General features: G+C 71.8%; 53 protein-coding genes and 1 pseudogene. 18 read left to right on the top strand and 36 right to left on the bottom strand.

The window, feature by feature from the left end; translation table 11 throughout:
- Positions 1-226 precede the first annotated feature (226 nt).
- Positions 227-907, top strand: coding sequence for an SDR family oxidoreductase (locus tag BLA60_RS40475; RefSeq protein ID WP_075138403.1), 681 nt, complete (start codon positions 227-229; stop codon positions 905-907).
- 172 nt (positions 908-1,079) lie between these two features.
- Here BLA60_RS40475 and BLA60_RS40470 read toward each other — a convergent pair whose 3' ends face one another.
- The 11 genes from BLA60_RS40470 to BLA60_RS40420 form a co-directional block, all read right to left on the bottom strand.
- Entirely contained in the window at positions 1,080-2,393 is a 1,314-nt protein-coding gene (locus tag BLA60_RS40470) for an amidohydrolase family protein (RefSeq protein WP_075138409.1), read from the bottom strand.
- Between the two features lie 20 nt (positions 2,394-2,413).
- A complete protein-coding gene (locus BLA60_RS40465; protein ID WP_075138402.1) occupies positions 2,414-3,442 on the bottom strand; it encodes a nitric oxide synthase oxygenase in 1,029 nt (342 codons plus the stop codon).
- Between the two features lie 40 nt (positions 3,443-3,482).
- The gene (locus BLA60_RS40460) at positions 3,483-5,006 is read right to left on the bottom strand and encodes a PH domain-containing protein (protein ID WP_075138401.1); all 1,524 of its coding nucleotides are present in this window, start codon (positions 5,004-5,006) and stop codon (positions 3,483-3,485) included.
- Positions 5,003-5,500 (bottom strand): PH domain-containing protein, encoded by a 498-nt coding sequence (locus BLA60_RS40455; protein ID WP_075138400.1) that lies wholly within the window; start codon positions 5,498-5,500, stop codon positions 5,003-5,005. Before BLA60_RS40455 ends, BLA60_RS40460 begins: the two co-directional genes overlap by 4 nt.
- A complete protein-coding gene (locus tag BLA60_RS40450) occupies positions 5,488-6,096 on the bottom strand; it encodes a TetR/AcrR family transcriptional regulator (protein ID WP_075138399.1) in 609 nt (202 codons plus the stop codon). The genes BLA60_RS40455 and BLA60_RS40450 overlap by 13 nt, the downstream gene beginning before the upstream one ends.
- Before the next feature lie 48 nt (positions 6,097-6,144).
- On the bottom strand, positions 6,145-6,789 hold the full coding sequence (gene trmB / locus BLA60_RS40445; protein ID WP_154814958.1) for a tRNA (guanosine(46)-N7)-methyltransferase TrmB: 645 nt from the start codon (positions 6,787-6,789) through the stop codon (positions 6,145-6,147).
- 72 nt (positions 6,790-6,861) lie between these two features.
- Entirely contained in the window at positions 6,862-7,398 is a 537-nt protein-coding gene (locus tag BLA60_RS40440; protein WP_075138407.1) for a hypothetical protein, read from the bottom strand.
- 493 nt (positions 7,399-7,891) lie between these two features.
- On the bottom strand, positions 7,892-8,653 hold the full coding sequence (locus BLA60_RS40435; RefSeq protein ID WP_075138398.1) for an ABC transporter permease: 762 nt from the start codon (positions 8,651-8,653) through the stop codon (positions 7,892-7,894).
- Positions 8,654-8,657: 4 nt separating this feature from the next.
- Positions 8,658-9,614, bottom strand: coding sequence for an ABC transporter ATP-binding protein (locus BLA60_RS40430; RefSeq protein ID WP_075138397.1), 957 nt, complete (start codon positions 9,612-9,614; stop codon positions 8,658-8,660).
- Positions 9,615-9,825: 211 nt separating this feature from the next.
- Positions 9,826-10,482 carry a response regulator gene (locus tag BLA60_RS40425; protein ID WP_075138396.1) on the bottom strand — a complete coding sequence of 219 codons (657 nt, stop codon included), beginning with the start codon at positions 10,480-10,482 and terminating at the stop codon, positions 9,826-9,828.
- Between the two features lie 18 nt (positions 10,483-10,500).
- Entirely contained in the window at positions 10,501-11,658 is a 1,158-nt protein-coding gene (locus BLA60_RS40420) for a sensor histidine kinase (RefSeq protein ID WP_075138406.1), read from the bottom strand.
- A gap of 173 nt (positions 11,659-11,831) precedes the next feature.
- Between BLA60_RS40420 and BLA60_RS40415 the strand changes: the two genes are divergently transcribed.
- The 6 genes from BLA60_RS40415 (at position 11,832) to BLA60_RS40390 (ending at position 19,721) form a co-directional block, all read left to right on the top strand.
- Entirely contained in the window at positions 11,832-13,445 is a 1,614-nt protein-coding gene (locus tag BLA60_RS40415; RefSeq protein ID WP_075138395.1) for a dynamin family protein, read from the top strand.
- 73 nt (positions 13,446-13,518) lie between these two features.
- Entirely contained in the window at positions 13,519-14,019 is a 501-nt protein-coding gene (locus tag BLA60_RS46055; protein ID WP_425427135.1) for a nucleotide exchange factor GrpE, read from the top strand.
- Complete coding sequence (locus BLA60_RS40405) at positions 14,016-15,872, top strand: dynamin family protein (protein WP_075138394.1); 1,857 nt, start codon at positions 14,016-14,018, stop codon at positions 15,870-15,872. Before BLA60_RS46055 ends, BLA60_RS40405 begins: the two co-directional genes overlap by 4 nt.
- Before the next feature lie 86 nt (positions 15,873-15,958).
- Positions 15,959-16,708, top strand: a complete 750-nt coding sequence (locus BLA60_RS40400; RefSeq protein ID WP_075138393.1) for a DUF6802 family protein — start codon at positions 15,959-15,961, stop codon at positions 16,706-16,708.
- Positions 16,709-17,047: 339 nt separating this feature from the next.
- Positions 17,048-18,871 (top strand): phosphoenolpyruvate carboxykinase (GTP), encoded by a 1,824-nt coding sequence (locus tag BLA60_RS40395; protein WP_075138392.1) that lies wholly within the window; start codon positions 17,048-17,050, stop codon positions 18,869-18,871.
- A gap of 271 nt (positions 18,872-19,142) precedes the next feature.
- Positions 19,143-19,721, top strand: a complete 579-nt coding sequence (locus BLA60_RS40390) for a peroxidase-related enzyme (protein WP_075138404.1) — start codon at positions 19,143-19,145, stop codon at positions 19,719-19,721.
- On the opposite strand, the gene BLA60_RS40385 is transcribed toward BLA60_RS40390, so the two are convergent.
- The 8 genes from BLA60_RS40385 to BLA60_RS40355 all read right to left on the bottom strand — a co-directional run bounded on the left by BLA60_RS40385 (position 19,718) and on the right by BLA60_RS40355 (position 28,353).
- Entirely contained in the window at positions 19,718-20,116 is a 399-nt protein-coding gene (locus BLA60_RS40385) for a TA system VapC family ribonuclease toxin (RefSeq protein WP_075138391.1), read from the bottom strand. The genes BLA60_RS40390 and BLA60_RS40385 overlap by 4 nt on opposite strands.
- Entirely contained in the window at positions 20,113-20,343 is a 231-nt protein-coding gene (locus BLA60_RS40380) for an antitoxin (RefSeq protein WP_075138390.1), read from the bottom strand. Before BLA60_RS40380 ends, BLA60_RS40385 begins: the two co-directional genes overlap by 4 nt.
- 15 nt (positions 20,344-20,358) lie before the next feature.
- A complete protein-coding gene (locus BLA60_RS40375) occupies positions 20,359-21,294 on the bottom strand; it encodes a bifunctional helix-turn-helix transcriptional regulator/GNAT family N-acetyltransferase (RefSeq protein ID WP_075138389.1) in 936 nt (311 codons plus the stop codon).
- A gap of 64 nt (positions 21,295-21,358) precedes the next feature.
- Positions 21,359-22,129 (bottom strand): peptidylprolyl isomerase, encoded by a 771-nt coding sequence (locus BLA60_RS45175; protein WP_075138388.1) that lies wholly within the window; start codon positions 22,127-22,129, stop codon positions 21,359-21,361.
- The gene (locus BLA60_RS40365) at positions 22,126-26,295 is read right to left on the bottom strand and encodes a glycoside hydrolase family 38 N-terminal domain-containing protein (protein WP_075138387.1); all 4,170 of its coding nucleotides are present in this window, start codon (positions 26,293-26,295) and stop codon (positions 22,126-22,128) included. The genes BLA60_RS45175 and BLA60_RS40365 overlap by 4 nt, the downstream gene beginning before the upstream one ends.
- Before the next feature lie 162 nt (positions 26,296-26,457).
- On the bottom strand, positions 26,458-26,601 hold the full coding sequence (locus BLA60_RS44705) for a hypothetical protein (protein ID WP_170108440.1): 144 nt from the start codon (positions 26,599-26,601) through the stop codon (positions 26,458-26,460).
- Between the two features lie 193 nt (positions 26,602-26,794).
- Positions 26,795-27,991: an ATP-binding protein gene (locus BLA60_RS40360; RefSeq protein WP_075138386.1), complete on the bottom strand. Its 1,197-nt coding sequence runs from the start codon at positions 27,989-27,991 to the stop codon at positions 26,795-26,797.
- 122 nt (positions 27,992-28,113) lie between these two features.
- Entirely contained in the window at positions 28,114-28,353 is a 240-nt protein-coding gene (locus tag BLA60_RS40355; RefSeq protein WP_075138385.1) for a hypothetical protein, read from the bottom strand.
- Between the two features lie 188 nt (positions 28,354-28,541).
- On the opposite strand from BLA60_RS40355, the gene BLA60_RS40350 reads away from it, so the two are divergent.
- Together BLA60_RS40350 and BLA60_RS40345 are read left to right on the top strand one after the other, a co-directional pair.
- Positions 28,542-29,207: a DUF5753 domain-containing protein gene (locus BLA60_RS40350; protein WP_084736136.1), complete on the top strand. Its 666-nt coding sequence runs from the start codon at positions 28,542-28,544 to the stop codon at positions 29,205-29,207.
- The gene (locus BLA60_RS40345; protein ID WP_075138383.1) at positions 29,204-29,377 is read left to right on the top strand and encodes a DUF397 domain-containing protein; all 174 of its coding nucleotides are present in this window, start codon (positions 29,204-29,206) and stop codon (positions 29,375-29,377) included. Before BLA60_RS40350 ends, BLA60_RS40345 begins: the two co-directional genes overlap by 4 nt.
- 65 nt (positions 29,378-29,442) lie before the next feature.
- Here the strand turns inward: BLA60_RS40345 and BLA60_RS40340 are convergent, their stop codons facing one another.
- Complete coding sequence (locus BLA60_RS40340) at positions 29,443-30,720, bottom strand: acetyl-CoA C-acetyltransferase (protein ID WP_075138382.1); 1,278 nt, start codon at positions 30,718-30,720, stop codon at positions 29,443-29,445.
- A 105-nt stretch (positions 30,721-30,825) separates the two neighbouring features.
- Between BLA60_RS40340 and BLA60_RS40335 the strand changes: the two genes are divergently transcribed.
- Positions 30,826-32,169, top strand: coding sequence for a 3-oxoacyl-ACP reductase (locus tag BLA60_RS40335; RefSeq protein WP_075138381.1), 1,344 nt, complete (start codon positions 30,826-30,828; stop codon positions 32,167-32,169).
- 1 nt (position 32,170) lies between these two features.
- On the top strand, positions 32,171-32,992 hold the full coding sequence (locus tag BLA60_RS40330) for a MaoC/PaaZ C-terminal domain-containing protein (protein WP_075138380.1): 822 nt from the start codon (positions 32,171-32,173) through the stop codon (positions 32,990-32,992).
- On the opposite strand, the gene BLA60_RS40325 is transcribed toward BLA60_RS40330, so the two are convergent.
- Together BLA60_RS40325 and BLA60_RS40320 are read right to left on the bottom strand one after the other, a co-directional pair.
- Complete coding sequence (locus tag BLA60_RS40325) at positions 32,993-34,423, bottom strand: M1 family metallopeptidase (RefSeq protein WP_084736131.1); 1,431 nt, start codon at positions 34,421-34,423, stop codon at positions 32,993-32,995. It abuts the gene before it with no gap.
- 12 nt (positions 34,424-34,435) lie between these two features.
- Positions 34,436-35,080, bottom strand: coding sequence for a TetR/AcrR family transcriptional regulator (locus tag BLA60_RS40320; RefSeq protein ID WP_075138378.1), 645 nt, complete (start codon positions 35,078-35,080; stop codon positions 34,436-34,438).
- A gap of 129 nt (positions 35,081-35,209) precedes the next feature.
- Here BLA60_RS40320 and BLA60_RS40315 point away from each other — a divergent pair, with 129 nt between their 5' ends.
- The 4 genes from BLA60_RS40315 to BLA60_RS40300 are packed head-to-tail and all read left to right on the top strand — an operon-like array spanning position 35,210 to position 36,850.
- Positions 35,210-35,524, top strand: a complete 315-nt coding sequence (locus BLA60_RS40315; protein WP_075138377.1) for a YbaB/EbfC family nucleoid-associated protein — start codon at positions 35,210-35,212, stop codon at positions 35,522-35,524.
- Between the two features lie 8 nt (positions 35,525-35,532).
- Entirely contained in the window at positions 35,533-35,808 is a 276-nt protein-coding gene (locus BLA60_RS40310) for a hypothetical protein (protein WP_154814955.1), read from the top strand.
- Between the two features lie 20 nt (positions 35,809-35,828).
- Entirely contained in the window at positions 35,829-36,113 is a 285-nt protein-coding gene (locus BLA60_RS40305; protein ID WP_075138375.1) for a hypothetical protein, read from the top strand.
- 11 nt (positions 36,114-36,124) lie between these two features.
- Positions 36,125-36,850, top strand: a complete 726-nt coding sequence (locus BLA60_RS40300; RefSeq protein ID WP_075138374.1) for a hypothetical protein — start codon at positions 36,125-36,127, stop codon at positions 36,848-36,850.
- A gap of 5 nt (positions 36,851-36,855) precedes the next feature.
- Here the strand turns inward: BLA60_RS40300 and BLA60_RS40295 are convergent, their stop codons facing one another.
- From BLA60_RS40295 to pdhA, 12 genes are all read right to left on the bottom strand, one after another.
- Complete coding sequence (locus BLA60_RS40295) at positions 36,856-39,828, bottom strand: AfsR/SARP family transcriptional regulator (RefSeq protein WP_075138373.1); 2,973 nt, start codon at positions 39,826-39,828, stop codon at positions 36,856-36,858.
- A 58-nt stretch (positions 39,829-39,886) separates the two neighbouring features.
- Positions 39,887-40,063 carry a DUF397 domain-containing protein gene (locus BLA60_RS40290; protein WP_075138372.1) on the bottom strand — a complete coding sequence of 59 codons (177 nt, stop codon included), beginning with the start codon at positions 40,061-40,063 and terminating at the stop codon, positions 39,887-39,889.
- Between the two features lie 2 nt (positions 40,064-40,065).
- Positions 40,066-40,914, bottom strand: a complete 849-nt coding sequence (locus tag BLA60_RS40285) for a helix-turn-helix domain-containing protein (protein ID WP_075138371.1) — start codon at positions 40,912-40,914, stop codon at positions 40,066-40,068.
- 181 nt (positions 40,915-41,095) lie between these two features.
- A complete protein-coding gene (locus BLA60_RS40280; protein WP_075138370.1) occupies positions 41,096-42,496 on the bottom strand; it encodes a hypothetical protein in 1,401 nt (466 codons plus the stop codon).
- Complete coding sequence (locus BLA60_RS40275; RefSeq protein ID WP_075138369.1) at positions 42,493-44,346, bottom strand: hypothetical protein; 1,854 nt, start codon at positions 44,344-44,346, stop codon at positions 42,493-42,495. The genes BLA60_RS40280 and BLA60_RS40275 overlap by 4 nt, the downstream gene beginning before the upstream one ends.
- Positions 44,324-44,716, bottom strand: coding sequence for a hypothetical protein (locus tag BLA60_RS40270; RefSeq protein ID WP_075138368.1), 393 nt, complete (start codon positions 44,714-44,716; stop codon positions 44,324-44,326). Before BLA60_RS40270 ends, BLA60_RS40275 begins: the two co-directional genes overlap by 23 nt.
- Positions 44,717-44,957: 241 nt before the next feature.
- Complete coding sequence (locus BLA60_RS40265) at positions 44,958-46,367, bottom strand: hypothetical protein (RefSeq protein ID WP_154814953.1); 1,410 nt, start codon at positions 46,365-46,367, stop codon at positions 44,958-44,960.
- Complete coding sequence (locus BLA60_RS40260; RefSeq protein WP_154814952.1) at positions 46,364-47,359, bottom strand: hypothetical protein; 996 nt, start codon at positions 47,357-47,359, stop codon at positions 46,364-46,366. Before BLA60_RS40260 ends, BLA60_RS40265 begins: the two co-directional genes overlap by 4 nt.
- Positions 47,337-47,750 carry a hypothetical protein gene (locus BLA60_RS40255; protein ID WP_075138365.1) on the bottom strand — a complete coding sequence of 138 codons (414 nt, stop codon included), beginning with the start codon at positions 47,748-47,750 and terminating at the stop codon, positions 47,337-47,339. Before BLA60_RS40255 ends, BLA60_RS40260 begins: the two co-directional genes overlap by 23 nt.
- Positions 47,751-47,908: 158 nt before the next feature.
- On the bottom strand, positions 47,909-49,237 hold the full coding sequence (locus BLA60_RS40250; RefSeq protein ID WP_075138364.1) for a dihydrolipoamide acetyltransferase family protein: 1,329 nt from the start codon (positions 49,235-49,237) through the stop codon (positions 47,909-47,911).
- A 6-nt stretch (positions 49,238-49,243) separates the two neighbouring features.
- Positions 49,244-50,266: an alpha-ketoacid dehydrogenase subunit beta gene (locus tag BLA60_RS40245; RefSeq protein ID WP_075138363.1), complete on the bottom strand. Its 1,023-nt coding sequence runs from the start codon at positions 50,264-50,266 to the stop codon at positions 49,244-49,246.
- Positions 50,266-51,471, bottom strand: a complete 1,206-nt coding sequence (gene pdhA / locus BLA60_RS40240; protein ID WP_075138362.1) for a pyruvate dehydrogenase (acetyl-transferring) E1 component subunit alpha — start codon at positions 51,469-51,471, stop codon at positions 50,266-50,268. The genes BLA60_RS40245 and pdhA overlap by 1 nt, the downstream gene beginning before the upstream one ends.
- A 425-nt stretch (positions 51,472-51,896) precedes the next feature.
- Between pdhA and BLA60_RS40235 the strand changes: the two genes are divergently transcribed.
- The 3 genes from BLA60_RS40235 (at position 51,897) to BLA60_RS40225 (ending at position 54,734) form a co-directional block, all read left to right on the top strand.
- Positions 51,897-52,079 (top strand): hypothetical protein, encoded by a 183-nt coding sequence (locus BLA60_RS40235; protein WP_075138361.1) that lies wholly within the window; start codon positions 51,897-51,899, stop codon positions 52,077-52,079.
- A gap of 15 nt (positions 52,080-52,094) precedes the next feature.
- Positions 52,095-53,531, top strand: a complete 1,437-nt coding sequence (locus tag BLA60_RS40230; protein ID WP_075138360.1) for a M20/M25/M40 family metallo-hydrolase — start codon at positions 52,095-52,097, stop codon at positions 53,529-53,531.
- A gap of 66 nt (positions 53,532-53,597) precedes the next feature.
- Positions 53,598-54,734: an MFS transporter gene (locus BLA60_RS40225; protein ID WP_075138359.1), complete on the top strand. Its 1,137-nt coding sequence runs from the start codon at positions 53,598-53,600 to the stop codon at positions 54,732-54,734.
- Here BLA60_RS40225 and BLA60_RS40220 read toward each other — a convergent pair.
- Both BLA60_RS40220 and BLA60_RS44485 read right to left on the bottom strand, forming a co-directional pair.
- Complete coding sequence (locus BLA60_RS40220; protein WP_075138358.1) at positions 54,706-55,434, bottom strand: ESX secretion-associated protein EspG; 729 nt, start codon at positions 55,432-55,434, stop codon at positions 54,706-54,708. The genes BLA60_RS40225 and BLA60_RS40220 overlap by 29 nt on opposite strands.
- Positions 55,435-55,443: 9 nt before the next feature.
- A pseudogene (locus BLA60_RS44485) lies at positions 55,444-55,717 on the bottom strand (hypothetical protein); the annotation flags it as partial.

Genomic DNA, 55,717 nt, shown 5'->3' with positions numbered 1-55,717 from the left:
GATGCCACGCCGCTACGCGGGCATCCTTTCGTGAGGCAACGACTCACCTTCCCGGGCATTTTTGATGAGTCAACGCGTGAGGCCCTCCCAACCACCACCACCGGATAAAATGGCGCTGAGGGGTGCCCCCGGTGAGGGTGGGGGATGTGGACTGGGGTCTGTCGGCGCACGCTGTTTCGGAGGGCCGCGCTCTGCGTGGGCGCGGCCCTCTCCCTACGGTGTTGCCATGAGCGACCGTCCTACAGCGCTGGTCACCGGCGCGTCTCGAGGCATCGGCGCGGCGATCGCCACCGCCCTGGCCGACACCCATGACCTGCTCCTCGGTGGGCGGGACGAGGCCCGGCTGGCCGACCTGGCCGCCGGCTTCCCCAGCGCCCAGCCTTGGCCGGTGGAGTTGACCGACGAGTCGGCGGTGGCGGCCGCGACCGCCGGCATCGACCGGCTCGACGTGCTGGTGCACTCGGCCGGCATCGTCCGTCTGGGCGCGGTCGCCGACCTGCCGGCGTCGGCCTGGCGGGAGTCCTACGAGGTCAACGTGGTGGCGGTGGCCGAACTGACCCGCCGGCTGCTGCCGGCGCTACGCACCGCCGGCGGACACGTCGTGCTGATCAACTCCGGCGCCGGACTCAAGGCCTCCCCCCGCTGGGGCGCCTACGCGACGACCAAGTTCGCGCTGCGCGCCTTCGCCGACGTGCTCCGCGCCGAGGAACCCGACCTGCGGGTCACCTCCGTACACCCCGGCCGCACCACCACCGACATGCAGCGCGAGGTCCGCGAGTTCGAACAGGGCGATTTCGAGCCGACGCGCTACCTGACCCCGGAGTCGGTGGCCGGCGCCGTCCACGCCGCCATCACCACCCCGGCCGACGCCCAGGTGCACGAGGTCGTCATCCGCCCGAGGGCCTAGCGACGACCGCGTCAGTCGCGGTCACCAGGGCTGTTCGCGTCCACCGCGCGAGCCGCACGATCGAGCGCAACTCGCTACCGAGTTCCTCCGCTGGGTCTCGCGCCACCGCGTCGCTGGGCGCTTCGTTGGCTTCCGTCGGTCTCCGTGGACGCGGGGACGCCCGAATTCGGGCCTAGCGGATCAGTCGGCGGGTCACCGCGCCGGCCGCGGCCTGGACCTTCGCCCGGTCGACCTGGGTCGGTTCGCGGTCGGCGATCACCTGGTCGCCGGCCACCCACACGTCGCGCACCAGTCGGGTGCCGGCGGCCCAGACCAGGTTGGCCAGCAGGTGTTCGTCGGAGACGGACAGGCCGGCGGTGAACGCCGGGTCGTCCACGTCGACGTGGATCAGGTCGGCCCAGCGGCCGGCCTCCAGGGCGCCGATGTCGTCGCGGCCGATGGCCGTCGCGCCGCCTCGGGTGGCCAGCAGCAGGGTGTCGGCGGCGACCAGGGCCGACGAGTCGGCGGCCGCGATCCTGGCGAACAGTGCCGCCAGTCGCATCTCCTCCCACAGGTCGAGGTCGTCGTTGCTGGCGGGGCCGTCGGTGCCCAGGCCGACGGCGACGCCGGCCGCGCGCAGGTCGGCCAGCCGGGCGACCCCGGAGGCCAGTTTGGCGTTGGAGCCGGGGCAGTGCGCGACCCCGACGCCGTGCTCGGCGAACACCGCGATGTCCTCGTCGGACAGGTGCACCGCGTGTGCGGCCAGCACGCGGCCGCCGTAGAGGCCGACCTCGGCCAGCATCGCGGGCACCGAGCCGTGGCGCTCGCGCTGGACCACGTCCTCCTGCGCCGACTCGGCGACGTGCACCAGGACCAGCGCCGAGCGGGCCCTGGCCGCCTCGCCGACCAGCGTCAGCGCGTGCGGGGGCAGGGTGTAGGCCGAGTGCGGGCCGTAGGCGATCTCGATCCGGTCGTCCTTGCCGGTGAACCGGCCGTCGACGTCGATCCGCGCGCTGATCTCGTCCAGTTGGGCGCGCCAGTTGTGGCCGGGGGTGTCCACGATCGCCGGGCCGACGATCGCGCGTTGCCCGGTCGCGCCCAGCGCGCGGACCACGTGCTCGGTCTGGAAGTACTGCTCGACGCTGGTGGTGATGCCGCCGCGCAGCATCTCCACCGAGCCCAGCGCCATTCCCGCCTCGATGTCGGCCGGGGTCAGCTTCGCCTCGGCCGGCCAGATGATCTCCCGCAGCCAGCGCAGCAGCGGCAGGTCGCCGCCCATTCCGCGCAGCACGGTCATCGGGCTGTGCGCGTGGGTGTTGACCAGGCCGGGCAGCAGGATCCCCGGCAGTGAGCGGACCGGCGCGGCGCTGTCCGGGGCGTCGGCGAACGGGCCGCACCAGGCGATCCGGCCCTCGGCGTCCACGTCGACCACGGCGTCCCGCAGAACCGTGCACGCGGGGTCACAGGGCAACACGATCGGGGCGCGCAGGCGCAGGGGAGAACGCATGACGCGATACTGCCAGGTCATCACGTTGACGCTGTGTCGTCCCAGGCCACGAACGCGGGACCGCCGTTTGCGTTCACCGGTGGTAGGAAGCCGTCCACCGAGTGTTCGATCCGCACGCCGGCCGCGTCGAACGAGTGCACCACCGCCCGGTTGAGCTCCAGCGCCGCGCGGGCCCGCCACAGCGTCCGCTCGGAGGTCACGTCCAGGCCCAGCCGTGCGGCGATCCGCCCGGCCAGGCCGTAGGCGTCGCCCAGGACGTCCTCGCCGATCGCCTGGCAGATGTAGACCCCGTTGTAGGGCGCGGCCGGGTAGGTGACGCCGCCGATGACCAGCCGGTGGTTGCTGATCACCGGCACCGCGTGCCAGCGCAGCCCGAGCTCGACGAACCACGGCAGCTCCGGGTGCTCCAGCGGCACCTCGCACACCAGGTCCCGGGGCAGCTGGTGCAGCGACAGGCCGTCGTGGGGCGCCTCGATCACCAGCGGCAGCAGGTCGAAGGCGCCGCGCCCGGCCGGCGGGCGCCAGCCGAGGCGGCACGCGGCGGTGGTCAGGTCGACGTAGCGCCGGTCGCCGAGCACCTGGCCGTCCTGGGCGTAGCCGGCGTAGCGGACCAGCTGGTCGTTGTGGATGCGCGGGCCGGGGCTGGCCGGGGTGTCCGGGGCGAACACGCTGACCACCGGCCGCACCCGCCCGCCGTTGGTGGACATCCGCAGGTGCTGGCCGCACTGCACGGCGACCTCGGTACTGCTGGTGATCCCCCGCAGGTCGCGCACCAGCAACTCGCGCCACGGCACACCGGCCGGGCACCAGCCGCTGTCGCGCAGCGCCGATCGGGTGCCGAAGGCCAGCTCGGCGGGGGTGTGCCGGTAGGTGCCGGTGGCCGCGATCTCGGTGCGGGCACCCGCCAGCCGGGCGCTCACCTCACCGGCCCGGGGTCTGGCCTGGTGGAAGGCGCGCAGGAAGTCCTGGGCCTGGTCGTAGACGGAGCGGGGGCGCGGGCGGGTCAGGATGGGTGGGGAGGTCGTGGCCTCATCGCAGGGTGCGGTCACGTGCTGGGTATCGGTCCCGCTTGCGGCGGGCTCAATTACCTCATCGTGTGACGTCGGCGGCCAGGACACCACCGACCGTGGCGGGCACCGCGCGATACGGGGTGAGCAGTCCCGGCACGGTGGCGTCGGCCAGCGCCACGCCGTCGGCGGTGGCCAGGTCGGGGGCGGCGTAGGAGCCCTGCCCGGCGGCGGTCGTGGCCCGCAGGGTCACCAGCCCGAGCCGCCGCTGCAACACCGACTGCCGCAAGGTCACCCCGATCACCGCGCCCCGGCGCAGCACCACCGTGGTGCGGTTGAGCCCGGCGCTGGTCACCAGGTGCGGGCCGACCAGCGCGTGGCCCAGCGAGCGGTAGGCCAGCAGCGCCAGCCCGAGCGCGACCGGCACCAGCACGCCCCCGGCCAGCCACAGCCGTTCGGGCAGCGCGGTGACGCGGCCGAGCCACCAGGCCAGGCCGGTGAGCGCGGCGCCCAGCGCCACCGCCCAGCCCAGCCGCCGGCGCAGCGCCGCGAGCGGGTGCCGGGTGAGCGGGGCGCGCAGCGGGGCGGGGTCGCCGAGGATCTGTTCGGCCACCCGGCGCGCGTCGGCCGCCGGGGCCTTGGGCAGCACGGTGGCGCCGCCGGCCAGCATCCCGGCGGCGCCCAGGCCCGTGGACACCACCGACGTCTCGGTGGCCGTGGTCCACCGCCACAGCAGCGGCCGGCGCAGCTCCACGCCGCGCAGCCGCCCGTCGTCGCGGTCGACCCGGCGGGTGCGGAACAGGCCGTGGCTGGTGCGCAGCACCGTCCCGGTCGGGGTGTCCGCCCGGACCAGGCGGAACTGCCACTGCTCGGCGACGAACGCCACGCCGACCGCGACCACGCCCAGCGCCCCGGCGATCAGCACGGCGAGGGTGATCGTCGGGGCCAGCGGCAGCGGCGAGCGTCGCGCCGCCTCCAGGACCGACCCGAACAGGTCGAGGCCGACCATGCCGCCCAGCCAGTGCGCGCCCCAGCCCAGCCCGGCCGCGCTCAGCAACGCCCAGACGGTGAACGCGTTGTAGGGCAGCCACTGCCAGCGGAACGTGGCCAGCACGGTCTCGCCCGGGACCTGGCCGGCGGCGGGAGTCGCGGTGCGGGACCCGGCCGGCAGCTCGGTCTGGAGTTCCTCGGCGGTCGGCGCGGACACCGCGTCCAGGCGCAGCGAGGCGACCTCGCCGGTGGCGGTGCGGTCGCCGGCCCGGATGGTGACCACCCGCAGGCCGGCCAGCCGGTGGCGCAGCTTCGCGGTGGCCTCGACGCTGCGGATGCGGTCGCGGCGGATCGTGCGGTGTGAGCGGACCAGCAGCCCGGTGCGCACCTCCAGCAGTTCGTCGGTGATCCGGTAGCGGGTCTTCACCCAGCGCAGCAGGTCGCCGACCGAGGCGAGGACACCGGTCACGGCGATGATCGCCGCCGGCCACAGCACCGAGCCGGTCAGCTCGCCGCCGAACAGGACGGTCGTGGCGAACAGCGGCACCAGCGAGAGCGCCATCCGCGCCAGGTCGACCCAGATGACCCGGGGGTCCAGCCGCGCCCAGCCGCTCACGTGGCATCGCCCCTGGTCCGCGCGGTGATCGCGGACAGTTCCCCGGCCACCCGGCGTGCGGTGTGCTGGTCGAGCCCGACCAGCGTGACCGGGCCGGCGGCCGAGGCGGTGGTGACGGTGACGGTGGCCAGGCCCAGCGCCTGCTGCACCGGCCCACGCACGGTGTCCACCGTCTGGACCCGCGACAGCGGCGCGATCCGCCACTCGCGGACGAACCAGCCGGTGCGCACGTAGACCGCCTCGTCGGTGACCTCCCAGCGGTGCACCGCGTAGCGCCACGGCGGGGTCACCAGCAGGTGCGCGAGGCCAAGGCCGAGCACCACCAGCAGCGCCGGGCCGGTCCACGGCCGCCACGGGGTGATCAGCAGGTAGCCGGCCAACAGCACCCCGCCGGCCACCGCCGTCGTCGCCGCCGTGCGCAGCGCCCACCAGCCCATCGCGCGGCGTTCGACGCGGTGCCGGGGCGGGGTGAGGACCTCGGTCAGGTCAGCCATTTCCTCCTCCTTCGCACGGCCTGGGCGAACGTCTCCGCCAGCTCCTCGGCGTAGTGGGCGGGGTCCAGGTCGGACCGGGTGTAGAGCTGTCCGGGGACCGCGTGCAGCGCGGCGTCGATGGTGACGGCCATCAGCCGAGGGTCGAACTCGCGGAACTCGCCGTCGCGTTGGCCGTCGGCGAGCAGGCCGGTCAGTTCGCCGACGGTGTCCGAGGCGGGGGCGGGGCCGCCGTTGGTCTCGATCTCGCGCAGGGCGTACATCCGGGTGCGGTTCTCGGCGCAGAAGAGCACGAAGCCGCTGATCAGGGCGCGCAGGGTGTCGAGGTAGGTGTCGGCGTCGCCGACCCGCCGCTGCATGGCCGCGCCGATCTCGGTGACGGTCTCGGTGACGACCCGTTCGATCAGCTCGTCCTTGCCGGCGAAGTGGTAGGAGATCAGGCCGGGGCTGATCCCGGCCCGGCCGGCGATGCGCACCAGGCTCGCCTTGGCGAAGCCCAGTTCGGCGATGGTCTCGACGGCCGCGTGCATGATCTGGGCACGCCGGGCCTGCTCGATGAACGAGCGTGTTTGGTCGCCTGACTGATTTCCTGATCGCACAACCAGGATTCTAGGCGTACGGACAGGAAAACTACAACAAATCAGACATCAGCGACGTTCGAAGATGAGGTCCCGGCTGATCCGGCCCTCGACCTCGGCCCGGCTCTCGAACTTCGTCAGCGGACGCCACGACGGCCGGGGCGCCCAGCCGCCCGGCTCACCGGCGTACACGTTGGCCAGCAGCGGCTCCGCGGTGAGCACGTCGAGCATCTGCTCGGCGTAGTTCTCCCAGTCCGTCGCCAGGTGCACCCGCCCACCGGGCGCCAGCCGGGTCGCCAGCAGCGCGACGAACTCCCGGTCGACCAGGCGCCGCTTGTGGTGCTTCTTCTTCGGCCACGGGTCCGGGTAGAAGATCCGCACCGCGTGCAGCGAACCCGGCTCGACGTGCTCCTCCAGCAGCACCACCGCGTCCCCGCGCAGCAGCCGCAGGTTCTCGATGCCCATCGTCTCCGCGCGCATCATCAGCTGCGCGAGCCCCGGCGGGTACACCTCGACCGCCACGTAGTTCAGCTCCGGCGCCGCCTTGGCCAGCTGCGCGGTCGTCTCACCCATCCCCGAGCCGATCTCCAGCAGCACCGGGGCCGGGCGGCCGAACCAGCCGGTGAAGTCCACCGGGCCGGGCGGCAGCGCGTTCACCTCCCGGCCCAGCGTTGACCAGTGACGCTCCCAGGCGCGAGCCTGGCCGACGGTCATCCGGCCGCCGCGGTTGACGAAGCTGACCACCGTGCGGCGGCCGGCGAGATCGGGTGATGGCACCGGAAAAGCCTAGGCGGGTCCCATCGACTCGAACCGGGCGAGGTTGGCCCGCAGGTCCGCGAGGCCGGCGACGGCCACCGGGTCCGGGGTCTGCCCGGCGTGCACCCGCAGCACGTCGATCCAGCCGGGGTGGCGGTCGGTGAGGATCAGCGTCGTGGGCATGCCCGGCTCGAACAGCTTGCGTTCGGAGGGCACGTACTCCCAGTACCCGGAGGAGCCCTCGGTCGCCCACGGCACGAACACCCAGCCGGAGCGGGTGGACAGCAGCTTGGCGACCCGGTCCTCGACGGCGAACCCCTCGGTCCGGGAGGCCAGTGAGCCCTCGGCCAGCGCCCGCAGCCACCACGGCGCCGGGGCGCGCGGGTCGGCCTGGCGGATGCTCCGGTACAGCGTCAGGACCTGGGACTCCGGCGCGCGGTGCAGCCACGCCCGGCGGGCCTCGGCCGGGGTCGTCGCGTCCTCGGCACCCCACATCTCGATGGCCTGGGACCACTCCAGGCCGATCAGGGGCTCCACCCGTACGGCCGACCGGGGAGCCGGGGCCAGGGACTCCGGCGGCTCCGGTGGCCGCGTCTGGGAGTCCGGTTCGGCTTCCGACGCTGGGGACGGGATCGACGAGCGACGTTGCTCGACCGCCGCCGCTGACGCGGTGGCTTCGGGAAACGGGCCGGTGTCAACCACCGTCACAAGTCCACCTCCAAGGACACCCTCGAATATGTAGTTGGGGGCACTGGGGAATCGCTCTCACCACGATGGAACCCGGCCACGCCCGGTCTGTCCGCTTGGTGTGGTCAGGCTCACAGTGGCTTAACATGGTCTTAATCGGACTGATTGGTGTAAAAACCCGGCCCCATCCCACCTCGCCTATCGGCCAACGTCGACACAGCGTTACCTTCCGGGCTGCCGGACCACCCGGATGGCGCACGTACGAAGAGCCCGGGCCACCCCCCGAAAGGTGACCCGGGCTCGTCCCCCAGGCTGCCGCGCCCCGGTGGTCCGGGTGTCCCCACACCCGCACCGCGATTCGCGGCGTCGGTTCCTAGGCGTCCCGCTTGTTGGCGGTGAACAGCGCGATCACCAGCAGGACCAGCGCGAACCCGGCGAAGTAGGCCAGCGCCCACCACGGGCTCAGCGTCGAGAGCGACGGCGGCGGGCCCTCGGCGATCGGCCGGTTGGTCAGGTCCGGGTCCCCGGTGAGGAACTTGTTGGCCACGTAGAAGGGCATCCACCTCTGGATGTCGTCCCCGACGTTCGGGATCAGCGTGACCAGGCTCTCCACCAGCTGGCTGTAGATCAGCACCAGCGACACCGCGCCGGCCGAGTGCCGCACCAGGATGCCGACGGCCACCGCGATCACCGCGGCCACCGCGAACACCAGGCTGACCCCGGCGGTGGCCCGCCACTCGAAGGCGGAGTTGATGCCCAGGTCGGCCCGCGACTCGATGAGCTTGGCGATGCCGACCGAACCGAACGCGGCCACCAGACCGATGACCGCGGCGAACGCCGCCACCACGCCGGTCTTGGCCAGCAGCACGGCCGACCGGTTGGGCACCGCCTGGAAGGTCGCCCGGATCGTGCCGAAGCGGTACTCGGTGGTGATCGCCAGCGCGGCCATCACCATGATCACGACCAGCCCGAAGCTGTAGCCGAACTGGGTCGAGGCGATCGTCGGCAGGTTCTCGGTGTCCACGGCGGCGATCAGCGCGGCGAACCCGATGGTGACCGCGAGCGCGGCCAGCGTGCACCACATCGGCGAACGCGTGGTGAACAGCTTGATTCGTTCAACGGCGAGCAGAGTCATGTCGTCACTTCCCCGCGGTCATCAGGTCGGCGCCCGACGCGGCGGCTGCGGTCTGGTCACCGACGGCGGCGTGGTACTCCACCGAGTCGCCGGTGAGCTGGATGAAGGCCTCCTCGAGCGAACCGCGCTGCGGGCTCAGCTCGTGTAAGACGATTCCCTTGGCGGCGGCCAGTTCCCCGATCTCCGTGATGTCCACACCGGACACGACGAGGTGGCCGTTCTCGGCGCGGACCGCGCCACCCTGGTCGCGCAGCGCCGAGCCGAGCAGGTCGGCCTGCGGGCTGCGCACGGTCACCGTGCTCTCCGTCGCCTGGGCGACGAACTCGTCGGTGCTGCACTGGGCGATCAGCTTCCCCCGGCCGATCACCACCAGCTCCTGCGCGGTCAACGCCATCTCCGAGAGCAGGTGGCTGGAGACGAACACCGTGCGGCCCTCGTCGGCCAGCCGGTGCATGAACCGGCGGATCCACAGGATCCCCTCCGGGTCCAGCCCGTTCACCGGCTCGTCGAACAGCAGCACCTGCGGGTCACCGAGCAGCGCGGCGGCGATCCCCAGCCGCTGGGACATGCCCAGCGAGAACCCGCCGGCCCGCCGGTTGGCCACCCCGGTCAGCCCGACGATCTCCAGCACCTCGTCCACCCGCGAGGTCGAGATCTTGTTGGAGCGGGCCAGCCAGTGCAGGTGCGCCCTGGCGGAACGGTTGGGGTGCACCCACTTCGCGTCGAGCAGCGCGCCGACCGTGCGCAGCGGCTGGTGCAGTTCGCGGTAGCGCTTGCCGTCGATGCGGACGGTGCCGGCGGTCGGCGCGTCCAGACCGAGGATCATCCGCATCGTGGTCGACTTGCCGGCGCCGTTCGGGCCGAGGAACCCCGTGACCCGACCCGATCGGACGGTGAACGACAGGTCGTCGACCGCGACCGTCTTCCCGTAGTGCTTGCTGAGGCCGACTGCCTCAATCATGGTCTCTCCCTGAACGTCTTGGTCGTGATCCCCACTGGTCCAACATCCTGGCGCCGGTGGGTGCCCCCGCACGTCCACCTGTGGTCGCCACTTCGGGTCAACATCTGGAGGTAGCTTCCATCAACCCAGAGGCTGGTGGAATCCGTTACGACCCTGAGGTCGACCCTGAACCGAACCCCGGTGCGATCGGGGTTTCGCCCGGTGGCGCCGCTCAGTGCTCGCCGGGGCGGACCAGACCGGTCTCGTACGCCAGGACCACGGCCTGCACCCGGTCCCGCAGGTCCAGTTTGGACAGCACGCGGCCGACGTGGGTCTTCACCGTCGCCTCGGACAGGAAGAGCTTCCTCGCGATCTCGGTGTTGGACAGGCCCTGCGCCATCAGCAGCAGCACCTCGCGCTCCCGCTCGGTCAGCACGTCGAGCACCGCCGCGTCCCGCAGCTGACCGCCGGCCGAACCGAGGAACCGGTCGAGCAACCGTCGGGTCACGCTCGGTGAGACGACGGCGTCGCCCGAGGCGACCGAGCGCAGCGCCGAGACCAGGTGCGCCGGCGGCGTGTCCTTGAGCAGGAAACCGCTGGCCCCGTTGCGCAGCGCGGAAAGCGCGTACTCGTCGAGGTCGAAGGTGGTCATCACCAGCACCTTCGCGAACCCGGCCTCGGTGATCTGCTTGGTGGCCTCGACCCCGTCGAGCACCGGCATCCGCACGTCCATCAGCACCACGTCCGGGCGCAGCGACTCGGCCAGCGCGACGGCCTGCGCGCCGTTGCCCGCCTCACCGACGATGTCCATGTCCTCCTGCGCGTCGAGCACCATGCGGAAGCCGAACCGCATCAGCTCCTGGTCGTCGACGAGCACCACCCTGATCACATAGGTCAACGTAGCGCCTCACTCGGTGAGCAGCGGGAGGCGTGCGCGGACCTGCCAGCCGCCGCCCGGTCCCGGCCCGGCCTCCAGCGTCCCGCCGAACACCAGCGCCCGTTCCCGCATGCCGATCAGCCCGTTGCCGCCGGCCACCCCCAGCAGCGTGCGGATCGCGTGCCGGCCGTCGTCGGAGACGTCCAGCTCGACGTGGTCGGCCGTGCGCACCACGCGCACCCGCGCGTGGGTGCCCTGACCGGCGTGTTTGAGCGAGTTCGTCAACGCCTCCTGCACGATCCGGTAGATCCCCAGGCCGATGCCGGCCGGCAGGTCGTCGACCCCGCCGACGATCTCCAGCCGCACCGGCAGCCCCACCTCGCGCACCCGTTCGGCGAGCTCGGCCAGCGACTGGGCGCCCGGCTGCGGGGTCAGCTCCCCGGCGGCGTCCTCGTCGCGCAGCAGCCCCAGCAGCCGGCGCAGCTCGGTGAGCGCCTCCCGGCCGGTGTCCGAGATCGTCTTCACCGCGCGTTCGGCCAGCTCCGGCTTGGTGTGCACGGCGTAGGCCGCGCCGTCGGCCTGCACCACCATCACGCTCACCGCATGCGCGACCACGTCGTGCAGTTCCCGGGCGATCCGGGCACGCTCGGCGTTCACCGCCATCCGCGCCTGGTGGTCGCGCTCGACCTCCAGCAGGGACAGCCGCCGCTCCACCTCCTCGTGGTAGGCCCGGCGCGCCCCGACGAACTCGCCGAGCACCCAGCACAGCGCCAGCATCAGCGCCACCACGATCAGCATCGCCACGACGTTGGCGCGGTCGTCCACCTGCAGCGGCGTCTGGATGCCGGTGACCACCGCGTTGGCCACCACGTACAGCAGCGCCTGCCGCCGCCCGACGTAGGCGACCAGCGTGTACAGCGAGATGCAGGTGGTGAAGGCGCTGGCCAGGCCCAGTTCGAGCAGGGCGTGCGGGATGCTGGCGGCGAGCACCGCGTAGGCCACGGCGACCGGGTACCGGCGGCGGAAGACCAGCGGCGCGACGGCGAGCAGGATCAGCGGCACGGTGACGTACCAGGGGTGGGTCTGCCCGGCCTCGTCGGTGAACTCGCGGGTCATGTTGAGGAGCAGGTCCACCAGCACGATCAGGCCGGCGACCACGCTGTCACCGAAGAACGGATGAGCCTTCATCCACAGACTGAACCGCCGCACGGGTCGAGAGTAGGCAGCCGGCGGGTCACCCGGCGTCCGGCGCAGGTCTCATCACCCGTACGTCCCTGGGCTGACCCCTGCCGGTTGGCGTGGCCGCCATGGGACGATCAGGCACACACCAGTAGTCCGGCACGGTGGAAAGGGGAGCGGACGTGACGACGGTAGCCGAGCAGGGGCAACCGCTCGCCGGACCGTTGTCGGCAGCGGTGGCCAACCTGTGCACCCGGCTGCAACCGCAGGTGTCCGCCAGGACCGCCGCCGGTTTCCGCGAGGTGCTGCGCCGGCTGTCCGCGCCGTTGCAGGTCGCGGTCGCCGGGCGGATCAAGTCCGGCAAGTCGACGTTGGTCAACGCCCTCATCGGGCGCCGGGTCGCGCCGACCGACGTCGGGGAGTGCACCCGGCTGGTCACCCGGTTCCAGTACGGCACGGTCGACCGGGTGGAGCTGATCTTCCACGACGGCCGCAAGCAGGTGCTGCCCTTCGACGCGACCGGCATGATCCCCGGCGACCTTGAGGTGAACTTCGACGACGTCTCCCACCTGGAGGCCTATCTCACCAACGCGGTGCTGCGCGACCTGACGGTGATCGACACCCCGGGCCTCGGCTCGCTGGACGCCGCGTCGGTGCGGCGCACCGAGCAGCTGCTGGGCGCGGCCAAGCACCGCGCGCCGGATCTCGACGGGCCGGCGCGGGAGGCCGCCGAGGACGCCGAGCCCGATCCGGACGGGCGCGGTGACGAGCTGGACCAGACCTCGCGCAGCGCGGTCGCCGGCGCGGAGGCCGTGCTCTACGTCGTCACCCAGGGCGTGCGCGCCGACGACCAGCAGGCGCTGGCCGCGTTCACCGCCGCCACCGCCAGCCGCGACGCCGGCCCGGTGAACGCGATCGCCGTGCTGAACAAGGCCGACACCATCCCGCCGGAGTCGGTGGCCGGCTCCGAGGGCGACGTGTGGCGGGCGGCGAGCCTGCTGGCGGAGAAGCAGGCGCAGTCGCTCAAGCCGCGGGTGGCCGACGTGATCCCGGTGATCGGTCTGCTCGCCGAGTCCGCCGAGTCCGGCGGCTTCACCTCGGCCGACGCCGACGCGCTCCGCTCGCTGTCCAAACTGGACGATGCGACGTGGGAGACCATGTTGATGTCCGCGGACATCTTCACCACCTGGGAGTGCGAGGTGCCCTCGGGTACCCGCACCCGGCTGCTGGAGAAGCTCGACCTGTTCGGCGTGCGCTGCGCGGTGGACGCGCTGCGCGCCGACCCCGAGCTGACCGCCGGTTCGCTGCGCCGCACGCTGCTCAACGCCTCGGGTCTGGCCGGTGTGCGTGGCCGGCTGGACGCGGTGTTCCGTGCCCGCGCCGACGGCATCAAGGCCGCCGCGGCGCTCGCGTCGGTCACGGCGTTGGCCCACGCCTCCGGTGATCCCGGTGAGCGGCAACGGGTGCACGACGCGATCGAGGTGCTGCTGGCCAAACCGGAGGCGCACCAACTCCGCCTGTTGGAAGCGCTTACACTCGTCACGTCGGGCGCCGTCGCGATGCCCGACGACCTCGCCGAGGAGGTGCTGCGGGTCGGCAGCAGCGCCGACATCGGTGAGCAGCTGGGCCTCAAGGGTCGTCCGCACAAGGAGTTGTCCGCCTACGCCCTCGAACGCGCCGGCTGGTGGCGCTCGTTCGCGTCCTTCGGGGCCACACCAGCCCAAAGCCGGGTCGCGCACGTCGTGCATCGCGCATACTTCCTGATCTGGCAGCAACTTCGCGAGCAGTCGGGGTGAGTGGGACATGGGCTCCTGGTTCCAGCGTGGCAGCGACCGACGCGGTAGCGACCGACGTGGTAGAGACGAGGACATGAACGTGACCGACAACACCGATTCGACCATCGAGGTGAAGGCGTCGGTGATCGCCCAGGCCGCCAGGGGTGGCACGGGCGACACGGCGGGCGACCCGCCGGTCACTCGGGTCGGTCGCCAGGCCGGGATCGCCGCCGACGGCCTGGTCGGGTCCGAGGACTTCGCCACCGCCGCCCGCGAGAACGCCGATCCCACGCTGGAGGCCGCACTGGCCGAGCGCCGGTCGCTGGTGGCGCTGTGCCTCTACGCGCTGGACCGGGCACGCAGTGCCGGGGTGGCCGAGCGGATCGAGGAGGGCCTGGCCGGGGTGGGCGTCAGCGCGCTGCGCCCGGACGGCGTCCGGTTCGACCCGGCCCACCACGAGGCCGGCGGCACGGTCGCCACCGCCGACGAGAGCCTCGACGGGCTGGTCGCCGAGACGGAGGTGGTCGGCTTCTCCGACCGGGGCGAGCTGCTCCGGGCACCGATCGTGACCGTCTACAGCAACGCCGAACGATGACCTCGCCCGCGACCACACCGGCCGCGCCGACCGGCGCGCTGCCGCTGCCCAAGCAGGTCGCCCAGGCGCGGGAGAAACTGCTCACCCTGCTGCGCGAGGCCGACCCGGACGCGGCGCGGTGGGTCGAGCAGATCCGCGAGCGGCGCCGGGGCAAGCCGTCGGCGGTCGTGGTCGGTGAGACCAACCGGGGCAAGAGCTCGCTGGTCAACGCGCTGCTCGGGCACTCCGGTCTGTCCCCTGTGGACGCGGATGTGGCGACCGCGACCTACCTGGTGTTCGGCCACGCGCAGCAGTGGGAGGCGCGGGCCTGCTACCCGGGCCAGCTGGCCCCGGTCCCGGTCGACCTCGGGGAGCTGGTCAACTGGGTCTCGGCCGCCCACCAGCTGCCTCCCGGTGAGCTGCCGCCGCGTTACGTCGAGGTCGACGGCCCGCTGGAGTACCTGGAGAAGCTGACGATCGTCGACACCCCCGGGGTCGGCGGGCTGGACTCGGTGCACGGCGAGTTGGCGGCCGAGGCGGCCGCGTCGGCCACCGCGCTGCTGTTCGTGGTCGACGCGTCGGCGCCGTTCACGTTGGGGGAGTTGAACTTCCTGGCCACCGTGGGTGACCGGGTGGAGACGATCGTCTTCGCGCTGTCCAAAGTGGACCAGTATCGGGGCTGGCGGCAGGTGCTGGAGGCCGACCAGCAGCTGCTCGCCGAGCACGCCCCGCGCTTCGCCGGCGCCAAGTTCTTCCCGGTCTCCGCGCGGATGTACGAGATGGCGGCCAAGGCCCCCAACCCCGAGGCCACCGCCATGCTCCAGGAACGCTCCGGCGTACCGGAACTGCGCACCGCCCTGGCCGACCTGCTCGTCGGCCGGTCGGTGATGCTCGGCGAGGCCAACACCATGCGCGCGCTGTCCAGCGCACTCGGCACGCTCAACGTGCGGTTGGAGGGCGAACGCCGCGCGCTGTCGACCGGCGAGGAGGAGGCCGAGTCGCTGCGCGCGCGCAAGGAGGAGCTGACCACCGAGCGCCGCTCGTCCACCAAGGGCTGGCAGGTCCGGATGCGCGGTGAGATCCAGCGCACCCGGGTGGAGAACAACCACGAGGTCGCCCGCCAGATGCGCGACCTGCAGTCCTGGTTCCGCCAGGCCATCGACGTCGCCGACCGCGACCAGCTCAAGGACCTGCCCGCCCAGGTCGACGCCGCGTTGCAGATGGTGTCCGGCCGGATCAGCATGTCGGTGTCCTACCGGCTCAACCAGGTCACCGAGACCGTCCTGGGCGAGCTGTTCCAGCCCGACGAGCTGGAGGTCATCCGGGGTCAGTTCGCCCGCGCCGGCGGCTCGGCGGTCGTGGTCCGCCCGGCCGACAAGCGCCCGCCGACCGCCGAGGACCGGCTGCTGGTGTTCATGGGCGTGACCGGCGGGTTCAGTGCCGGCAAGATGGCGCTGCTGCCGCTGGCCGGCGCGGTCGCCGCACCGATCCTGCTGGTGCCGACGATCATGATCGGGTTGGGTGCCGGCTGGTGGCTGGCCAAGACCCGCCGGCACACCGCCGACAAGCAGCACATGAAGCAGTGGCTGTCCGAGTCGATCGCCGACGCCCGCTCGACACTGGACCAGCTGGTCGCCGAGCAGCTCATCGAGACCGAGTCCCAGCTGGCGCTGGCCCTCGACGAGGCGCTGGGCCGGCGGATCGCCGGCATCGAGGAAGAGCTCCGCGAGGTGGACAAGGCACTACGACTTGACACCGCCGAGCGGAACAAGCGGCTGGCCGTGGTAAACAAGCGGCTGACCGAGGTGGGCGCCGGGCGGGAACGCGCGGAGAAGCTGCTCTCCAGCATCCGGTCGGTGCGCGACCGCGCCTGACGGGAAGCCTGGTGGAACCAACGGGCCTCACGGACAGTCAGACAAGCGAATCACCGACCAGACCTTCCAGACAGAGGGGGCGACCCGTGTACGTGGACGACGATCCCACCGCAGACGACCCGACCACGGACACCGACGCGGGCCAGGACGAGCTGACCGTCGAGGTCGACGGCGAGGAGTACGCCGTCGTCGAGAACTACGACCTCGACGGCGACTCGCAGAACGACACCGCCGTGGTGCAGACCGAGGACGGCGCCTACGTCGCCTTCGCGGACACCGACGGTGACAGCGTCGCCGACGTGGCCGTGCAGTACGACGACGAGGGCAACGTCGTGGCCGGCGCCGAGTACGACGCCAGCACCGGCGAGTGGTCGGCCGAGAGCGTGGAGTCACTGCCCACCCCGACCGGTGACGGCGCCGACGACGCCGACGGGTCCGGCGGGGCGCCCGACGACACCGGCGCGACCGACGTCGGCAGCGACACCGGCGACGACACCGGCGGCGCGGCCCCGGGCGGCGAGGGCGAGAGCATCATGGTCGACATGCCCGGCGAGGACGTCGACGCCGGCCCGGCCACGATCGACACCGACGGCGACGGCGTGTACGACACCGCCGTGGTCACCGACTCCAGCGGCACCACGATGGCCTTCACCGACACCGACGGTGACGGCCAGGCCGACCAGTCGATGATGATCGAGCAGAACGGCGACGTGACGATCGCCAAGCACACCGGAACCGACGAGTGGACCGTCGTCGAGGAGGGCTCGATCTCCGAGGACGGCACCTACACCGCCGACACCGTCAGCGGTGCGGACTCGGTCTGGGCGCAGGGCTGAACGAGTCCCACTCCAGCGTCGATCCACTCCGGACGATCCCGGCGACGAGTGTCGCCGGGATCGTCTTTTTTCGTGCTGTGGTTGAAAACACCCAGGCCAGAGGGCTGGCTCGTACGTCCGTGTGCTGAATCGATTCCAGAATCGGTCTTGTGAGGGAAGCGACACGCTAGGTCTCGGTTAGGCGCTGTTCATCTGGTTAACCTCTCTACATCCCCAATGCGGCAGACCCGTCCGAGACCTCGGGCGGGGGCTTCGCCGTTCACCCAGGACGCCGATGTCCGCGCGAGCGCTGGACAACGGGGTCCTGTTTGGCTTTCGGCGTCAGTCAGGAGAAGCGAGATGACGGCAGTGGCAATTCCAGGTGTTGACGACGCACCGACGACGCACCAGCGGCTCCTGTCCTGGGTCCGCGAGGTCGCCGAGTTGACGACGCCGGACGAGGTTGTCTGGGTCGACGGCTCCGACGAGGAGTGGGACCGCCTGACCGAACAGCTCGTGGCCTCGGGCACGTTCACCCGTCTGGCCAAGAAGCCCAACTCGTTCTGGGCCGCGTCCGACCCCGACGACGTCGCCCGGGTCGAGGAGCGCACCTACATCTGTTCGCAGGACCCCGACGACGCCGGTCCGACGAACAACTGGATGGACCCGGCGGAGATGAAGGCCACGCTGCGGGAGCTGTTCCGCGGCTCGATGGCCGGCCGCACGATGTACGTGATCCCGTTCTGCATGGGCCCGCTCTCGGCCGACGAGCCGATGCTCGGCGTGGAGATCACCGACTCGGCCTACGTGGTGACCTCGATGCGGATCATGACCCGGATGGGCACCCGTGCCCTGGAGAAGTTCGTCGACGCCCAGGGCAACGAGCGTGACTTCGTGCCGGCCCTGCACTCGGTCGGCGCGCCGCTCGCGCCGGGCGAGACCGACGTGCCGTGGCCGTGCAACGAGACCAAGTACATCACCCACTTCCCGGAGACCAGGGAGATCTGGAGCTACGGCTCGGGCTACGGCGGCAACGCCCTGCTCGGCAAGAAGTGCTACTCGCTGCGGATCGCCTCGACCATGGGCCGCGACGAGGGCTGGCTGGCCGAGCACATGCTGATCCTCAAGCTGATCTCGCCGGAGAACAAGGTCCACTACGTGGCGGCGGCGTTCCCCAGCGCGTGCGGCAAGACCAACCTCGCGATGCTGGAGCCGACCATCCCCGGCTGGAAGGTCGAGACCCTCGGCGACGACATCGCCTGGATGCGCTTCGGTGAGGACGGCCGGCTGTACGCGGTCAACCCGGAGGCCGGGTTCTTCGGTGTGGCGCCGGGCACCGACTACCACACCAACCCGAACGCGATGCGCACCATCGAGCGCGGGAACTCGCTGTTCACCAATGTCGCGCTGACCGACGACGGGGACATCTGGTGGGAGGGCATGGGTGAGCCGCCGGCCCACCTGACCTCGTGGAAGAAGCAGGACTGGGCGCCGGGTGGCGAGGAGCTGTCCTCGCACCCGAACTCGCGGTACTGCACGCCGATGGACCAGTGCCCGATCCTCGCCCCGGAGTGGGACGACCCGAAGGGCGTGCCGATCTCGGCGATCTTCTTCGGCGGGCGCCGGGCGACGACGATCCCGCTGGTCACCGAGTCGCGTGACTGGCAGCACGGCACGTTCATGGGTGCCACACTCTCGTCGGAGACCACGGCCGCGGCCAAGGGCAAGGTCGGCGTGGTGCGCCGCGACCCGATGGCGATGCTGCCGTTCATCGGCTACCACGCCGGTGACTACTTCCAGCACTGGATCGACACCGGCAAGCGGGCCGACGCCACCAAGCTGCCGAAGATCTTCTACGTGAACTGGTTCCGCCGGGGCGAGGACAAGCGCTTCCTGTGGCCTGGTTTCGGCGAGAACTCGCGGGTCCTGAAGTGGGCCATCGAGCGTCTGGAGGGCACCGCCGCCGCCCGCGAGACCGCCATCGGGTACGTGCCGAGCGCCGATGACCTGGACCTGACGGGTCTGGAGACCGACCGGGCCGACCTCGAGGCCGCGCTGGCGGTCGACGTCGAGGAGTGGCGGGCCGAGGTGCCGATGATCGAGGAGTGGTTCGACAAGATCGGCGAGAAGCTGCCGTCGTCGCTGCGTGCTGAGCTGGAGGTGCTCCGGCAGCGGCTGGCCTGAGCCGGGTGGATCGGGGACCGCGCGGTGGGCGGTCCCCGATCCGTGTTCGGTCCGGCCGAGTTGTCCACCGGGGTTGTCCACAGGTTGTGGATGGATCTGTGCACAGCCTGTGGAGCCCTCCGGTGCGTGGATGCCGACGCCACGGCCACGGCGCGCCGTTCGCCCACTGTTCGGCCGATGTTTGTCCACAGTGGTTGATGGTTCCTGTGGTTGGTTCCCGTGTTGCCCGCGTGCCGGACACGGCTACGGCGACACGGCTACCGTGGGCGTCGTGGCTGACGAGGTGAGCAGGTTCGGCGTGACCGAACCGGAGGACCTGCCCGAGGATCTGCGGACCCGCATCGAGGCCGTGGCGGAGAAGTCGGGGTTCGTGCCGAACGTGTTCCGCGCGCTCGGCCACCGCCCGGCCGAGCTACGGGCGTTCCTGGACTACCACGATGCGCTGATGGACCGCGCCGACGGGCTGTCCAAGGCCGAGCGGGAGCTCGTGGTGGTCGCCACGTCCGGGGCGAACAGCTGCACCTACTGCGTGGTCGCGCACGGCGCGATCCTGCGGGTCCGCTCGCGGGACCCCCAGCTGGCCGACCGGGTGGCCACCAACCCGTGGACGGTCGAGCTGTCCGAGCGTGAGCGGGCGATCGTCGACCTGGCGCTGGCCCTGGCCGTGGACCCGGCGACCTTCGCCGCCGAGGACCTGAACGCGGCCCGCGACGCCGGCCTGACCGACGACGAGATCTGGGACGTCGGCGCGATCACCGCGCTGTTCGCCCTGTCCAACCGCATCGCCCACCTCGCCGACCTGCGGCCCAACGACGAGTTCTACCTGATGGGTCGCCTGCCGCGCGCCTAGCCCGTCGCGACCAGCACGGCGACGTCGGCGTGCGCCTTGGCCAGGCCGGGGTCGAACGTGATCAGGCGACCGCCCCGCCGCCTGGCCTGGTGGGCCAGGTAGGCGTCGGTGACCTGCGGATGTCCGACGACCCCGGTCAGCGGGACCTCGTCGAAGGGCACGTCGTCGGGCCAGAACTCGTGGCGCGGGTCCTGGGCGATGGCCTCCAGGACGGCGTGCGCGGTGTGCGCGAGATGACCGAGGCGCACCATCAGGCGAACCAGGGCCGACTGGGTGCTGGGGCAGGTGGCGAAGGGCTGGTCGCTGGCCTCCAGCCAGTCCTCGGCGGCCTCGTGGTGGACGTGGCCCACGACGACCAGGGCGATCAGCACGTTGGGGTCCAGCAGGTCGGTCATTCGTCGTCGTCCAGGGTGCGCACGTCGTCGGTGGTGATGACCGTGCCGAGGTCGACAAGCGGCAGCCCTGTCCGTTCACTGCGTGTGATGATCGCTTCCCCGGTCCGCTGACCAAGGCCCCGGCGCATCAGGTCCGCGACGGTCTCGGACAGCGTGCGGGAGGTGTCCCGGGCGATCGACAGCGCCCGGGCGTGCAGGTCCTCCGGCAGGTCGATCGTGGTCCGCATCACCGCATCATCGCATCATGATGCGCTCAGGTCCAGGCGCCAGGTCTGGCCGGTGAGGCGGTGGCCGAAGCGCTCGGCGGTGTCCTGCTCGACGAGGGTGAAGCCGGCGCGCTGGTAGATCCGGCGGGCCGGGGCGAGCAGCGACACCGTCCACAGCTCGATGGCCTGGTAGCCGGCGGCGCGGGCGAACCGGAGGCACTCGTCGACCAGGGTCGCGCCGACGCCGGTGCCCCGGGCGCTGGGTTCGACGTGCAGCAGGCGCAGTGCGGCGGTGGTGTCGTTCTTGCGCACGCAGAAGATCGCGCCGACGCGTTCGCCGGACAACTCGGCGATCCAGGCGTTCTCGCTGGTGGAGTCATGTTTGTCGAGGTAGCTGGCGACGATCTGGGCGACCAGGGCCTCGTAGGAGGAGTCCCAGCCGTGTTCGGTGGCGTAGAGGGCGCCGTTGCGTTCGACGACCCAGCCGTAGTCGCCGGGTTCGGGGGCGCGCAGGCGAACGCTGGGTGCGGTCTCGACGTCGACGAGGCGGGCGCGGATCAGGTCCATGGCCTCGACGACCTGGCGTTGTTCGCGGTCGGTGAGGCCGGTGAGCAGGCCACGGATCTGGCGGGCGGACTTGTGGTCGAGGACCAGGAAGCTGTCCCGGCCGCGCGGGGTCAGGCGGATGACCTGGCGGCGGGCGTCGGCGCGGGAGCGTTCGCGGCTGAGCAGGTCGTTGTCCTCGAAGCGGCCGAGCAGCCGGCTGAGGTAGCCGGCGTCCAGGCCGGTGGCGCGGCGGAGTTCGGCGACCTCGGTCTCGTCGCGCTGGCCCAACTCGAAGAGAACCCTTGCTTCAGTCAACGAATAAGTGGTGTTCAGCAGGTGTTCGTCGAGGGCGCCGAGGAACTTCGTGTAGCTCCGATTGAAGGCGCGGACTGCGGAGATGTTCTCGATGGGGACCACGTTCGACATCGCTGACCTTACGTTTCCCGTGAAACAATTGCTTGACGAAGTCAAGCATATGGTAGCGACGGCCTCAGTGTCGATGGGTGTTGTCGGGCTGGGACGGGTCACCGGGGTGCTCGAAACCGGGCGCCAGCCGCACCGACTCCGCCAACCGCTGGTCGAGCCACTCGACGAACGCCCGCCGCCGCGCGCCCAGCGTCAGCCGGCGGCGGATCTCCTCCCGGACCTCGGCCAGCGCACGCACCCTGGCCGGCGCCACGTCCACCACCAGCACGGTGTGCGTGCCCACCGCGTCCGCCAACTCGACCCGGCCGCCGGGCGGCGTGCCGAACACCGCCCGCTCCAACTCCCGGCCCAGCTCGCCCCGGCGCACCGCGCGCGCCGGCCGGGCGTCCGGGTCGCCGGTGCCGACCGCGTGCCGCACCAGCCGCCGCTCCGGGATCCGGAACCCCTCCGGATTGGTCCGCCAGTACCGCGCCACCCGCGCGTCGGACACCGTCACACCGGCGGTCACCGCGAGGAACACGTTGCGCGCCACCGGATCCCGCGTCAGCACATCGGCCGCGACACTGCCGAGGCCGAGCATCCCCGCCCGGTCGGGCACCAGCTCGGCCAGCGCCGGCGCGCCGGCCGCGTCGACCCCCAGCCGCCGCGCCGCCCGCGCGACCACCCGCTCGGCGACGAGCACCTGCACCAGCCACCGCCGTAACTGCCGGCCCTCGCCGGTACCGCCCCGGGGCAGCGCCGAGGCCCGGGGCCCGGCGCGCAGCGCCGCCTCCCGCCGGTCCACCTCGCCGACCTCCACCGGGTCCCCGTCGACCCACGCCACCACCGCGTTCATGCCGTCACCTCCAGCGCCACGGCAGGCGAGTACAGCAGCCTCCCGGCGCCGGCGACCCGGATCAGCGCCCACCACCGGCCCGGCCGCGCCCACGGCGGCGCCACCACGTCGAACGCCAGCTCCACCTCACCGCCACCGGGCAACTCGGCCCCCACCAGCCGGGGACCGGCCAGCTCCCAGGTCCCCCACGGGCTGACCAACGCCGCCTCCACCGCCACCGGTGCCCGCGCCCCCGAGGCCACCCGCACGGCGAGCCGGCCGGCCTCGCCCGGCGCGAGCCGCACCGGCGACGGGTCCCCGACCAGCCTGAGCAGGCCCTCCTCCGGCGGGGAGCCGACGGTCAGCACCGCGACGTCCTCGACGGTCTGGCCCCAACCGCCGGGCAGGTCACCGGCCGGGGTGACCGACGCGCGCACCGGGTAGCGCCCGTCGGGCGGGTCGGCCGGCGCGGTCACTGTCACCGTGGTGGACAGGTGCCCGCCCGGCGGCAGGCCGAAGGGCACCTCGTCGGGGGTGGCGTGCCAGCCGTCGGGCAGGGCCAGGCGCACCAGCCCGGACAGCTCGACATCGGTACTGCCGGAGGCCACCGTCAGCTCCAGCACCCGCTGGTCCGGGGTGGGGTGCAGGTGGACCGCGAGCGGCAGGCCGCCCAGCGGCGCCGGGCCCCGGTTGTGCAGCCAGTACTTCGCGAACAGTGGCCCGGTCGGCTCCGCCAGCACACCGGTCACCGGAGTGTCCACAAGGGACTCGACGGCCGGGGTCGCCAGCACGGTCACCGCGTCACAGCCGGGGACCTCGATCTCCTGGCCGGGCAGCGAACGTGCCGGCTCCTCCAGCAGGTTGGCCGCCGTCAGATCACCGAAGGACACCACGTCCGAGGCCAGCCGCGCGCTCACCGGCGAACCGGTGTGCGCCACCAGCCGCAACGCCACCTGCCGCGCCGGATCCGCCGGCAGACCCGAACCCCGGGTCAGCGGGTTGCCGGCGGCCTTGACCGCCGCCAGCCGCACCAGCCCCGCCGGCTCGGCGCGCAGCAGCGACCCGGCGGCCGGCAGCGCACCGCCGGGACCGTCGGTGACCACGTCGGTGACCACCGCGTGCAACGGCCGGTTGAACTCCGCGCTCGTCTGCGCGATCCCGGCCGCGCGCCAGTCACCGTCGCCGGCGGTCAGGGCGTAGTGGAACTCGTGGGTCCAGTGCTGGAGCTGGAAGTTCGAGCCGTCGGGCACCGTGCGCCGGGGCGGGTCGATCCACACCCCCGACGGCCAGCCGGTGCACGAGCGCAGCAGCGACGTGTGCAGCGTGCCGCCCGTGTCGACGGCGAACCCGGGCAGCCCCCGGTTCAGCACGGCCACCGAACGCCGCTCGTAGGGCGGTTGGCCCGGGTCGCCGGCACCGACCTCGACCACCCGGTCGGCCAGGTCGTCGACCAGCGACTCGACCAGGCCGGGCAGGTCGGGGCCGGCGGCCACCAGCACGCCCAGCGCCCGCGCGTCGCGCAGGTCGGCGCTGGGCCGCCACACCTGCGCCAACGGCTTGTCCGGCGTGACCCAGCGCAGCCCGTCCGCGTCGGCGATCCCCTGACGCGCCAGCACGTCCGCGGTGAACGCGTTGACCGCCGCCCCACCGAGCGCGATCCGCACGTCCGGCAGGTTCGAGTCGACCTCCAGGGCGCCGTAGCGCGCGCCGTCGGCCGCCGACACCGTCGAGGTCACCCCGCAGCGCGCCAGCGCCACCGCCAACGGCCGGGCCAGCGCCGCCTGCTCCAGCGACGGCACGATGATCTCGGCGACCCCGATCGGCCGCAGCGCGCCGTCGGCCAGCCGCAGCGCGGCCGCGCTCGACAGGCCGAACCAGGTGTGCGCCGGGTTGTCCAGCGTCCACGGGTGCTCGGCCGAGTCCACGTCGATCAGGCCGAAACCCCGGCCCACCACCGCGTTGCCGACCTCGCTGACCGGCAGCGCGCCGGGCACCGGGCACGGCCAGCGCACCCGCAGCAGCTGGTCCTCGCCGGTGAACTCGTCCACCGTGGTCACACAGTCCACCCGGGACACCCCGCGCCACACGGTGATCGTCTGGGTGTAGCGGACCGGGCCGACCGCGCCGGTGACCGTGATCCGCTCGCCCAGCGGGCCGCGGGACACCGCCACGTCGGCCGCCGACGAGCCCGACGTGGTCACCGGCCCGCGCGGCAGCAGGTGCCAGGGCCCCTCGCCGAAACGCGGGTGGCTCGGGTACTCCGCGTACACCGCCAGCTCGTTGCCGACCCGGCCCGGCGCGATCAGCTCACACCCCCCGTCGCGCATGTCGAGCAGGCTGGACACCCCGCCGCCGCGCGCCGGGTCGACGGTCACGGTGAACCGGTCCGAGGCCGCCGTCAGGCCATCGACCGCGACCCAGTCCTGGTTCCCGGTGCCCGGTCGCGCCGAGGTCGCCAGCCGGAAGGCCCGCCAGCCCAACGCCGGCACGTCGGCCGCGAGGAAGCTCACCGAGGCGCCGCCGTGCTCGACCAGGCACGGCAGGACCGTCCCGTCCTCGCCGGTCACCGTCACGTGCCCACCCAGCGGCTCGGCCAGCCGGACGGTCACCACGTCGGTCCTGGCGTGGTTGAGCGAGTTCCACACCACGACCCGCGTCCCGTCCCCCGCGACCAGGTTCGACAGCACCGTCAGCGACCGCGCGCGCACGTCGGCGGCCAGGTCGTGCGCGTCGCGCCAGCCGGTGACCAGGTCGAGGTAGACCTGGTCGGACTCCGAGCCGGTGATCCCGTCGTGGTGGGCGCCGTAGGCCAGCTGCACCCAGGCCTTGGCCAGCGCGGCGTCCGGGTAGCCGGCGCCGGCCAGCAGCCGGGCGAACACCGCGAACGCCTCGGCCTCCAGCACCGCGACCTCGGCCGCGCGCTGCGCCTGCTTGGTGTCGATGTAGGACACGTCCTTGCCGGTGTAGATCGGGTTCATGTCCCGGGTCTGCGGCGAGGGGTCCACCCCGCGCGCGGTGAACGACTCCCGCACCGCGGCGAAGAAGTCCCGGGGCAGCGAGCAGACGAACCTGGGCCACACGTAGCGGCGGGCGAACTCGCGGTGCACGCGGGTCACCCACTTCGCCGGCGGGGTGTAGTCGCCGCCGACGGGCAGCAGCACCTCGCGGGTTCCGGTGACCCGCTTGAGCTCGCGGAAGATCCCGTAGGCCGCCTCGCAGGCAGCGTCGAGGTCCACGGCCGAGTCCAGCGTCCAGCCCGAGCCGTAGTGGTCGGTCATGTAGGAGGTCAGCAGGCCGCGCCCGGACGGCGAGATCCACTCGAACTCGCTGGGGAACTGCATCCGGGTCGGGTCGCCCTTGCCGGTGTCGGTGCGTTCCATCGGGCCCCACTGGTGGAACGGGCCGCGCGCCCAGGAGCTGGAGGTGAGGCCGGCGTCGGCGGCGAGGCCGGGGAAGGCCGGGTCGTGGCCGAACGCGTCGAGCTGCCAGGCGGTGGCGGGGGTCGCGCCGAGCACGTCGCGCTGGAAACCCATGCCGTGCACGAAGTTGCGCACGGTGGTCTCCGGGTCGGTGAGGTTGGTGTTGGGCTCGTTGTACGCGCCGCCGAGGACCTCGACCCGGCCCTCGTCGATCAGCCGGCGCAACACGGCGCGGTCGGCGGGGAAGGTGTCCCAGTAGGGCTTGAGGTAGTCGACCTCGGCGAGCACGAACCGGTACTCGGGTTCGGTCAGCGCGAGGTCGAGGTGGGCGCGGACGAGGTCGAAGCCGGCGAGCTGCCGGGCGCCGCGCGGGGAGCCGGGGAAGTCGAGCTGGTCCCAGGAGACGGTGTAGGCGGCCTGGGTGTTCCACCAGACGGGGTCGTAGTGGAAGTGGCTGACCATGTGCATGGTCCAGCCGGCCTCGGCGACGGTGAACGGGAACTCGACGGTCGCGGTGGAGCCGGCGTACTCGACGACCGCCTCGGCGGTGACCGTCTCGCCGGGGGTCGTGGCGCCGGTGTCGACACCGACCTCGACGACGGTGTCCGGCGCGCCGTCGGTGGTAGCCGGTGTCGGGGTCGTGATCCGTTCGCCCCGCACCAGGATCGTGGCCGGTCCGCCGCCGTCGAGCGTGACCCGGACGACCTGGAGCGGTGCCTGGACCGTTCCGATGAACAGCTCTGTCGCTTGCGCGCCAACAACACCCATGCAACGCACTGTGCTTGGCGGATCACCGGCGCACAAGAGGTGCGGACAGATGGAAACCCCGCAGTGCTGCCAGGTCGGGGGTCCGCCAGCACTACGGGGTCAACCGGAACATCGTGGCTTGCCCTTGGGGCGTTACACGGCCACGAAAAAAGTTTCGCGCACTCAGCGCATGCGCTGCTGGTGCTGCGCCATGATCAGGATCTCGTCACGCATGGCCGGCGTGGCCGCGGTGGCGATCGCGTGGTTCACCGCTCGCCGGTTGCGGGCCTCGATCCGCCGGGCACGGATCTTCGCGGCGATGTTCATCTGCGTTCCACTCCTTGGTTAGGGCTCCCACTGGTTCCTCCAGTGCCTTCTATTATGCCCCTTCCAACGCCAGAAACCCACGGTTTATTCGGTGAAGCGAGCCACATACCGATGATCGTCCGGCGGCTTCCGGGTCCTGGCAGACGTATCCCCCTGTCTACGAAGATCACTAGACAGGGGGATACGAGGGCAGTCAGTCGTCCATGTTCAACAGGTACCGGCCGAAGTGCGGGACGGTGAAGGCGATCCGGCCGCGCTCGGCGGAGTAGATCAGGCCCTTCTTGATCAGCGAGTCGCGCGCGGGTGAGAGCGACGAGGGCTTGCGGCCAAGGTGGCCGGCGATGTCCGAGGTCGCCGCGCCCTCGTCGGTCTTGCCCTTGGTCAGCTCGGCCATGGCCCGCAGGTACTCGCGTTCGGCCGGCGTCGCGCGCTCGTAGCGGGAGCCGAAGAACCCCACCGCGAGTTCGGCCTCGGCCTCCGGCGCGGCGACGGCGACGTCGTCGGCGGTGATCGGGTCACTGGCCGCCGCGTCCCACGCCGCCTTGCCGTAGGCCTGGATGAAGTACGGGTAGCCGCCGGCCGCGTCGAACAGCGAGTCGAGGGCCTCGTCGGTGATGCCGGCCTCCTCGCGGGCGATCGGCGCGAGCACCGCCCGGTCGGCGTCGGTGCGGTCGAGGCGGTCGATGCGCACGTACCGGAACAGCCGCTCGGAGTAGGACTTGCTGGCCGAGAGCACCGCCGGCAGATGCGGCAGCCCGGCGCCGACGACCACGAACGGCGCCCCGGACTGGGACAGCTCGTGGCAGGCCGCGCACAGCGCGGAGATGTCGTCGGCCACCACGTCCTGCATCTCGTCGATCAGCAACGCCACCCCGGTGCCGACGTCCTGGGCCAACTCGGCGACGTCGGTGAACAGTTCGACCAGGTCGATCTCGATGTCCCCTGAGTCCGCGCGCCCCTGGGTCGGCGGCACGTCGATCCCCGGCTGCCACCGGTCCCGCAACTTCGAGTCGGCCGGCGAGGCCCGCAACGCGAACGCCTTCAACACACCCAGCACGTGCTCCACCCGGTCCGGCGCCCGGTGACGCACCGCCAGATCCCGCACCGCCCGGTGCAGCGCCGCCGACAGCGGGCGACGTAACCCGGCGTCCGGCCGGGCCTCGATCTTGCCCGCGCCCCAGCCCCGCCGCACGGCCATCGACCGCAGCTCACCGAGCAGGACGGTCTTGCCGACCCCACGCAGACCGGTCAGCACCAGACTGCGCTCGGGCCGGCCGCGCGCGACACGTTCGAGCACCACGTCGAACGCCTGGACCTCCTTCTCCCGACCGGCGAGTTCGGGCGGGCGCTGCCCGGCCCCTGGCGCGAAGGGATTGCGCACGGGATCCACGATCAGACCGTATCGACGTCTCTAGCGAGAACCCGATATTGCGCCAGAAACCCCGACGGCGTGTCGCCGATCGCGGCCTATCGCCGTGTCTAGAGAAGATCCAATAGACGGCGATAGAGCCCTCAGTTGGTGTCGTGGCACCACTCGATGCGTAGTGGGGTCACCATGCTGTGCAGTCGCAGGGCTCGTTCCGGGCTGTCGGAGATTCCGAGCATGGGCGCTCCGTCGGTCCCCCGACGGAAGACGACGACATCGGAGTCGCCGGCGTCGGTGGTGATCAACATGCAAGCGGCGTAGACGCGGTTGGTGGTGTCCTCGGTCGAGGTGAGCATGAACGGGACGATGTCCATGGTGGTGTTCACTCCGGTTTCTGTGGTTGTTGCTGTAGCTGGCGGATGGTGGCGAGAACGGTCTTCGCGAGGGCGGTGCAGGCTGTTTCGCCGACGGTGAGTCGCAGGGAGGGGATCCCGGTGGTGGATCCGGCGCGTGTGAAGGTGATTTCCGCGCGGAGACCGGCAGGCGGCTTCCTCCCCTCGCCGACCTGGTTCGCGTGCTGGACGAGCTGGGGACGCCCGCCGACGTGCGCGAGCGGATTCTCGGTCTGCGACGCGACGCCGATGACGCGCCAGGACAACTCACCGCTGGCGCGACGACGCTGGGCGGTTCGCTCACGCAGCTCGTCAAGCACGAAGCGGCGGCATCGAGAATCGTGGACGTCGCGCCGCTGCTGGTCCCAGGTCTGCTCCAGACGAGTGACTACGCGCGGGCGATCATGGGCGACGTCCCGGACGCGGACACCCGGGTGGCTCTGCGAGCGGGGCGTCGGGAGATCCTCACGCGCCGGTCACCGGTTGAGTTTCTCGCGCTGGTCGACACGGAGGCGTTGGTGCGTCCGATCGCGCCGCGAGACGTGATGGTCGAGCAGATGCACCACCTGCTGACGATGGCGCGGCGGCCGAACGTCACGATTCAGCTGATCAGCTCAACTCGCCCCGGGTTTCACCCTGGGCTGGCCGGGCCGTTCGAGTTGATCGGATTCCCGAAGGCCAGGCCGATTGTGCTGCTGGAGCACCACCGCAGCAGCCTGTTCCTGTGGGAGGAGAGGGACGTGGCGGCGTTCCTGGAAGCGTCGGAGGAGATCCGGCAAGCGGCGATGACCCCGGCCGAGTCGACCGGCATCATCGAGAACATCGTCCATGGGATGGAGACGACATGACGACAGTATCTGAGCGGTGGCGCAAGTCCACCCGGTCCGCGCAGGAAACGAACTGTGTCGAGGTGTCCAACCTCGGCGCCGTGCGGGACAGCAAGAATCCCGACGGGCCGCGCCTGAACGCCGATCTTTCCGGGTTGATCTCCTCGGTGAAGTGGGGCCAGGTCATGTAGCCCCCGGGTGCCCCTGCCTTCCGGGGAACACCGTCGGCCGATCCTGATCGACGAGGAACAGCGCGCTACGCGGCTTCCAGGATCGCTGTCACGCCCTGGCCGCCGGCCGCGCAGATGGAGATCAGGCCACGGCCGGATCCCTTCTCGTGCAGCATCTTCGCCAGGGTCGCGACGATTCGGCCGCCGGTGGCGGCGAACGGGTGGCCGGCGGCCAGCGACGAGCCGTTGACGTTGAGCTTGGACCGGTCGATCGACCCGGGCGGCTCGTCGAGGCCCAGGCGGGTCTTGGCGAACTCCGGGTCCTCCCACGCGGCCAGGGTCGCGAGGACCTGGGAGGCGAACGCCTCGTGGATCTCGTAGAAGTCGAACTCCGCCAACGAGAGTCCGGCCCTGGCCAGCATCCGGGGCACCGCGTAGGCCGGTGCCATCAGCAGACCGTCGCGGCCGTGGACGTAGTCCACGGCCGCGGTCTCCGTGTAGGTCAGGTAGGCCAGTACCGGCAGCCGCCTGGCCTGGGCCCACTCCGGGGAGGCCAGCAGCACGGTGGACGCGCCGTCGCTGAGCGGGGTCGAGTTGCCGGCGGTCATGGTGCCGTCCTGGCCGCCGAAGGCCGGCTTGAGGGTGGCCAGCTTGTCGGCGGTGGAGTCCGGGCGCAGGTTCTGGTCGCGGGTCAGGCCGAGGTAGGGGGTGAGCAGGTCGCCGAAGAAGCCGCGTTCGTAGGCGGCGGCGAGTTTCTGGTGTGAGGAGGCCGCCAGCTCGTCCTGGGCCTCGCGGCTGACGTCCCACTGCCTGGCGGTGATGGCGGCGTGTTCGCCCATCGACAGGCCGGTCCTCGGCTCGGCGTTGCGCGGGATGTCCGGGACGATCTGGCCGGGGCGCAGCCTGGTCAGCGCGCGGAGCCGGGCGCCGACCGACTTCGCCCGGTTGAGCGACAGGAAGATCTGGCGCAGGTCCTCGTGCACGCCCAGGGGGGCGTCGCTGGTGGTGTCCACGCCGCCGGCCACGCCAGAGTCGATCTGCCCGAGTGCGATCTTGTTGGCCACCTGGATCACCGCCTGCAATCCGGTTCCGCAGGCCTGCTGGAGGTCGTAGGCGGGGGTCGTGGGGGCCAGTCGTGAGCCGAGGACGCACTCCCGGGTGAGGTTGAAGTCCCTGCTGTGCTTGAGAACCGCGCCGGCGGCGACCTCGCCGAGCCGCTCGTCCTGCAGGCCGAACCGGCTCACGAGACCATCGAGGGCGGCGGTGAACATGTCCTGGTTCGACGCCGTCGCGTAGGCGCTGTTCGACCGCGCGAACGGGATCCGGTTGCCGCCGACGATCGCGACCCTACGTACCTGATCCATGAACGCCTCACATCCCACGACACGTCTTTCCCGGCTGGCAATCCTAACCTACTCACGAGTAGGCTCAGCGTCGAGTGAGGCCCCGAACACGGAAAGCGGAGCATCATGACCGACCGCTATCAGCAGTTTGCCCGGTCCGGCTTCGGTCGGCTGGTCGTGCGCCGGCTCGGGTTGCCCAACCCGGCTCCGCTGCGCCGCCACCACCTCGGCGACCCCCCGCTCACCGGCCCGGCCCTGGTCGCTGCCGCCGAGGGCGGCCGGCTGGGCGGCGTCGCGGACATCCTCAAGTCCGCCGGCGTCGACGTGCTGACCGAACCGCTCACCGGCGACACGCCCCGCCACGCCGCCCTCGTCTACGACGCCACCGGCATCGACCACCCCGACCGGCTGCGCGAGCTGCACGCCTTCTTCCACCCGCTGATCCGCACCGTCGGCCCCAGCGGACGGGTCGTCGTGCTCGGCACCCCGCCCGAAGCCCTCGGCGGCCGCGCGGCCATCGCCCAGCGCGCCCTGGAGGGCTTCACCCGCTCGGTCGGCAAGGAACTGCGGCGCGGGGCCACCGTGCAGCTCGTGTACGTCGCCCCCGGCGCCGAGGGATCGGTCGAGTCGACCCTGCGGTTCCTGGTCTCCGGCCGCTCGGCCTACGTCGACGCCCAGGTCGTGCGGATCGGCTCGCACACCCGCTCCACCGTCGAACCGGCCGACTGGGACCACCAGCTGGCCGGCAAGGTCGCGCTGGTCACCGGGGCCGCGCGGGGCATCGGCGCGGCCATCGCCGAGGTGCTCGCCCGCGACGGCGCGCACGTCGTCGCCCTCGACGTCCCCGCCCAGGGCGACGAGCTGTCGGCGGTCGCCAACCGCATCGGCGGCACCGCGCTCCAGGCCGACATCACCGCCGGCGACGCCCCCACCCGGATCGTGGAACACCTGCGGGAACGGCACGGCGGCGTGGACATCGTCGTGCACAACGCCGGCATCACCCGGGACAAAACGCTCGGCAAGCTCACCGAACAGGCCTGGGACGCGGTGCTCCAGGTCAACCTGTGCGCCCAGCTGGCGATCAACGACGCGCTGCTGGAAGCCGCCGCGCTGCGCGCCGAGGGCCGCGTCATCGGCGTCTCCTCCATCGCCGGGATCGCCGGCAACGTCGGCCAGACCAACTACGCCACCAGCAAGGCCGGCGTCATCGGCATGGTCGACACGCTCGCCCCGATGCTCGCCGAACGCGGCGCCACCATCAACGCCGTCGCCCCCGGCTTCATCGAGACGAAGATGACCGCCGCCGTCCCGCTGGTCATCCGCGAGGCCGGCCGTCGGATGAACAGCCTGTCCCAGGGCGGCCTGCCGGTCGACGTCGCCGAGACCATCGCCTGGTTCGCCAGCCCCGGCTCCGGCGCGGTCAACGGGAACGTGGTGCGCGTGTGCGGCCAGAGCCTGCTGGGGGCCTGACATGGCGCTCACCGAACTGACCTCGGCCCCCAGCCTCGGCGCGCTGTACCCGAAGGCCGTGCTCACCGGCTTCCGGCACCGGGGCGGCGACCTGCCCGACACCGAGTACCTGCTGCCCGGCGTGCCGGTCGACGTGGCGCACCTGGCGGCCTACGACCGCGTCTGCGGGTTCCGCCTCACCGACGACCTGCCGGCGACCTACCCGCACGTGCTCACCTTCCCCCTGCAGATCAAGCTGATGACCGCCGCCGACTTCCCGTTCCCGCTGGCCGGCTCGGTGCACGTGGCCAACCGGATCACCCAGACCCGCCCGCTGACCCTGGCCGACCGGCTCGACCTGCGGGTGCGCGCGGAGAACCTGCGCGACCACCCGCGCGGCCGGCAGTTCGACGTCGTCTCCACCGCCACCGTCTCCGGCCAGACCGTGTGGACCGACACCAGCACCTACCTGCGCCGCACCGGCGGCGGCGAACGCGACCGGTCCGAGCGCGCCGAACCGCCGGCGCCGCGGGCGCTGTGGCGGGTGCCGGCCGACACCGGCCGGCGCTACGCCGAGGTCTCCGGCGACCGCAACCCGATCCACCTGCACCCGCTGACCGCCAGGCTGTTCGGCTTCCCCCGGGCGATCGCGCACGGCATGTGGACCAAGGCCCGCTGCCTGGCCGCCCTGGAAGGCCGGCTGCCCGGCGCGTACACCGTCGACGTCCGGTTCAAGCTGCCGGTCCTGCTGCCGGCCACGGTGGCCTTCCACGCGCAGGACGGGGAGTTCTCCCTGCACGACGCCCGCACGGGCAAACCACACCTGGCCGGCACGATCAGCTGACTACGTCCCTGCCGGACCCGCCGGTGGCGCCGGGGGCTTGCCGGTCGAGTACAGCCAGGCGTCCCACACCGCCGACAGGTCCCGGCCGGCGATCCGCTCGGCGTGCGCGGTGAACTCGGCGGTGTCGCCGTACCCGCCGGCGCGGGACCGGGCCCAGTCACGCAGGATCGTCAGGAACGTGTCGTCGCCGACCTCGACCCGCAGCGCGTGCAGCACCATCCCGCCCCGGTAGTAGACCGCGCCGATGCTCGGGCCGTCGAACCGTCCCGGCTCGGCCACCGGGACCTGCCAGATCGCATGGTCGGCCGGGTACTGGTCGTAGCGCCGCTTCGCCTGGGCCTGCGCGGTGCTCTCCCCGGTGTCCTCCAGCCACAGCCACTCGGCGTAGGTCGCGAACCCCTCGCTGAGCCAGAAGTCCCGCCAGTCGCGCATCGACACCGAGTTGCCGAACCACATGTGCGCGTACTCGTGCACCATGACGACCACCGGGTCCAGCAGCGAGTCCTCGCCGAAGACGATCTGGTTGATGAACGGCCGGGTCTGCACCTCCAGCGCGGCGTTCTGGGTGGCGAGCACCGCGCCGGTCGACTCGAACGGGTACGGGCCGAACCTCGACTCCAGGAACGCGATGAACTCGGGCGTGCGGCCCAGCACCGCGCGGGCGGTCTCCTGGTTGGCCGCGTCGGTGGCGTAGGCGTTGATCACCGGCAGGCCCGAGGGCGTCGTCGAGGTCTCGACGTCGAAGTCGTCGATCACCAGCCCGGTCTGGTAGGTGCCCTGTGGGTGGGTGCTGCGCCAGTGCCAGCGGGTCCGGCCGTCGGGCCGGGGCGTGGTGGCGACCGGCAGCCCGGTGGAGACCACCTCCAGGCCGTCCGGCACGGTCATCGCGATGTCGTAGGTCGCCTTGTCCGACGGGTGGTCGTTGCTCGGGTACCACCACGGCGCCATGTGCGGCTGGCGGGCGATCAGGATCGCGTCGCCGTCCGGGCGCCACGGGTCCTCGCCGTAGCGCTGGTACCGGTCGGGGTGGTCGCGGTAGGTCACGGTGACGGTCATCGGCCGGCCGGCGCCCAGCGTCCGCGCCGGGGTCACCACCAGCTCCCCGTCGTCGGAGGAGACGAAACCGGCCGGGGCACCGTTCACCCGCACCGACGAGGGCGTCAGCAGGAAGTCCAGGTTGAACCGGCTCAACCGCTGGGTGGTGGTGGCCCGGATGGTCGTGGTGCCCCACAGTTCGTCGGTGTCGGGCTGGTAGTTCAGCCGCAGGTCGTAGTGGGCGACGTCGAACCCGCCGTTGCCGTCGAGCGGGTAGTACGGGTCGCCGACGCCGGGGGCGCCGATCGTGTCGTCCCCGGTGGCCAGCGCCGTGGCGGGTGCGGTCGTCAGTCCGACGGCGACCGCCACCGAGGTCAGTACCAGTGCTAATCGCATCCCGGCATTGGATCACGCGTGTTCGGCGGGACTCCAGGTGTTGCCGTCGACCAGATCGCCGAAACCCATCCACACCAGGTTCATCAGCCGGGACGCCACGACCTTGCTCGGCACGTCCGGATGGTCCAGCCACCAGTCGGCCAGCGACTCGGCCGCCCCGACCAGCGCCGCCGCCAACGCCTCGGTGGACTGCTCGTCCAGGCCCCGGCGGGTGGCGGTGCGCACCAGCAGCGTGTCGACCAGGCTGATCGCCTGGCGGCGCATGGCGATCAGCTCGTCGCTGAACGGGCCGCCCTGGGAGATCGCCTGCCGGTGCAGCACCTGCCAGCTGGCCCGCTGCGCGCCGACGAAGTCGAAGAACGCGCGCAACCCGTGCCACAGCTGCATGTCCGGCGGCAGCTCCAGCGACACGCCCTGGCTGATCGCCGCCAGCAGGGTGGCCGACTCCCGCCGGATGCACGCGGCGAACAGGTCCTCCTTCGACCCGAGGTAGGCGTAGATCATCGGCTTGGACACCCCGGCGACCTCGGACACCTCGTCCATGGACGCGTTGTGGTAGCCGTGCGCGGAGAACACCGTGACCGCCGCGTCGAGGATCTGCCGTTCGCGCACCTCGCGGGGAAGCCGCCTGACCCGCCGTCGCTCGTCCACGCTCATGCCCCGTGACTACTGGAACGCCGCCCCAGCCGCAAGTACGTGCGGGAGGACAGCGCCGGGGACAGCGCAGGGACAGCGGCCTGTCCGATCATCCTCGGCGTTGGGATCACCACCACGAGGGGAGCGGACATGGTCGACACCCTGTCCCGGATGGCCAGGGAACTGGCCGCGCACACCGAGCGCCTGCGCGGCGCCGTCACGTCGGTCGACGCCGAGCTGGCCGGAGCACCGGTCACCGCGCGCTCGGCGGAGGGCACCGTCGAAGCGGCCGTCGACCACCGGGGGCGGCTGGTCGACCTGCGGATACCGAGAACCGCCCTGACCAGGGGGCACGGCGGGATCCTCGGCGAGCAGATCGCGCAGGCGGTCAACGTCGCGCGGGACCGGGCACTGCACGAGTGCCGCGCGCTGATCCGCGCCAGGATGATCGGCGGGCGCCGGTGAGCGGACTGATGCGCCTGTACGACCTGGAACCCGAGCAGGACGCCCCACCGAGAAACGCCCGGCACGACCACTTCGCCCAGGTGCTGGTGGGCGTCGGGCTGGGCGTCGTCGGCGCCGACGAGACCGGACGGTTGACCGAGGTCAGCCTCGACGGCCGGGTCCTGCGCGTGATGAGCCAGGACAGCGTCGCCCGCTACCTCGTCGAGGCGGTCAACGCCGTCCAGGACGCGGTCCACCACCGGTTGGTCGAGCAGCGGAGGCAGCAGTGGCCGGGTACGAAGTAGTTCCGGGCGCGCTGACGAACATGGCGCGCACGATCGGCGACGTCGCGAACGTGTGGAGCGACCTGCGGATCTCGATGAAGCAGTGGTCGATGGACTCGTTCACCCTCGGCGCGCTCGGCGAGGCCGAGGGCTATCCCGGTGACTACAACGAGGTGCTGACCGAGATCGTCACCAAGGTCGGCGCGGTCATGGAGTCGTTCGTGTCGGCCGACCTGGTCCTGCGCGAGGTCGCCGCGACCTACGAGGCGCAGGAGGCCGAGTACTACGAGAAGTTCGGCTACGTCGAGGAAGAACTCGAGGACTGAGGGGGGACGGCATGACATCACCACAACCAGGAACGCAGTACGACGATCCCGGTCGGGGCTTCAGCGACGTCGCGACCCTCGACCCCGAGGAGTTCCCCGAGGAGGAGGCGGGGATCGTGCTCGGCGCCGCCGAGACCATCGACATGATGTGCTCGGTCCAGGGCGCTTTCACCGCGGCTGCCCAGGCGATGATCGACACGGTCCGTGCGCTGCTGGGGGACTTCGAGACCGCCCAGGCACTCGCGCTGGCGTGGGGCGCGGCCCAGGAGCCGGCGTTGCAGGCCGGCACCGACCTGCTCAACGGCCAGGCCAGGGTCGAGGTGTACTGGCAGGGCGGCGCGATGGACGGGTTCAACGCCTACCTCAACGGCATGATCGCCTCCTGCGGCGCCGCCGCCACGAAGTTCGCCGAGATCGGCACCATGCTCGGCGAGACCGTCTCGCTGGTCTACCAGACCCACGCCGTGGCCGTCGGGGCGATCCTCGACGCGGCCAGCGTCTGCGTCGGCCTGTTCAACCCGTTCACCTGGCCCGACGCCGTCAGCGGGGCGATCGACACGGTCAACGCCGCGGTCACCGAGTCGATGCGGATCATGGGCGAGTTCCGGCGGAACCTGATCTCGTTGGACATCTCCGCCGACGGTTTCCCGGTCCCGCCGACGCTGCCGACCGACGTGGGCAACCCGGACGCCTGGGAGGTGCAGCCGCCGACGGCGCACGCGCCGGACCGGGACTGAACCGCTCAGCCGGAGAGCCGCTCACGCAGCCGCCCGGCCTCCGGCGTGCCCATGTCGGCGTAGATCTCCCACGCCGCCTGCCAGTGCCCGCGGGCCTGGTCGTGCCGGCCGAGCTGGTGGTGGGTGTCGCCAAGGCCGGTCAGCGAGTGCGCGCGTTCGATCCGGTCCTCGGCCAGGGTCGCCAGCGCGAGCGCCTCGGTGTTGCGCGGCAGCGCGGCGGCCGGGTCACCGGCGGCGCGGTCGAGCACGGCCAGCCCGTTGAGCGCGGTCGCCCGCAGACACGGGTCGCCGACCTCGTGGCCGATCCGCAGCGCCTCCTCGTGGGCCGCACGGGCCTGGTCGTGGTCGCCGCGCGCCGCGTGCAGGGTGCCCAGGTTCTGCACGACCTCCCCGCGCAGCGTCGGAATGCCCTGCTCGTCGGCGATCGCCAGCGCCTGCCGCAGGTCGGTGTCCGCGCTGGCGAGGTCACCGAGCCGCAGGTGAACGAGGGCCCGGTCGCGCAGGGTGTAGCCGCTGTCGGTCACGTTGTCGTGGCGGGCGGACAGTTCCAGCGCGCGCTGGCTGAACTCCAGCGCCCGGTCGTACTCGCCGAGCCAGCGATAGGCGTTGGCGGCCGCGCCGAGCGAGGAGTCCTGCAACTCCGGGCGCCCGCAGGCGACGAACAGGTCGATCGAGCGCAGCACGGCGGCCAGCCCCGCCCGCAGCCGGCCCTGGCGCAGCATCAGGTCGCCGAGGTTGGACATCGACGCGGCCTGCCCGTACACGTGGCCGGTGCGGGTGTAGACCGCCAGCGCCTGCTCGGTGTACCGCAGCGCGCGGTCGGTCTGGCCCTGGTAGCGGCCGAAGACCAGGCCCAGCACGCGCAGCGCGTTGCCCTGCGCCTGGTCGTCGCCGTGCCGGCGAGCGGCGGCCAGCGCCAGCGTCTGCAACGTCTCCGCGTCGTCGAAGTGCCCGCCCAGCAACAGGTACCGCCAGGTCACGCCGGCCATCAGGGTGGGCGCCGCACCGGTGGCGTGCCGGGTGGCGGCGACCAGGTTGGGCCGTTCCCGGTCCAGCCAGGCGCGGGCGCCGGCGGCGTCGGCGAAGTCCGGCAGGGCGACGCCGGGGTCGGCCGGCAGCGCCGGGCGGGCACTGGCCTCCAACGGGACCAGAACGTCCATCGCCCTCGCGGCGGCGTGCAGGTAGTAGGTGAACAGGCGGTCGCGGGCGGCGTCGCGCTGCGCGTCGGTCTCGGTGGCGGCGGCCAGTTCGAGGGCGTAGGCGCGCAGCAGGTCGTGCGAGCGGAACCGGCCGCCGTCGGCGCGTTCCAGCAGGTTGCCGCGCACCAGGACCTCCAACGGCCGGCGCACGCCGCGGGGGTCGGTGCCGGCGAGCGCGGCCAGGGCGTGGGTGTCGAGGTCGTGGCCGGTGCGCAGGCCGTGGTGGCGGAACAGCCGGGCCGCGTCGGGCGGCAGCCCCCGGTAGGACCAGGACAGCACCGCCCGCACCGAGGCCTGGTCGTCGCCGTCGACGTCGAGCAGGTCCAGCGCGTCGGCGGCGTCGGCGATCTCGGTGTTCAGCTCGGCGATCCCGGTCCCCGGTCGGGAGTTGACCAGCTCGGCGGCCACCCGCAGCGCCAGCGGCAGCCGGGCGCACCGCCCGGTCAGCTCGTCGATCTGGTCGGCCCCGGCGTCGCGCCGGCCGCCGATGAGCGTGCGCAGCAGGATGTGCGCGTCGCCGGCCGGCAGCCGGTCGAGGTCCAGCCGCCGCGCGCCCTCGCGCGCCGCCAGCCCCGGCAGCGCCTGGCGGCTGGTGACCAGCGCGAGGACCGAGGGCGTGCCGGGCAGCAGCGGGCGCACCTGGTCGACGGTGGCCGCGTTGTCCAGCACCAGCAGGATCCGTCGCCCGGCGACCAGCGTGCGCCACCGCGCGGCGCGCTCGTCCAGGTCGTGCGGCAGAGCGGCGCCGAGTGCCTCCAACAGGCGCCCGAGGGCCTCGTGCGCGGTGACCGGCCGGTTGCCCTGGTCGTAGCCGCGCAGGTCGACGAACAGCTGGCCGTCGGGGAACCGGTCACGTACCCGCTGGCTCCAGTGCACGGCCAGCGCGGTCTTGCCGACCCCGGCGGTGCCGGCCACCACCCACAGCGGGTCACCCCGGTCGAGGCCGGCGTCCAGCTCGGCCAGCTCCCGGTCGCGGCCGACGAATCCCGAGGTGCGGTAAGGGAGTTGGGCCGGCACCGGGGGTGTCCCGCCGGCCGGGGCGACGGCGGTGACGGGGTCGCCGTTGAGGATCTGGGTCTCGATGGCCCGCAGCTCCGGTCCCGGTTCGAGGCCGAGCTCGTCGACCAGGACCGTGCGCGCGGCGCGGTAGACCTCCAGCGCCTCGGCCTGGCGGCCGGAGCGGTAGAGCGCGGTCATCAGCAGGCCCTGGAGCCGTTCGCGCAGCGGGTGCTCGGCGACCAGATCGGTCAGCTCGGCGACGATCGCCGCGTGCCGGCCCAGCCGCAGAGCGGCCTCGCAGCGCAGCTCGACGGCGAAGTGCCGCAGCTCGGTCAGCCGCGCGGCCTCGGCGGCCAGGACCGGGGTGTCGAGGCCGCCGAAGGGCGGGCCGCGCCACAGGTCCAGCGCGGTGTCCACGAGCGTGGCGCAGCGCCGCGGGTCGTCGCCGGCGAGCTGGGTGGCCTCGTCGAGCAGCGTCGTGAACCGCTGCGCGTCCAGCTCGCCGGGCGCGACCCGCAGCCGGTAGCCGCCGTGTTCGAAGGTGATGCGCTCGGCGTCGCCGAGCAGGCCGCGTAACCGGGAGATGTGGATCTGCAACCGCTGGGCGTCCAGGTCGACCGGCGCGTCCGGCCAGAGCGACTCGACGAGGACACCGACCGGGACCAGCTCGTTGGGCGCCGCGAGCAGGATGGCGAGCAGCGTGCCCCGCAGCCCGGCCGGCGCGGGAACGTCGACGCCGGCCCGGGTGAGGTGGACCGGTCCGAGTACGCGCAACCACATGGCCGTGTCCTTCGTGCCGTCCCCAGGCACGCGGGACGGTACCAGGACAGACCGGACGTCAGCGGACGAATGCCTGGCGAAGCGCCTGGAACGCGGCGGCCGGGACGGTCAGCCGCCCGCCGCCGGGGTTCTTCGAGTCCCGCAGACCGACGACGCGGCGGTCACGGGCGACCTCGACACACTCGGTCTCGTTGCTGAAGCTGGACTTGCGCCACACGGCATCCCGGAAGGGCATGCTCACCTCTCGTCGTACTCGGCGGCCAACCTGGCCAGGAACTCGGTGGTGTCGGCGGGTTCGAGAGCGAACTCCTTGAGGGTATCCGTGAGCGGCCGGAACGGGTCGGTGTCCTCGGGCTGGTCGAGGAACCCGGAGGCCTGCCGGTGTTCCAGGTGCACGATCGCCGGGGCGCGGGTGAACTCGAGCAGGACGTAGGGCCCGAACAGCGGGTAACTCCCCCGGCTGAACGGGATCACCCGAACGGTCACGTTGGGCAACGCGGCGACGGCGACGATGTGGCGGAGCTGGTCGGCCATCGCCCCCGCCCCGCCGAACGGCCGGCGCAGCGCGGCCTCGTCGAGGATCGCCTCGTAGCTGGGCGGGTTCTTCGGCCGGGTGAGCACGGTCTGCCGCCCCGCCCGCGCGGCGACCTGCGCCTCGGTGTCGTCCTCGACGGCGCCGGAGGCCTCCCGGATCGCACGGGTGTAGGCGTGGGTCTGCAACAACCCGGGCACGGTCAGCGGCTGGAAGTGGGTGATCCGCGTGGCCTGCGCCTCAAAGGTGATCAGCGTCGGGAGTTGCCGGGGCAGGGTGCTGCGCCCGGTCTCCCACCACCCGGCCGGGTTGGCCGCCCTGGCGAGCGCGAGCACCCGCTCCCGGGCGACACCGTGCACCCCGTAGATCACCAGCAGCGCGGACACCTCCTCGGCGCAGGGCATCCGAGTCCCCAACTCGTTGCGGTTGAGGCTGGCCGAAGAGATCCCCAACGCGTCGGCGGCCTGCCTGGTGGTCATCCCCGCCGCCCGCCGCAACTCCCGCAACTCATTGGCCAGCGCCCGGGCCCGCGACGCACTGTGTTTGTCCGACATGCAGAAATCCCACCAGGATCTCGCCCGGACAGAAATGACACGATCGAGTGCTGTCTCAGAATGGGAGACATACCCGAAAAGGTGTAACTCTCGCCCTCACCGGCACCGATGCTGCCCTACCAAGCCGGCGATGTCACTCCCCGCACAGGTCTTCACCCGCCAGGATGAATTCCGTCCCCCCTCAGCCGAAATGCTTCCGCACAATGTCGCCCAACACGGCCTGAGCCTTGTCGCCCGCGTCCCCGGGAACTTCGGCCCCCCGAAGCGGCCCACGCCGGATCGTGACGCTCAGCACCCCCTGCTGTTCGGCGTCGGTCGAGGTCGCCACCGACACCGAACACAGGATCACGTCGCAGTCGGCCACGAGCGCGCGGTGTCCGGCGATGTCGGTCGTCCGGGCCCCGTCCCGCCGCTCGTCGGCCACCGTCGACCGGCTGACGGTGAAACCGATCTCCAGCTGCCGTCGCGGCGTGACCAAGTAACAGAAGGGCGTGTCCCCAGTCATCACGATCACGGCCCGCATCTGGTCACCGAAGTGCTCGGTGACCGGGTCGAGGGCCAGCGAACAGGCCACCTGCACGTCATCGGCCGCCAGGTCCACCAACTGCTGGCCGGCGCCGGGGATCGGCACCCGCGTCAGTGGGGCGCACTGCTCGGGCGAGCCCAAGCCGTCGATGTAGGCACAGGCACCGGCGAACGGGCTGTCCGGCTCGTCCGGTCCGTAGAGCAGCGGACGCTGCGGCCGTGCCTCCGGCGGCGGCTGGCGCAGTACCCGATCGACCGGGGCGACCATGGCGAGCGCCTCGTCGCACGTCGCCGCGCGGACGATGATCGCGAGCGGACCGTCGTCCGGCTTCCAGCTGACATCACAGGTCGAGTCGCTCGGATCGGTGGACACCCAGACGGAGCGATCCCCGGCCTTCCCCCGCTGGGCCTTCGGCCGGGGGAAGGACTCCGGATAGTCGAACCACAAGCCCCGTTTCCCCGGCACGTCGGAGCACCCGTCCAGTCCCAGGTCAGTGCTGGGATGCCCGACAGCAGCCGTGGACAGCACCTCGCAGGCCGTCCACCTCGGCTCGGTTGTCACCCGGTCCGGGTCACCGAGCGCGGAGACGACACCGGCGAGCAGCGGTTGCGCCTCGGCGCACGAACGTCCGGTGTCCATGATCTCGATGCTCACGGTGAAAGTCACCGGCAGAACGACGTCGCAGGGGCCGTCGCTGAAGACGTACGCACGCGCACCACCGATCACGGTGGACGGCAACGTCACCCTGCTCCCGGAAGGCAACGGGTCGACTCTCAGGTGAACGGGAAACGACCGCGGTTCGGCGAAGTCGAGGTCACAGGCGAACGGCGACACCGCCCGGACCGTGTGCCCCTCGATCCCGGCGGTGGTCGCACCCCGGTCGAGCACCGCGCACAGGTCGATCCGCCGCAGCGCCGAGAGCACCGCCCGCGGGTCCCGGTCGGCGGGCAGCGCGACCGCGGGCGGTTTCTCCTGTTCGTGTCGCGGTGGGGGTGTGGCGGTGCACCCGGTCGCGGCGAGGACCAGGGCGCAGCCGGCGAGCAGCAGCCGTTTCACCGTCGGCCACCGAAATGTTGCCGCAGGACGTCCGCGAGCACGCGTTCCGCCTTCGCGCCGCCGTCGCCGAGTTCGGCGCCGGCGACCGGGCCGGCGGTGACCCGCAGCCGCAGTACGCCGCTGTCGGGCGACGCGGCGATCACGTACCGGTAGCCGGGTCGCGGCGGGCGCTCCGTGAACACGTTCCCGGTATGCCCCTCGATCTCGACCGTCCGCGCCCCGGGCCGCTGGTCGAACGTCGTCCGAGGGCTGACGGAGAACTCCACCTGTACCAACCGTTCCGGCGCGACGAAGTAGCAGGCGAAAGTCCCGTGCTCGTCGACCACCACGGCCCGCAGGTCGCCGAAGTGCTCTGTGACGGCCGCCAGCGCCAGGGCGCAGGCGGCGCCGGGCTCGTCCCCGGTGTCCAACGGGTTCTCGACGGCCTCCGCTGGCGCGTTCGTGAACGGCGAGCACGCCTGCGGGCGCGCGCCTCGGAGATCGGCGAACCCGCAGGCACCGGCGAACCGCCGGTCTGGTTCGTCCGGGCCGTACAGCAACCTTCCCGTCGCCGTGGTCTCCGGCGGTGGCGTCCGTGCCTCGGCGTGGATCGGCGCCACCATCGGCTCCACCGCCTCGCAGGTCGTCGCCCGCAGCCGGACCACGAGCCGCTCGGCGGCCGGCGCCCACTCGAGGGCGCACGACGGATGGTCGGGATCGGTGTCGACCGTCGCCCATACCTCGGCGCCACCGATGGTCTCGCGTCGCGCCAGCGGGGGCGGGAAGTCCTGGGGGTAGACCAGTTCCAGCGTCGCGGAACTGCTCGTGTCGACGCAGCTGTCCAGATCCTCCACCGGGCCGGGCTCGGTCCCGGGAACCGTTCGCAGCAGCGCGCACGCCTCCCACACCGGTGCGGCCCCCGTGCTCCCCGTCAGCCCGGCGGCGACACCGTCGGCCAGTTCCTCGGCCCTGGCACACGAGTTCCCGGTCGTCTCCAGCGTGACGGCCAACCGGAAACTGACCGGGAAGTGGATCGCGCACCGGTCGGTCCGGCGTTGGTCGACGTAGGCCTTGGCCCCCGAGAACCCGGTCGCCGCGAGGACGAGCCGCTCCTGCGAATCCAGCGTCCCCACCCGGAGCACGACCTCGGGCGACGGTTCGCCCAGCGCACAGCGGGCCGGGCTCGACGCCACCACCCGCTCACCCGGCCCGGCCGCGGTGCCCAGTACCGAACACAGATCCGCCCGCCGCAGTGCGGTGACCACCGTGTTCTCGTCACGATCGGCCGGCAGGTCCACCACGGGACGATCGGTGACCCGGTCCACCGGCTCGTCCCCGGTGCACCCGGCGAGCCAGAACAACGCGACGCACCCGACCAGCGCGAGACGTCTCATGACGGGAACTCGCGCCGTCGCTGCGGGGCCGCCCCAGTCGTCCTCGTCCGGCAGCTCGCTGAGCAGCCTCGACATCTGGGTGTCGCCGGCCCACCAGACGTTCTTGATGGCGGCGGCGCCGATCGCCAGCAGGCTGTTCGTCCGCTCGACCTTCTGGGTCGAGAACGCGGCCATACCGTCGAGGTACTGCCCGACCAGGGGATACTGGGCCAGGACAGACTCGAACTCCAGCTCGACCGGGTCGAAGTGTCCCGGCGTCTTGTTGGCCGTGGTCACCGGCCCCGGCTCTTCCCGCCGCGTGCCGTCCGGGTAGATGACCGTCCGGTCGTGCTCGTGTTCCTCGGGATGCAGCAGCCACTCCACCCAGGACGCGAGACGGGCGGCGTTGGGCCGCATCCGGGATCCCTCCAGGCGCGCCTCGGTGAGGGCGTCCACACCGTCGCCGACAGGTTCGTCACTCCGTTCCGGCGGTGCCACGGTCGCCTCCCCACGCCGTGCCGGGCAGTTCCCCGGCCAGGTCGCGAAACGCCGACTCGCGCGTGGCCTCGTGGCGTGCGTACCCCTCCCGGTTGTCGGTGAGCGCTTCGTCCGCGGTTCTCAGGCGGGCGATCATCGCGTCGTGCGCCGAGCTGATGTCGTTGTACAGCCCCGTGTAGTTGTCGATCAGTGTCCGGCTGGCTTCGTAGGCCCTGGTCGAACCGGGAAGAAGGGCCTGCCCCAGCAGTTCCTGCGGACCGCCGGTGGTGGTGGTCGGGTTCCCGGCGTCGAGTAGATCGACGATGTTCGTGTAGTCGCCGAGGACCGTTCGGAGGGTCTTCTGGAACTCCGCCAGGGATTCCAGGCGCACGTGGAAATCGTTGTCCTGTATACTTCCTGCCCCCAGTAGTACGCGTCGTGGTCAGGTGACCACGCAACGCAGCGAGCGTAGCAGCGGGTGACGGGAGATCAGGCTGTTTTCCAGAAGTTGTCCAGAAAGCACAAAAAAGGGCCGCTCCCACTGGGGATCCCGTTGTGAAATTCAGATCAGTAGGTTAACGATGTCACTTCCCGCACCGGTGTTCACCCGCCAGGATGAATTCCGTCCCCCCTCAACCGAAATGCTTCCGCACAATGTCGCCCAACACAGCCTGAGCCTTGTCGCCCGCGTCCCCGGGAACTTCGGCCCCCACGACCGGGCCTGGGACGACACTGAGTTCCAGTACGCCCGGTTCGTCCGCGTTGGTCGACGCGGCGACGCGGTACCGGTAGCCGTCGTTGTACGGGGTCACGTGTCCGGAATGCCCCGCGACCTCGATCTCGCGCGCGCCGCGACCAGACAGGCGACTGACCGCGGCGTCGGGACGGACGGAGAACTCCACCTGCAGCACCCGCTCCGGCGTGACGAAGTAGCAGGCGAAGTACCCGCGCGGGGCCACGACAACGGGCCGGAACTGGTCACCGAACTCCTGGGTCACCGCGTCACGCGCGAGTGCGCAGACACCGCCTGGTTCGTCCGACGCCCGCAACGCGTCACCACTGTCGGGCGCCGCCCCTCCGACGTGCGGTGCGCAGGCCCGCGGAGGCAGGTTGCCGAGATCGGCGAAGGCGCAGTCCCCGGCGAACTCCCGGTCCGGCTCGTCCGGCGGATACAGCAACGGCTCCTGTGGAACACCGTCCGGTGGCGGTTGCCGCATCAGAGCGTCCACCGGTCCGACCAGCGGCTCGGCCTTGGCGCAGGTCGTGGCCGCCACCCGCACCACGAACTGTCCGCGAACAGGAGCCCAACTCAACGAGCAGAAGGGGCCCGATGATGGGTCCGCGGTCTCCAGCCACACGTCCACCCCATTGACCCGGGTCCGCTTCGCGTTGAACGTCGGGACGTCGGTCGGATACGTGAAGTCGATCCTGAGGTTGGGATCGTCCAACGGTGTGCACGTGTCGAGGTTGCCGATCCGTACCTCCGCGTCGGTGGCCCGCCGCAACACCTCACACGCCTCCCACCGAGGCCGGGCCGCCACTCCGGCCGGATCCGCGAGCGCAGCGGCGACCCCGGCGGCGAGCTTGTTCGCCCGGTCGCACAGCGGTGCGTCCAGCCGAAGATCGAGCGCCAGCCGGAAAGTCAGCGGGAACCAGATTTCGCAGGCGGTGGTGTCCTTGGTGGTGTACGCCCTGGCACCCCCGAGAACGACGGCGGGACTGGCCAGCCGTCGGCCCGAGTCCAGGCCCGACACACCGACCGTGACCCGATCCTGGTCGTCTCCCCGCAGCCGCAGGGTGCAGGCGCTCGGACTGAACGCCATGGCCTCGTAGCCGGCGACACCGGCCGAGGTGGCTGCGGTACGGAGCACGGCACACAGGTCGATCCGCCGCAGCGCCGAGATCACCGCGGCCTCGTCCCGGTCCGCCGGGAGTTCCACCGCGGGCATGTCGGCTCTGTCGGGTGGTGGCGGGGGGACCTGGCCGGTACACCCGGCCAACGTGAGCGTCACGAGCGAACCGACGACCAGCAGTCGCATCATCGGTACTTCTCCAGGAGCGGCCCTGGCCCGGCCTTGTCATCGTCGAACAGGTCGATCAGGTCCACGAGTTGCTGGTTCACACCGTTGATCGCGGTGACCGCGTCATCCATGAACTCCGCCTGGGTGCGCATGTAGGTCTGTGCCAGTTCGATCCACCGTGCGCCGTCGACGGTGCCGTGGTTGGTGTTCGACTCGGTGAGCTTGCCGGCCGCATCGGTGAACATCGCCGCCCACGCGGCCAGGGCCGCGTCCTGGAGAACCGGTCCCAGCAGGCCACCTGACATGTAGGTGACCAAACCCGCTGTGACGGCTGTCAGAGCGATTCCGGCGATGTCGATCGGAGCCGGTGCGGTCTTGGTGTGGAACTTGTCCTCGAATGCCGTGACAAGAGCCGCGGCCGCCGCATCGAAGTTGTTGCGTGCTTCCTTCACGATCACCGCGTACTGCGGGCCGACGTCGACGAACTCCTGGGCGATCTTCACCAGTTGGGTGACGATCACGCTCATGTCCCCGATGAAGCGATCGGCTGCTCTGGCTGCCTTGCCGCTCCATTCGTCACCGTCCGGGAAATCGTGGACCAGCCGCGTCATGTGTGCGTCGCCGAGCCACCAGACGTTCCTGATGGCGGCGGCGCCGAACGACAGCACGCTGTCGTGCGCTTCGACCCGCTGGGTCGAGAACGCGGCCATACCGTCCAGGTACTGCGCGACCAGCGGATACTGCGCCACCACCGACTCGAAGTCCCGTTCAATCGGTTCGAACTGCCCGGGCGTCGGGTTCGCCATGGTGACCCTGCCCGGCTCTTCGCGTTTGGTGCCGTCCGGATAGATGACCGTTCGGTCGTACTCGTGCTCCTCGGGATGCAGCAGCCACTCCACCCACGCGGCCAGACGCGCGGCGTTCGGTCGCATCCGGGAATCGTCGAGCCTCGCCTCCTCCAGCGCCGCCACCCCGTCCGCCGCCGGTTCGTCACTCCGCTCGGGCGGTGCCACGTTCGCCACCTTCCTCCGCGCCGGGCAATTCCTTGAGCAACTCGCGGAACACCACTTCCTGTCTGCCTTCGTGGGTCGCGTACTCGTCCAGCGTCGCCGCGAGAGCCGTGTCCGCCGTACGCAGTCGCGCGATGATCACGCGCTGGGCCATGGCGAGCTTCTCGTACAGCACCGCGTAGTTGTCGAGCATCGTGCGGCTGGCCTCGAGGACCCGCGCCGAACCAGGAAGGATCGCGTGTCCGAGCACCGATTCCAGACTGCCGCCGGCCGTTGACGGGTGAACCGCCATCATCTCGCCCGTCAGTTGCTCGTAGGCCTCAAGTGACTCGCGGAGGGTGTCCCGGAACCTCTCCAGCGCCTCCAGGCGCACGTGGAAATCGTTGTCCTGCATACTTCCTGCCCCCAGTAGTACGCGTCGTGGTCAGGTGACCACGCAACGCAGCGAGCGTAGCAGCGGGTGACGGGAGATCAGGCTGATTTCCAGAAGTTGTCCAGAAAGCACAAAAACGGGCCGCTCCCACCGGGAGCGGCCCGTCGTGAAAATTCAGGTCAGTAGGTTATGGCCATTGCCGGGTCGGACATTATGGCGCCGACGTCGGCGAGGAATTGGCTTCCCTGTTGGCCGTCGATGACTCGGTGGTCGAAACTCAGGGCCAGTTGGCAGACCTTGCGGACGGCCAGTTCGCCGTTCACCACCCAGGGCATGTCGCGGATCGCGCCGAGGGCGAGGATGGCGGATTCGCCGGGGTTGATGATCGGGGTGCCGGTGTCGACGCCGAAGACGCCGACGTTGGTGATGGTGAACGTGCCGTTGAGCATGTCCGCCGGTGTCGTCTTGCCGGCTCGGGCGGTGGTGGTCAACTCCTCCAGCGCCTGGGCCAGTTCGCGCAGTGACATCCCGTCGGCGTCGCGGATCTTCGGGACGACCAGGCCCCGGGGGGTCGCGGCGGCGATTCCCAGGTGCACGTAGTCCTTGTAGACGATCTCCTCGCCGGCCCACAGCGCGTTCACGTCCGGCGTGCGCCTGGCGGCCAGACACACCGCCTTCGCGGCGAACGCCAGGGGGGTGACCTTCACGTCGCGGAACTCGGGGTGGGACTTGAGTTTCGCGCGCAGCTCCATCATCGGGGTCACGTCGACGGTCAGGAACTCCGTGACGTGCGGCGCCGAGAACGCACTGCCGACCATCGCCTGGGCGGTCATCTTCCGCACGCCCTTGACCGGGACCCGACGCTCGCGGGCACCGGCGGCCACCGGGGCCGGGGCCGCCGCCGGGGTGGCGGCGTTCTCGACGTCGGCCCGAGTGATCACGCCGCCCTCGCCGGAACCGGTCAGGGCGCGCAGGTCCACGCCGAGGTCCTTCGCGAGCTTGCGGACCGGGGGTTTGGCCAGCGGCACCAGGGCCAGCAGTTCGGCGGGAGTGTCCGGAACCGTCGGAACCTCTGGAACAGGCGGGGCAACCACCGCCGCGGGCGCGGCGGCCGGAACCGCCGGAACCGCCGGAGCCGCCGGGGAACCCTTGCGGGCGCGGCGTTTCGTGGTCGCGGCCTTCGGGCCGTAGCCGACCAGCATGGCCTGGCCGTTCTGGTCACCGGCCGCCTCGGGAGCCGCCGCCGGGGCGGCCGTGCCACCGGGATCGACGTCGATCGTCACGATGGGGCTGCCGACGTTCACCGTCTCGCCCGGCTGGGCGTGCAGCTCGGTCACCACACCGGCCCACGGGCAGGGCAGCTCCACGGCCGCCTTCGCCGTCTCGATCTCGACGATGATCTGGTTGACCGTCACCTCGTCGCCCGGCTTGATGTGCCAGGTCAGGATCTCCGCGTCGACCAGGCCCTCGGCCGTGTCGGGCAGCGGGAACACCTTGTAGTCAGGCATCCGCGCTCACCAGCCCAACGAACGGTCGACGGCGTCGAGCACCCGGTCCAGGTCCGGCAGGAAGTGCTCCTCCAGTTTCGACGGCGGGTACGGCGTGTCGAAACCGGTCACCCGCAGCACCGGCGCCTCCAGCGAGTAGAAGCACTCCTGCTGCACCCGCGCGGCGATCTCCGAGGCCAGCGACGCCTCCTCCGGCGCCTCGCTCACCACGACCAGATGCCCGGTCTTGCGCACCGACTCGTACACCGGGGTGAGGTCCATCGGCGAGAGCGCCCGCAGGTCGATCACCTCGAGCTCGGTGCCCTCCTCGGCGGCCGCGGCCGCCGACTCCAGACACGTCTTCACCGACGGGCCGTAGGTGACCAGCGTCGCGGCCGTGCCCGTGCGCAGCACGCGGGAGGAGAACAGCGGGTCGGGCGTCGCGCCGACGTCCAGTTCGCCCTTCTCGTAGTAGCGGCGCTTGGGTTCGAAGAACAGCACCGGGTCGTCGCAGCGGATGGCCTGCTGGATCATCCAGTACGCGTCGACCGCGTTGGAGCACGACACGACCTTCAGACCGGCGGTGTGCGCGAAGTACGACTCGGGGGACTCCGAGTGGTGCTCGACCGCGCCGATGCCGCCGCCGAACGGCACCCGGATGACCATCGGCAGCCGGATCCGGCCCTGGCTGCGGAAGTGCAGCTTGGCGACCTGGCTGACGATCTGGTCGAACGCGGGGAAGATGAAGCCGTCGAACTGGATCTCGCACACCGGGCGGAAGCCGCGGATCGCCAGACCCACCGCCGTGCCGATGATGCCGGACTCGGCCAGCGGGGTGTCCAGCACGCGCTGCTCGCCGAAGTCCTTCTGCAGGCCGTCGGTGATCCGGAAGACGCCGCCGAGCTTGCCGACGTCCTCACCCATGACGATGACCTTCGGGTCGGCCTCCATCGCGGCGCGCAGGCCGAGGTTGAGGCTCTTGCCGAGGGTGACCGTGCGGGTCGCCGAGGCCGCCTCGTCGCCTGCCTGGTTCATCACCGGGGTCGCCATCAGTGCTCACCGCCCTCGAACGACGCGGCGTAGGTCAGGTAGGCGTCGCGCTGGGCGGCGAGCGCGTCGCTGCCCTCCTCGTACACCTGGGAGAACATCCGGTCCCGGGGCGGGTCGGGCATGTTCACGCAGAACTCGCGCAGCTCCGCGGCCAGCTGGTCGGCGTCGGCCTGCACGGAGTCGAAGAACTCCTTGTCGGCGTGCTCGTGGCGCACCAGGTTCACCCGCACCCGCTCGATCGGGTCCTTGAGCTTCCACGCCTCCAACTCGTCGGCCAGCCGGTAGCGGGACGGGTCGTCGGTGGTGGTGTGCGCGTCCATCCGGTACGTGTACGCCTCGATCAGCACCGGGCCGTTGCCGTGGCGGCACTCGTCCAGCGCCCAACGCGACACCGCGAGCGAGGCCAGCACGTCGTTGCCGTCGACCCGCACGCCGGGGAAGCCGTAGCCGCGGGCGCGCTGGTAGAGCGGCTGGCGGCTCTGCCGCTCGGTCGGCTCGGAGATGGCCCACTGGTTGTTCTGGCAGAAGAACACCAGCGGCGCGTCGTAGACCGACGCCCACACGAAGCCCTCGTGCACGTCACCCTGGCTGGTGGCGCCGTCGCCGAAGAAGACCATGGTGGCCTCGCCGTCGTCGTCGCCGACCTTGCCCTCGAAACGCTGGCCCATGGCGTAGCCGGCGGCGTTGAGCACCTGGTTGCCGATGACGATGGTGTACAGGTGGAAGCGCTTGGCGATCGGGTCCCAGGTGCCGTGGTCGGTGCCCCGGAAGATGCCGAGCAGCTCGGTCGGGTGTACGCCCTTGCACCACGCCACGCCGTGCTCGCGGTAGGACGGGAAGGCCATGTCCTGCGGCTTGAGCGCGCGGCCGGCGCCGATCTGGGCGGCCTCCTGGCCCAGCAGCGGCACCCAGATGCCCAGCTGGCCCTGGCGTTGCAGCGCGTTGGCCTCCCGGTCGATCCGCCGGGTCAGCACCATGTCGCGGTAGAGACCGCGCAGGTCCTCGGCGGTGATGTCGGCGACGTAGGGGTCCCACCGGGAGTCCGGCACCCGTTCACCCTCGGGGGTCAGGAGCTGGACCAGCTCCGGGCCGCCTTCGCTGGTCGCTCGCAAGCCCGCGATCACCTGCTCCGCGGTCGGTGCGGCCGCGGTGGCGGCCGGGCCAACCCCTGGCTCGGGGTGCGTCCACTGTTCTGGGGACGACATTCGTTGTCTCCTCGTGTCGGCGCCGGGCGTTCGCTCGTGACGTCCGCTGCCGGCCGCGCCGTCGACTGTCGCCTGCCCGGGTAAGGGCCGGTCCAGGCAGCCGCTGACGCTGACGGTTTTCCCCGTCCATCCTGGCATGCGTTAGCTCGATCCGGTGAGACTCGAACAACGGTCCACACTCATTGGTGATGCGCTGAGCTGCGAAAACTGTTGGACAACCGACATTCGGGCGTCAGTGCGAGGCATTCGGGTGACGCGATACCGCCGCTCGACCCACAGTCAACGTGGCAGCTCAGGGGGTTGGCTGTAGTTCACCGCGAGCCGGCGCCGAGTCGGGCGCCCGGCCGGGGCCGGTGGCGGCGGCGCACACCCGAGCGCTCTGCGTGATCTACGTCACAACCGATCGGGTGTCGTAGGCTTCGGGAATGTCGGGGTCTGACTGGCGGGACGCGCGGGTACGGCAGGCGGAGGAGTCGCTCGCCGACGCCGTGCGTACCGCGGACGAGATCATCGCCGCCGCCGTTGACGAGCGCGCCGAGAAGCCACAACCGCAGGTCGAACGCCCGGACGACCCGCCGGAGCGATCGATCCTGCACGACGCGTGGTGATGGCAGGATCTGTGGATGGACAACGCACAGGTACACGACACCGTTGAGCGGCTGTGGGAGGACACGATCCTCACCAGCCTGTCCGAGCTGATCACGATCCCCGCCCTGTCCCCGGCGTTCGACGTGAGCTGGGAGTCCGCCGGCCACCTCGACGCGGCGGTCGAACACGTCCGCCGCTGGCTGGTCGCCCGCGGCGTCGACGGCGGGATCGAGGGCGCCACGGCGGAGGTCCTGCGCCTGCCCGGCCGGACCCCGGTGCTGTTGTTCGACGTGCCCGCCGGGCCCGACGCGCGCCCCGACGCCGGCACCGTGCTGCTCTACGGCCACCTCGACAAGCAGCCCCCGGTCGGCGGCTGGTCACCGGGCCTCGGGCCGTGGACCCCGGTCCTGCGCGACGGCCGGCTCTACGGGCGGGGCGCGGCCGACGACGGCTACTCCGGCTACGCCGCCACCGCCGCCATCGAGGCCGTGCGGGCCGCCGGCGGCAGCCACGCCCGCTGCATCGTCGTACTGGAGACCAGCGAGGAGTCCGGCAGCCCCGACCTGCCCGCCTACCTGGAGGCCTTCCGCCCGCGCTTCGGTGACGTGTCCCTGGTGGTGTGCCTGGACTCCGGCGGCCAGGACTACGAGCGGCTGTGGCTGACCACGTCGCTGCGCGGGCTGGTCAGCCTCACGCTCACCGTGCGGGTGCTCGACGCCGGGCTGCACTCGGGCATGGCCAGCGGTGTCGTGCCCAGCTCGTTCCGGATCATCCGCCAGCTGCTCGACCGCGTCGAGGACTCGGCCACCGGCGAGATCCTGGTCCCCGAACTGCACGGCCCCATCCCCGACGCGCGGCTGGCCGAGGCGCGGGAGCTGGCCGCCGCGTTCCCCGGCGCGGCCGCCGCCGCGTTCCCAATGGCGGCCGGCGTGCGACCGGTCGCCGACGACGACGTCGAGCTGATGCTCAACAACGCGTGGCGGCCCACGCTGTCGGTGATCGGGGCCGCCGGCCTGCCGCGGCCGGCCGAGGCCGGCAACGTCCTGCGGCCGGAGACGACCCTCAAGCTCAGCTTCCGGCTACCGCCCAGCGCCGACCCGCGGGCCGCGCTGGACGCCCTGACCAAGGTCCTGACCACCGACGTCCCCTACGGCGCGCAGGTCACCGTCGGCGAGCCCGACCTGGGCGACGGCTGGAACCAGGAGCCGGCCCCGGCGTGGCTGCACGCGGCGCTCGACGAGGTGAGCACCTCGGTGTTCGCCGGCCAGCGGTGGCGCACGATGCAGCTCGGCGGCTCGATCCCGTTCATGGGCACGCTGGCGCGGTCGTACCCGGAGGCGGCGTTCGTGGTCACCGGGGCGCTGGGTTCGGACAGCAACCCGCACGTGCCCGACGAGTGGCTGCACGTCGCCCAGGCCAAGCGGCTCACCGAATCCATCGCGATGATCTTGGACGCGCACGCCAGGGGGTAGCATGTCCGCATGCGCGCCTGGTTTCGATGGTGAACTGAACTAGCACCCCGCTTTCCCGCGACGTTGGTGGCGTCGCTGCTGCTCGTCGGCCTGGTCGAGGAGACGGTGGCGTTCCTGCCCTACGGCGCGGTGGAGTCCATTCGGGCCGACGTCGGCCTGAGCTACGTCGAGGTCGGCGTCCTGCTGGCCCTGTACCCGGGCGTCGGCCTGCTCGCGACCCCCCTCGGGGTGGTCGCCGACCACGTCAACCGCCGGGTCATGGCCGCCGTCGGCGGCGTCGGCTACGGCCTGGGCATGTTCCTGTTCGCGGCGGCCGACGGCTTCTGGATGCTGTTCACCGCCGTGGTGGTCATGGGCCTGGCCGGCGACGCGATGGTCCGCGCGGTGGAGGTCTCGCTGGTCGAGGTCACCGGCGACAACGTGGAGCCGGCGCTGGCCAGGTCCAACCTGCTGGGCGCGATCGGTGACCTGATCGGCCCGCTGCTGCTGGTCGCCGCGCTGGGCAGCGGTCTGGGCTGGCGGGCCGCGTTCTGGGCGGCCGGGTTGCTGCTCATCGGCTACGGCCTGCTGCTGGCCACCCAACCACTCCCCCCACCGGCCGACGGCGACGGCGACGATGACGGCGACGGTGACGAGCGGTTGCCGTGGCGGGCGCTGCTGGAGGTGGCCCGCGACCGCCGGGTGGTGGTCGCCGGGCTGCTCGTCGCGCTGGTCGTCGCCTTCGACGACACGTTCGTCGGCTTCGCCGTGGCGTTCCTGACCACCGAACGCGCACTGTCGCCCGCGGTCGCGACACTGGCCGCCGCGGCCGGCATGGGCGGCGGGATCGCGGCGGCGGCGTGGGCGTCGCGGACCAACCGCCGCCGCATCGGCCTGCGGCCCTGCGCGGTGCTGCTGGCGGCCGGGGTGGTGATCCTGCTGGCGGTGCCCGGCGTGGTGGCGGCCGCGCTCGGCACGGCCGCCGTCGGCGCTGGCATGAACCTGGCGTGGATCGTGCTGCAGGCCAGGTACCTGACGCTGCGGCCCGGTCAGGCCGGCACGACCTCGGCCGTCGCCGAAGGGGTGAGCCAGATCGGCCTGCTGACCCCGATCGCCATCGGCGCCATCGGCGACCACACCAGCCTCACCGTGGCGATGGGCCTGTACGTGCTGCTCGGCGTGGTGTTCGTGCTGGTCACCTGGCGCGACCGGGCAGCGCCGTGAGCTTGTCGGTGAGCAGCGCGGCGCTGGCCGGCACCGCGTTGACCGTCCGGTCGCCGCCGGCGTCGGTGGCGTAGACCAGCCACCGGCCCTCGGCCAGATCGATCACCGAGAGCCACTGCGCCGACCGCGTCCGGGCGCCGTGCTCGTCGCGCCGCGCGGCGTAGAGCGTGGCGCCGCCGAGGCGGGGCGCGGCCAGCAGCGCGGTCAGCCGCCGCGCCCCCGCCCGCCCGTCGGTGGGCCGGCGCAGGATCCCCGGGGTGGGGCTCAGCTCCGCCGCCGACACCGAGATCGACTCGCCCCGCCCACCCGGCACCACCGGCAACTCCCCGACGACGACCTCGACCAGCCGCCGCGCGTCGACCCGCCGCACCGACACCCGATCCCCCCGCCGGGTCACCACCGTCGCCGCCCGCCCGATCGCGGCGGCGACCGTCGCCCACGTCCGGTCCCCGGCGGCGACCCAGCCGTAGAACTCCCGGTGCGCCCGCTGCACGACGGTGATCGCGGTGACCAGCTCGGCCAGCCGGTCCCGGTCGTCGAGCCCCGCGTCGGCCAGCTCCCGCCACAGCACCTCGTCCACCAGCCCCGCCACCCTCGGCGACACGTACCGCTCCCCACCGGCCAGCACCGGATGCGGCTCACCGAGCCGCTCCCGCTCGACCAGCCCGGCCACCACCTCGACCGACAACTCGACCCGCACGGCGGACTCCTAGTGCGCTCGGTCCTCGTAGACCTCGTCCCCGATGACCGGCGGCGCCGTGGCCACGTCACTGCCGAACGTCTCGTCGGGATCCGGCCCGAACATGAACGTCCGCTCGTGCTCGGTGTCCTCCTCGCCCTGCCCCCGACCCCCGGCCGGCATCCCGGCCCCACCCGGCCCACGCCCGGCGCCCGACCGGGCCGCCTGCTCGGCCGCCGCCGCCCCGATCCCGCCCGGCCTGGCGAACCCCGGCTCGCCGCCGGCTCGGGGCGCCCCCGCGCCG

The organism is Actinophytocola xinjiangensis (assembly GCF_001921215.1).
GTDB lineage: Bacteria > Actinomycetota > Actinomycetes > Mycobacteriales > Pseudonocardiaceae > Actinophytocola > Actinophytocola xinjiangensis.
Note: the sequence above shows the minus strand (reverse complement) of the source record. Positions and strands in the feature narration are given on the sequence as shown.

Excerpts from the sequence above, each read along its gene's own strand:
- BLA60_RS40345 (WP_075138383.1), top strand. The coding sequence starts at position 29,204 with ATGACGACAGTATCTGAGCGGTGGCGCAAGTCCACCCGGTCCGCGCAG.
- BLA60_RS40435 (WP_075138398.1), bottom strand. The coding sequence starts at position 8,653 with ATGACTCTGCTCGCCGTTGAACGAATCAAGCTGTTCACCACGCGTTCG.
- BLA60_RS40455 (WP_075138400.1), bottom strand. The coding sequence starts at position 5,500 with ATGGCTGACCTGACCGAGGTCCTCACCCCGCCCCGGCACCGCGTCGAA.
- BLA60_RS45175 (WP_075138388.1), bottom strand. The coding sequence starts at position 22,129 with ATGAACGCGGTGGTGGCGTGGGTCGACGGGGACCCGGTGGAGGTCGGC.
- BLA60_RS40250 (WP_075138364.1), bottom strand. The coding sequence starts at position 49,237 with ATGCCTGACTACAAGGTGTTCCCGCTGCCCGACACGGCCGAGGGCCTG.
- BLA60_RS40325 (WP_084736131.1), bottom strand. The coding sequence starts at position 34,423 with ATGCGATTAGCACTGGTACTGACCTCGGTGGCGGTCGCCGTCGGACTG.
- BLA60_RS40405 (WP_075138394.1), top strand. The coding sequence starts at position 14,016 with ATGACCTCGCCCGCGACCACACCGGCCGCGCCGACCGGCGCGCTGCCG.
- BLA60_RS40290 (WP_075138372.1), bottom strand. The coding sequence starts at position 40,063 with ATGCCCTTCCGGGATGCCGTGTGGCGCAAGTCCAGCTTCAGCAACGAG.
- BLA60_RS40305 (WP_075138375.1), top strand. The coding sequence starts at position 35,829 with ATGGCGCGCACGATCGGCGACGTCGCGAACGTGTGGAGCGACCTGCGG.
- BLA60_RS40375 (WP_075138389.1), bottom strand. The coding sequence starts at position 21,294 with ATGTCGAACGTGGTCCCCATCGAGAACATCTCCGCAGTCCGCGCCTTC.
- BLA60_RS40365 (WP_075138387.1), bottom strand. The coding sequence starts at position 26,295 with ATGGGTGTTGTTGGCGCGCAAGCGACAGAGCTGTTCATCGGAACGGTC.
- BLA60_RS40430 (WP_075138397.1), bottom strand. The coding sequence starts at position 9,614 with ATGATTGAGGCAGTCGGCCTCAGCAAGCACTACGGGAAGACGGTCGCG.
- BLA60_RS40330 (WP_075138380.1), top strand. The coding sequence starts at position 32,171 with ATGGCGCTCACCGAACTGACCTCGGCCCCCAGCCTCGGCGCGCTGTAC.
- BLA60_RS40470 (WP_075138409.1), bottom strand. The coding sequence starts at position 2,393 with ATGCGTTCTCCCCTGCGCCTGCGCGCCCCGATCGTGTTGCCCTGTGAC.
- BLA60_RS40235 (WP_075138361.1), top strand. The coding sequence starts at position 51,897 with ATGTCGGGGTCTGACTGGCGGGACGCGCGGGTACGGCAGGCGGAGGAG.
- BLA60_RS46055 (WP_425427135.1), top strand. The coding sequence starts at position 13,519 with ATGAACGTGACCGACAACACCGATTCGACCATCGAGGTGAAGGCGTCG.
- trmB (WP_154814958.1), bottom strand. The coding sequence starts at position 6,789 with ATGACCGTCGGCCAGGCTCGCGCCTGGGAGCGTCACTGGTCAACGCTG.
- BLA60_RS40395 (WP_075138392.1), top strand. The coding sequence starts at position 17,048 with ATGACGGCAGTGGCAATTCCAGGTGTTGACGACGCACCGACGACGCAC.
- BLA60_RS40300 (WP_075138374.1), top strand. The coding sequence starts at position 36,125 with ATGACATCACCACAACCAGGAACGCAGTACGACGATCCCGGTCGGGGC.
- BLA60_RS40315 (WP_075138377.1), top strand. The coding sequence starts at position 35,210 with ATGGTCGACACCCTGTCCCGGATGGCCAGGGAACTGGCCGCGCACACC.
- BLA60_RS40380 (WP_075138390.1), bottom strand. The coding sequence starts at position 20,343 with ATGCGGACCACGATCGACCTGCCGGAGGACCTGCACGCCCGGGCGCTG.
- BLA60_RS40230 (WP_075138360.1), top strand. The coding sequence starts at position 52,095 with ATGGACAACGCACAGGTACACGACACCGTTGAGCGGCTGTGGGAGGAC.
- BLA60_RS40295 (WP_075138373.1), bottom strand. The coding sequence starts at position 39,828 with ATGTGGTTGCGCGTACTCGGACCGGTCCACCTCACCCGGGCCGGCGTC.
- BLA60_RS40475 (WP_075138403.1), top strand. The coding sequence starts at position 227 with ATGAGCGACCGTCCTACAGCGCTGGTCACCGGCGCGTCTCGAGGCATC.
- BLA60_RS40320 (WP_075138378.1), bottom strand. The coding sequence starts at position 35,080 with ATGAGCGTGGACGAGCGACGGCGGGTCAGGCGGCTTCCCCGCGAGGTG.
- BLA60_RS40245 (WP_075138363.1), bottom strand. The coding sequence starts at position 50,266 with ATGGCGACCCCGGTGATGAACCAGGCAGGCGACGAGGCGGCCTCGGCG.
- BLA60_RS40255 (WP_075138365.1), bottom strand. The coding sequence starts at position 47,750 with ATGCAGGACAACGATTTCCACGTGCGCCTGGAGGCGCTGGAGAGGTTC.
- BLA60_RS40335 (WP_075138381.1), top strand. The coding sequence starts at position 30,826 with ATGACCGACCGCTATCAGCAGTTTGCCCGGTCCGGCTTCGGTCGGCTG.
- BLA60_RS44705 (WP_170108440.1), bottom strand. The coding sequence starts at position 26,601 with ATGAACATCGCCGCGAAGATCCGTGCCCGGCGGATCGAGGCCCGCAAC.
- BLA60_RS40340 (WP_075138382.1), bottom strand. The coding sequence starts at position 30,720 with ATGGATCAGGTACGTAGGGTCGCGATCGTCGGCGGCAACCGGATCCCG.
- BLA60_RS40310 (WP_154814955.1), top strand. The coding sequence starts at position 35,533 with ATGCGCCTGTACGACCTGGAACCCGAGCAGGACGCCCCACCGAGAAAC.
- BLA60_RS40285 (WP_075138371.1), bottom strand. The coding sequence starts at position 40,914 with ATGTCGGACAAACACAGTGCGTCGCGGGCCCGGGCGCTGGCCAATGAG.
- BLA60_RS40265 (WP_154814953.1), bottom strand. The coding sequence starts at position 46,367 with ATGATGCGACTGCTGGTCGTCGGTTCGCTCGTGACGCTCACGTTGGCC.
- BLA60_RS40385 (WP_075138391.1), bottom strand. The coding sequence starts at position 20,116 with ATGACCGACCTGCTGGACCCCAACGTGCTGATCGCCCTGGTCGTCGTG.
- BLA60_RS40420 (WP_075138406.1), bottom strand. The coding sequence starts at position 11,658 with ATGAAGGCTCATCCGTTCTTCGGTGACAGCGTGGTCGCCGGCCTGATC.
- pdhA (WP_075138362.1), bottom strand. The coding sequence starts at position 51,471 with ATGTCGTCCCCAGAACAGTGGACGCACCCCGAGCCAGGGGTTGGCCCG.